Source organism: Rhizobium sp. RHZ01, from assembly GCF_014851595.1.
Taxonomy (GTDB): domain Bacteria; phylum Pseudomonadota; class Alphaproteobacteria; order Rhizobiales; family Rhizobiaceae; genus Rhizobium; species Rhizobium altiplani.
The window spans coordinates 1-43,574 of sequence record NZ_JACUZZ010000040.1; the positions used below are offsets into that span (position 1 = coordinate 1).

Annotated in this window: 32 protein-coding genes and 4 pseudogenes; 22 read left to right on the plus strand and 14 right to left on the minus strand. The window is 58.2% G+C overall.

Translation table 11 applies throughout. The features are described from left to right. Positions 1 to 231: 231 nt before the first annotated feature. Positions 232 to 1,683 carry a glucose-6-phosphate dehydrogenase gene (zwf, locus tag IB248_RS28425; RefSeq protein ID WP_018859150.1) on the minus strand — a complete coding sequence of 484 codons (1,452 nt, stop codon included), beginning with the start codon at positions 1,681 to 1,683 and terminating at the stop codon, positions 232 to 234. 261 nt (positions 1,684 to 1,944) lie between these two features. Here zwf and IB248_RS28430 point away from each other — a divergent pair, with 261 nt between their 5' ends. From IB248_RS28430 to IB248_RS28450, 5 genes are all read left to right on the plus strand, one after another. Then, complete coding sequence (locus IB248_RS28430; RefSeq protein WP_192242013.1) at positions 1,945 to 7,056, plus strand: RecQ family ATP-dependent DNA helicase; 5,112 nt, start codon at positions 1,945 to 1,947, stop codon at positions 7,054 to 7,056. 85 nt (positions 7,057 to 7,141) lie between these two features. Beyond that, the gene (locus tag IB248_RS28435) at positions 7,142 to 7,927 is read left to right on the plus strand and encodes a DUF429 domain-containing protein (RefSeq protein WP_192242014.1); all 786 of its coding nucleotides are present in this window, start codon (positions 7,142 to 7,144) and stop codon (positions 7,925 to 7,927) included. 328 nt (positions 7,928 to 8,255) lie between these two features. Next, complete coding sequence (locus IB248_RS28440) at positions 8,256 to 9,182, plus strand: HD domain-containing phosphohydrolase (protein ID WP_192242015.1); 927 nt, start codon at positions 8,256 to 8,258, stop codon at positions 9,180 to 9,182. A 526-nt stretch (positions 9,183 to 9,708) separates the two neighbouring features. After that, positions 9,709 to 10,812: a DUF937 domain-containing protein gene (locus IB248_RS28445; protein WP_192242016.1), complete on the plus strand. Its 1,104-nt coding sequence runs from the start codon at positions 9,709 to 9,711 to the stop codon at positions 10,810 to 10,812. A 59-nt stretch (positions 10,813 to 10,871) separates the two neighbouring features. Next, on the plus strand, positions 10,872 to 11,366 hold the full coding sequence (locus IB248_RS28450) for a hypothetical protein (RefSeq protein WP_192242017.1): 495 nt from the start codon (positions 10,872 to 10,874) through the stop codon (positions 11,364 to 11,366). Between the two features lie 94 nt (positions 11,367 to 11,460). Here IB248_RS28450 and IB248_RS32010 read toward each other — a convergent pair whose 3' ends face one another. Next, positions 11,461 to 11,709, minus strand: coding sequence for a Fic/DOC family N-terminal domain-containing protein (locus IB248_RS32010; protein WP_312867264.1), 249 nt, complete (start codon positions 11,707 to 11,709; stop codon positions 11,461 to 11,463). Between the two features lie 620 nt (positions 11,710 to 12,329). Here IB248_RS32010 and IB248_RS28460 point away from each other — a divergent pair. Further along, positions 12,330 to 12,575 (plus strand): hypothetical protein, encoded by a 246-nt coding sequence (locus IB248_RS28460; RefSeq protein WP_246779307.1) that lies wholly within the window; start codon positions 12,330 to 12,332, stop codon positions 12,573 to 12,575. A 695-nt stretch (positions 12,576 to 13,270) separates the two neighbouring features. Here IB248_RS28460 and IB248_RS28465 read toward each other — a convergent pair. Further along, positions 13,271 to 13,548 (minus strand): annotated as a pseudogene (locus tag IB248_RS28465) (CopG family ribbon-helix-helix protein). Between the two features lie 132 nt (positions 13,549 to 13,680). Between IB248_RS28465 and IB248_RS28470 the strand changes: the two are divergent. Then, complete coding sequence (locus IB248_RS28470; protein WP_192242019.1) at positions 13,681 to 16,587, plus strand: winged helix-turn-helix domain-containing protein; 2,907 nt, start codon at positions 13,681 to 13,683, stop codon at positions 16,585 to 16,587. Here the strand turns inward: IB248_RS28470 and IB248_RS28475 are convergent. After that, positions 16,544 to 17,785, minus strand: a complete 1,242-nt coding sequence (locus IB248_RS28475) for an MFS transporter (protein WP_246779308.1) — start codon at positions 17,783 to 17,785, stop codon at positions 16,544 to 16,546. The genes IB248_RS28470 and IB248_RS28475 overlap by 44 nt on opposite strands. Positions 17,786 to 17,957: 172 nt before the next feature. Here IB248_RS28475 and IB248_RS28480 point away from each other — a divergent pair, with 172 nt between their 5' ends. From IB248_RS28480 to IB248_RS28495, 4 genes are all read left to right on the plus strand, one after another. Beyond that, complete coding sequence (locus IB248_RS28480) at positions 17,958 to 18,809, plus strand: VOC family protein (protein WP_192242021.1); 852 nt, start codon at positions 17,958 to 17,960, stop codon at positions 18,807 to 18,809. Between the two features lie 85 nt (positions 18,810 to 18,894). Then, the gene (locus tag IB248_RS28485; protein ID WP_192242022.1) at positions 18,895 to 19,323 is read left to right on the plus strand and encodes a putative quinol monooxygenase; all 429 of its coding nucleotides are present in this window, start codon (positions 18,895 to 18,897) and stop codon (positions 19,321 to 19,323) included. 108 nt (positions 19,324 to 19,431) lie between these two features. Next, entirely contained in the window at positions 19,432 to 20,151 is a 720-nt protein-coding gene (locus tag IB248_RS28490) for an SDR family oxidoreductase (protein ID WP_025661423.1), read from the plus strand. Between the two features lie 255 nt (positions 20,152 to 20,406). Next, positions 20,407 to 21,639, plus strand: a complete 1,233-nt coding sequence (locus IB248_RS28495; protein ID WP_192242023.1) for an MFS transporter — start codon at positions 20,407 to 20,409, stop codon at positions 21,637 to 21,639. Between the two features lie 212 nt (positions 21,640 to 21,851). On the opposite strand, the pseudogene IB248_RS28500 reads toward IB248_RS28495, so the two are convergent. Beyond that, positions 21,852 to 22,771, minus strand: a pseudogene (locus IB248_RS28500) (DUF4143 domain-containing protein). Positions 22,772 to 23,248: 477 nt separating this feature from the next. Next, positions 23,249 to 25,120, minus strand: coding sequence for a sigma 54-interacting transcriptional regulator (locus tag IB248_RS28505; RefSeq protein ID WP_192242024.1), 1,872 nt, complete (start codon positions 25,118 to 25,120; stop codon positions 23,249 to 23,251). A 212-nt stretch (positions 25,121 to 25,332) separates the two neighbouring features. Between IB248_RS28505 and IB248_RS28510 the strand changes: the two genes are divergently transcribed. Both IB248_RS28510 and IB248_RS28515 read left to right on the plus strand, forming a co-directional pair. Further along, positions 25,333 to 26,385: an NAD(P)-dependent alcohol dehydrogenase gene (locus IB248_RS28510; RefSeq protein WP_025661419.1), complete on the plus strand. Its 1,053-nt coding sequence runs from the start codon at positions 25,333 to 25,335 to the stop codon at positions 26,383 to 26,385. Between the two features lie 93 nt (positions 26,386 to 26,478). Continuing rightward, positions 26,479 to 26,787, plus strand: a complete 309-nt coding sequence (locus IB248_RS28515; protein ID WP_246779310.1) for a ribbon-helix-helix domain-containing protein — start codon at positions 26,479 to 26,481, stop codon at positions 26,785 to 26,787. 42 nt (positions 26,788 to 26,829) lie between these two features. Here the strand turns inward: IB248_RS28515 and IB248_RS28520 are convergent, their stop codons facing one another. Genes IB248_RS28520 through IB248_RS28535 form a run of 4 tightly spaced genes read right to left on the minus strand, consistent with a single transcriptional unit; the run spans position 26,830 to position 28,928 of the window. After that, entirely contained in the window at positions 26,830 to 27,018 is a 189-nt protein-coding gene (locus IB248_RS28520) for a hypothetical protein (RefSeq protein ID WP_192242025.1), read from the minus strand. 24 nt (positions 27,019 to 27,042) lie between these two features. Further along, positions 27,043 to 28,161 carry a hypothetical protein gene (locus tag IB248_RS28525; RefSeq protein WP_192242026.1) on the minus strand — a complete coding sequence of 373 codons (1,119 nt, stop codon included), beginning with the start codon at positions 28,159 to 28,161 and terminating at the stop codon, positions 27,043 to 27,045. Positions 28,162 to 28,164: 3 nt separating this feature from the next. After that, positions 28,165 to 28,482, minus strand: a complete 318-nt coding sequence (locus IB248_RS28530) for a hypothetical protein (RefSeq protein ID WP_192242027.1) — start codon at positions 28,480 to 28,482, stop codon at positions 28,165 to 28,167. Further along, on the minus strand, positions 28,479 to 28,928 hold the full coding sequence (locus IB248_RS28535; protein ID WP_192242028.1) for a hypothetical protein: 450 nt from the start codon (positions 28,926 to 28,928) through the stop codon (positions 28,479 to 28,481). Before IB248_RS28535 ends, IB248_RS28530 begins: the two co-directional genes overlap by 4 nt. Positions 28,929 to 29,395: 467 nt before the next feature. Between IB248_RS28535 and IB248_RS28540 the strand changes: the two genes are divergently transcribed. From IB248_RS28540 to katG, 8 genes are all read left to right on the plus strand, one after another. Continuing rightward, positions 29,396 to 31,063, plus strand: coding sequence for an aromatic/alkene/methane monooxygenase hydroxylase/oxygenase subunit alpha (locus IB248_RS28540; RefSeq protein WP_025661413.1), 1,668 nt, complete (start codon positions 29,396 to 29,398; stop codon positions 31,061 to 31,063). A gap of 94 nt (positions 31,064 to 31,157) precedes the next feature. Continuing rightward, entirely contained in the window at positions 31,158 to 32,240 is a 1,083-nt protein-coding gene (locus tag IB248_RS28545; protein WP_192242029.1) for a 2Fe-2S iron-sulfur cluster binding domain-containing protein, read from the plus strand. 52 nt (positions 32,241 to 32,292) lie between these two features. After that, the gene (locus IB248_RS28550) at positions 32,293 to 33,351 is read left to right on the plus strand and encodes an aromatic/alkene monooxygenase hydroxylase subunit beta (protein WP_192242030.1); all 1,059 of its coding nucleotides are present in this window, start codon (positions 32,293 to 32,295) and stop codon (positions 33,349 to 33,351) included. Positions 33,352 to 33,368: 17 nt separating this feature from the next. After that, on the plus strand, positions 33,369 to 33,737 hold the full coding sequence (locus IB248_RS28555) for an MmoB/DmpM family protein (protein ID WP_062372216.1): 369 nt from the start codon (positions 33,369 to 33,371) through the stop codon (positions 33,735 to 33,737). Positions 33,738 to 33,814: 77 nt separating this feature from the next. Further along, positions 33,815 to 34,837 carry an amidohydrolase family protein gene (locus IB248_RS28560; protein WP_192242031.1) on the plus strand — a complete coding sequence of 341 codons (1,023 nt, stop codon included), beginning with the start codon at positions 33,815 to 33,817 and terminating at the stop codon, positions 34,835 to 34,837. A gap of 4 nt (positions 34,838 to 34,841) precedes the next feature. After that, complete coding sequence (locus IB248_RS28565) at positions 34,842 to 35,651, plus strand: iron-sulfur cluster assembly protein (protein WP_210333084.1); 810 nt, start codon at positions 34,842 to 34,844, stop codon at positions 35,649 to 35,651. Positions 35,652 to 35,709: 58 nt separating this feature from the next. Further along, positions 35,710 to 37,344 (plus strand): molecular chaperone GroEL, encoded by a 1,635-nt coding sequence (locus tag IB248_RS28570; protein ID WP_192242032.1) that lies wholly within the window; start codon positions 35,710 to 35,712, stop codon positions 37,342 to 37,344. A 130-nt stretch (positions 37,345 to 37,474) separates the two neighbouring features. Then, positions 37,475 to 39,658, plus strand: coding sequence for a catalase/peroxidase HPI (katG, locus tag IB248_RS28575; RefSeq protein WP_029792697.1), 2,184 nt, complete (start codon positions 37,475 to 37,477; stop codon positions 39,656 to 39,658). 91 nt (positions 39,659 to 39,749) lie between these two features. Here katG and IB248_RS32015 read toward each other — a convergent pair whose 3' ends face one another. From IB248_RS32015 to IB248_RS32250, 4 genes and pseudogenes are all read right to left on the minus strand, one after another. Beyond that, complete coding sequence (locus IB248_RS32015) at positions 39,750 to 40,913, minus strand: sigma-54 dependent transcriptional regulator (protein WP_246779312.1); 1,164 nt, start codon at positions 40,911 to 40,913, stop codon at positions 39,750 to 39,752. Positions 40,914 to 41,150: 237 nt separating this feature from the next. Next, positions 41,151 to 41,795, minus strand: a pseudogene (locus tag IB248_RS32430) (GAF domain-containing protein); the annotation flags it as partial. A 63-nt stretch (positions 41,796 to 41,858) separates the two neighbouring features. Beyond that, positions 41,859 to 42,341: a hypothetical protein gene (locus IB248_RS28585; protein ID WP_029792699.1), complete on the minus strand. Its 483-nt coding sequence runs from the start codon at positions 42,339 to 42,341 to the stop codon at positions 41,859 to 41,861. A 138-nt stretch (positions 42,342 to 42,479) separates the two neighbouring features. Further along, positions 42,480 to 42,688: pseudogene (locus IB248_RS32250) on the minus strand (cold-shock protein). Positions 42,689 to 42,768: 80 nt separating this feature from the next. Here IB248_RS32250 and IB248_RS28595 point away from each other — a divergent pair. After that, entirely contained in the window at positions 42,769 to 43,200 is a 432-nt protein-coding gene (locus IB248_RS28595) for a hypothetical protein (protein ID WP_029792695.1), read from the plus strand. Positions 43,201 to 43,574 lie beyond the last annotated feature (374 nt).

A 43,574-nucleotide genomic window follows, 5' to 3' on the forward strand; every position in this document is an offset into this window, starting at 1 on the left:
ACAACTTCTCCCTCCTGCTGCGATGGTTCAGGCAACTTTTGTGTCTGTTCGCCGCACTCTTCCTCACGTTCCAGAGCCGACCGATGCCGCAACAACCTGCCTGAAAGCGAGTTCTTCACGATCGACTTGTTCGCGATAGGCTGCGCCAATCAATAAGCTTGGACCTCGCCGGTGGCGAAGAGCTCCATGACAATCTGATCGCCCCGATATGCATGCCGGCAAGGATGCCGGTTACTCCTTGGCCGAATCTCGCCAGGCTCGCTCGAACGGTAGGCGCCAGGCATGCGGGGCGATGAGTTGGTGGATCGATTTCGGGCCCCAACCGCCCTGATCATAGAGGCGCACTGGCGGTGGGTTTTCCAGAAGAGGTTGCGAGACCTCCCACAATCGCTCAATGCCCTCGGCGGTGTTGAACAGCGTGTGATCGCCACGCATGGCGTCGAGGATCAGGCGCTCGTAGGCCTCGAGCACTTCGCCGATCAATCCGGTTTCGCTCATGGCGAACTGCAACGATAGCTTGTCGAGCCTGAAGCCAGGGCCAGGCCGCTTGCCATAGAAGGACAGGGAGACCTTTGAGGCATCGGCAAGGTCGAACGTGAGGTGGTCCGGCCCTTGTGCCCCAACGCCCGAACCGGCCGGAAACATCGACTTGGGTGGCTCTCGGAAGGCGATCGAGATGATGCGTTGACCCTCGGCCAGGCGCTTTCCCGTACGCAGGAAGAAGGGCACACCGGCCCAGCGCCAGTTGTCGATGGCGCATTTTAAGGCGATGAAAGTATCGGTGTCGCTCTCCGGATCGACCCCGGGCTCCTTGCGGTAGCCGATGTATTGGCCGCGGACCACGTCGCGCGGCTCGATCGGCAGCATGGAGCGAAACACTTTGTTCTTTTCCTCCGAGATCGGCGCCGGCTCCAGAGCCGTGGGCGGCTCCATCGCCATGAAGGCGAGGATTTGAAAGAGGTGAGTTACCACCATGTCGCGATAGGCGCCTGTCGTCTCGTAAAAGGCGGCGCGAGTGGAAAGCCCTAGCGTCTCCGGAACGTCAATCTGCACGTGATCGATGAAGTTACGGTTCCAAATCGGCTCGAAAAGGCCGTTGGCGAAGCGGAAAGCCAGAATGTTCTGTGCCGGCTCCTTGCCGAGGAAGTGGTCAATACGGAAAATCTGCTTCTCGTCGAAAACCTCGTGCAGTTTCGTGTTCAGTTCCACAGCGCTGGCAAGGTCCGTCCCAAATGGCTTCTCCATGATAATCCGGCAACGCTCGACCAGTTCGGCCTCGGCAAGGAGTTGCACGGCTGGAAGCGCCGCCTTCGGCGGCACAGAGAGATAGTGCACGCGCCGCGTCTCCGGCCCAAGCGCCTCCTCTGCCCGCTTCACCGCTTCCTTCAGGACGCCGGCGCCGGCAGAGAGCGAGACATAGTCAAGCGAAGCGGAGAAATCTTCCCATTCGGCCTCCGTGAACTTGCGAGTCAGGAATTGATTCAGCGACTCGCGTGCGATGGCGCGGAAACCATCGGCATCAATCTCGTCGAGTGAGACGCCGACGATGCGGCACCCCGGGATGAAGCCGGCCTTAATGAGATGAAACAGCCCCGGCAGCAGCTTGCGCCGTGAGAGATCGCCCGTTGCACCGAAGAGAACGACGAGCTGCGGATAGCCAGGTCCGACCCGAGTGGAATTCATTCGCACAGTGCCCGTTCCCTTTTTCTGCCGTTGCGCCCTGAATAGAGGCATGAATTACTCAGTCAATCAAGGTCTTACGGTCTTTGTGTGCGGGAAGCCTCGCGGCTGCAGGGACGACGGAAGACTGCGAAATCGGCGTTACGCGGAACACACCTTCCCGGGTGGAGCCGCCGTCGCATGTTCTCACCTCTAGCGTGCGCTCGTCCGTCGTGCTTATCTCGCAAAATCAGGATGTTGATGTCGCGGGTGGAAGACTGACGCATGGGTGGAGTCGAGATCAGTCACATTGATGATTCTCTCGTTAGCCGTTGCCTGTCGATCGACCTTGAGGTTAATCCGGGCCAAGCCAAGATTTTCGCCTTTGCCGCGGTTCGTTCCCAGGGCCAAAAGGTGGTTTTCCGAAGCGGAAATCGCGAAGCCGCGCTTGACGGTCTCGAGGGCCTCGCTTCCGAAGCCGACTTCCTGCTTGGCCACAACATACTAAGATTTGATCTTCCACATCTCGGAGCCGTGAGGCCACGTTTCGCGCAGTTAGCAGCAAAGCCAATTGATACACTTTGGCTAAATCCCCTGGCCTTTCCGCGCAATCCATATCACCGTTTGGTCAAGCACCATCACGACGGGCGGTTGCAAGCAGGACATGTTAACGATCCGGAGCTGGATGCGCGCCTCGTCTTCGAGGTGCTGGCCAACCAGCTCGCAGCCTTTGCAACCTTGGCGCAGGAGACGCCTGCCGCTCTTATCGCCTACCACTACCTGACCACCTGCATGCCGGGGAGTGACGGGTTCGATGCCTTGTTTGCCAGCTTGCGCAGAGCGCCTAGGCCTGGAGCGGAACAGGCCACGAAGGCGATGATGGAGCTGCTCGATGGTCACGCCTGCCCTTGGCGGATTCAGCAAACACTGAGCCGTCTGTCCTCAGCACAGCTCGGGTGGCCGATGGCATATGCACTCTCGTGGGTTTCGGTCGCAGGCGGGGATTCCGTTATGCCGCCTTGGGTGCGGGCGCAATTCCGTGAGGCATCGCTGATCGTTCGGCATCTCCGCGATCGCGCGTGCGACGACCCAGGCTGCCACTGGTGCCGGGAAAAGAACGACCCGAGGAAAGCGCTCTCGCGCTGGTTTGGCTTTGACAGCTTTCGACCGGAGCCAAAGGACGATGCCGGGCGCCCCTCGCAGGAACGCATTGTTGCAGAGGCCATGGAGGGTAAATCCGTTCTCGGTATCCTTCCTACTGGAACTGGGAAGTCTGTCTGCTACCAAATTCCCGCGTTGGCGCGCTTCGACAAGATCGGCGCGCTTTCTGTTGTCATTTCGCCTCTCGTCGCGCTGATGGCCGATCAAGTTCAAGGTCTCGCGCGGCACGGAATCAGCGGCTGCGTTACGATCAACGGGCTTCTCTCAATGCCGGAACGCCATGCTGCGCTGGATCAGGTGCGGCTGGGCGATGCTGCGATGCTGCTAATCTCGCCCGAGCAGCTCCGTAGCCCCTCGGTGCGGTCGGTCCTCTCGCAGCGGGAGATCGGATATTGGATCCTGGATGAAGCCCACTGCGTCTCAAAGTGGGGACATGATTTCCGACCCGACTACCGTTACATCTCGCGCTTTATCCGTGAATACTCCGGCGATCAGGAGCCCGCGCCAGTGGTTTGCCTGACTGCGACGGCCAAGCCGGAAGTCGTGCGTGATATCCGCGATCACTTCCAGTCTCGCCTTGGCGTGGAACTGCTCCTTCTCGACGGCGGAGCAACCCGTGAGAACCTTACCTTCGAAGTTCAAGAGACCCATCGTAACCGCAAGCTAGCCGATATTCTCGATACGATCGAACGCGCCCTTCCACGCGATGGTGCTTCGGGTGCGGTTGTTTATTGTGCAACGCGATCTGCGACCGAGCGTATCGCGGATTTCCTACAGCAGCAGGGATTGGCCGCCGACTTCTTTCACGCCGGCTTGACGCCCGAACGCAAGCAGGAAGTGCAGGAGCGTTTCCGTGTCGGTGAGCTGCGGGTCATTGCAGCGACCAACGCCTTCGGCATGGGGATCGACAAGCCCGATATCAGGCTCGTGGTGCATGGTGATATTCCGGGTTCGCTCGAAAACTATCTGCAGGAAGCAGGAAGGGCCGGGCGTGACCGCGATCCCGCGATCTGCGTGCTTCTGTTCAATACCGAGGATGTCGAGCGGCAATTCTCCCTTAACGCCCGCTCGCGTCTGGCCCGGCATGAGATAGGCGCAATCTTAAAAGCTCTCCGACGGCTCGATACCCGGGGAAAATCTAGCGGCGAGGTCGTCGCCACGCCAGGCGAAATAGTGCGGGAAGAGACAGCACAGGAATTTGAACGCGATAGCGCAACTGATGACACGCGGGTGAAAACTGCTGTTGCCTGGCTCGAAGAGTCGACACTGCTGACTCGGGAAGAGAACCGGGTGCAGGTCTTTCCTTCCTCCCTGCGAATCCGCACCATGGAAGAGGCCGAGGCGATCCTGTCGAAGGCCGAGCTCGTCGGAAGCCGGCGCAAGCAACTTCTGGACCTAGTACGGCATCTAATGACAGCCTCTCCAGATGCCGGGGTCTCGACCGACGAGCTTTCCGGAGCCAGCGGTCTGACAGGCGGGGCACTTCGGAAGGCTTTGTCCGATCTCGAGACGCTTGGTATCGCGACCGACGACACGGCCATTACAATCTTTATTCATGTCGGGGTCGAGGGCGCATCAAAACAGCGCTTCCAAATCGCTACGGCCCTGGAAACCGCGTTGATCGCAGCGATGCGTGAAGCGTCGCCCGATGCAGAGGGTGGCGAAGCGCAACCCTTACTTCTCGCAGCAACCTGTCAAATTCTACGCGATCAGGGCCATGTCGGGGCGCGCCCGGACCTGATTGAGGCGCATCTGCGGAGTTTGGCGCAGGATGGGCGCGATGAGGAAGGCGGGCGCGGCAACATTCATCTGCGCAAAGCGAACCGGAACACCTACTTGGTGCGGCTGCAGCGGTCCTGGGAAATGGTAAGCCGGACGGCGGAAATCCGGCGTCGCGGTGCAGAGCTTTTGCTCCAGCATCTCGAAGGGTTGGTGGCGAAAGGCACGCGCGGCAAAGATCTCAGGGTTGAGACCACGATGGGCAAGATGCAAGCCGCAATCATGGGGGATGTTTTCCTGAGGGGCTCGGTCCGGGATGCGACCAAGTTGCTCGGCAGGGCACTTATGTGGATGCACGAACAAGGCGTGATCACACTTGGCCGGGGTCTGACGATCTTCCGCCCAGCGATCACCGTCCACCTTCGCCCCGGCGGTGGTCAATTTACTCAAAAGGACTTTTTGCCTCTCGAGGATCATTACAGCGAGCAGACCATCCAGACACATATCATGGCGGCCTATGCAGAGCGCGGCCTAACCTCAACGCAGGACGCCGAGCTGCTCTCGGCGGACTATTTCAAGCTGGATAAGGAAGCCTTCTTGAAGCGCTGGTTGCCAGATCGAGCGGGCGAATTGCGCCGCCAAACGACACCGGAAAGCTGGCGGCAAATCGTGGACGATCTTGGTAATCCGGTGCAGTCGAAGATCGTCGCCGATGATCGCGAACAGACGAACGTGCTAATCCTTGCAGGACCAGGCTCCGGAAAGACACGAGTGCTGGTGCATCGCGTCGCTTATCTGGTGCGGGTCAAACGCGAAGATCCGCGCGGTATTCTTGTTCTGACGTATAACCGACATGCCGCAGTCGAAATCCGCAAGCGATTAAAGGGGCTGATCGGTGACGACGCGAACAGCGTAACGGTCTCGACCTGTCACGCGCTCGCGATGCGACTGGTTGGAGCAAGTTTTGCAGGCGAAGCCGATACCCCGCACGAGTTCGACAAGATAGTGATGGAGGCCGTCACGCTGCTGAAAGGCGAAGGTCTTCCGAAGGTCGAAGCCGAAGCCCTCCGCGAAACACTAATTCAAGGCTATCGCTGGATCCTAGTCGACGAGTATCAGGATATCGGTCCCGAGGAATACGCCCTGATCGCTGCCGTGGCAGGCAGGTCGCTCGACGACCCTGACCAGCGCCTCAGCCTTTTTGCTGTAGGTGATGACGACCAGAACATCTATGCCTTCGCCGGCGCTTCGATTGAGTTCATCCGACGCTTCGAGGCTGATTACGCTGCCAAGCCCAGCTATCTGACCGAGAACTATCGCTCCACAGCGGCGATTATCCATGCAGCCAATCGTGTGATTGCGCCAGCTCCTGACCGGATGAAGACCGGCCATGACATCATGATCAATCGAGATCGGGCTAAGGCACAACAAGGCGGCTCACTAGCGTTATTGGATCCGGTCGCGCACGGCCGGGTTCAGCTTTTGCGCACTGCGCCAGCCCCTGCAGCGCAGGCCATCGCAGCCGTCGATGAACTGATCCGCCTGTCGCAGCTGGTGCCGGACTGGTCCTGGTCAAAGGCGGCGATCATCGCACGAGAATGGCGGCTCCTGGAACCAGTGCGTAGCTATTGTGAGGCGCGTGGTGTGCCGGTGCATCTCGCGAGCGAAGGTATGCCTCCGTTTTGGCGTTTGCGGGAAGTGCGAGAATTCCTCAAATTCCTCAAGGCCGAGCCAACGAAGATGATTGCGGCTGAAGCCATGCAAGATTTTGTCACCAGACAGCCTTCAAATGATTGGTGGGCTCTGATCGCCGAAGGTATCGCGGCACTTGACTCCGAAATCGACGGCAAAGCGGTTCCAGTCATAGACATCATCGAGTTGTTGGCCGAATGGATTCGAGACAATCGTCAAGAGCAGTATGGGTTGATGCTTCTGACCGCGCATCGTGCCAAGGGACTGGAGTTTGATGATCTAGTTATCCTTGACGGCGGTTGGGATCGGAAATCGAAAGAGGAGGACCGCGACGCGCCACGCCGGCTGTTTTACGTCGCTATGACACGGGCGAAGCGCAGCCTGGCGATCGTATCGATGCAGGACCGGCACCCGATATTGCAGGAAGTCGTAGCGACCCTGGTGGAGCGGAGGATCACCTCAGATGAGGCTACACAGTCAGAATGCGGTTTGCAGTATCAAACCGTAGAGCCGCACATGGTGGATCTTTCCTGGGTGGGCAGGCAGGCGGCGAACCATCCGGCCCATCAAGCGCTGGCGCGGATACGTACAGGTGATCCCGTTCAACTGATAGAAATCAACGGACGTTGGGAGATCCGGGTCGGTGGCGGAGTGACTGTCGGACGGATGGCTCAGGGCTACCGTCCGCCTGAAGGGTCGTTCATTAGAGGCGAGGTCGGCGCAATCATCTGTTGGCGCAAGGTCGACAATGCTGAAGAATTTCGCGGCACGCTTCGCCGTGAAGCGTGGGAGGTTGTCCTTCCAGAGTTGGTTTTTCGCCATTAAGGAACTCATCATGTTTTCGATGTCGAAACAATGGGGCGGCTGGTCATAGTGATTAGCGTGGTGCAGGACACCAAACGGGGAGGCTATGGTAGATTTAGACGGTATTGCGCTGCTGGGTATCGACGTCGGCTTCTCGAGATCGCGACCAACGACGGGTATCGCTTGGAGCAAAGGTGGAGCATTCAAAGCTACAAAGACATACACCGACTGGCAGCGCCGTAGTCAGCACATTCCCTCAGCGACGACATTCGCTGTGATCGCAATCGACGGTCCTCTTGTTCCTCTCGGTTCGGCCGACAGTCTCGAACGTCTCTGTGAGCGAATCTTCATTCGTGGCTCCTTCCAAGTGCGATGCAAGCCGGGCTTGAGCCATCATGGATATGGATGCGACTTGAGGCGTGCCGCAGCGGAGACGGCGGAGCAGGTCGTGCATCTCGTCGCCCGGAATACTGCAGTGGAAAGGACAATTCGGATTGGTGCCTCGATTGTTGAAGCATTTCCCAACGCATTCTTAGGGGTTCTTTTACCCGAAGCGCGCTTCGCAATGCCGGCGGCGGGCAAGCGCAAGAAGTTCGATTGGCTGTATGATCACGCCGTCGATAGTGGCGTTCTCGAAAATCTGTTTCACACGATCGGATGGCAGAACCTCGAACTGGTAGGCACTGTATTGGCTGAGAGGGATCACGAGAAACGGGCCGCCTGGATCTGCCTCCTTACTGCAGCGTGCGCCGCGGCCGGAAAGTCAGAGGTTGTCGGTGACGAGCTTGGCGGGTGGTTTTGGCTGCCCCCCACAGATCTCTGGGCTCAATGGGCGCGTGACGCCTTGGCCCGCAACACCACAGAGTTGTGGAGAAACACGCATGCCAGCTGAGCCTCAGTCGCCACGCGACGCAGACAACGCTTCGGCAAGCGCTCGTCACGGAACGAAGCGATATCCTGCTGGCCCAAGCCAATCATCGTCCGGTAAGCCAACTCGCCTCTAGGATTATCCCGGCGTCTCAAGATACGTATCGCCTTTGCACTTGCGACGAGCCCTTGCCTCGTCAGTAAGCAGACAAGCGTGCCTGAATATCCCCTCGTTCCGGTCGGCTTAACCTGCCGCAACTGCAGCTTTCTATCGAAACACGTAAAGGTTTTTTATTAGATATTAGATATACCCTTAAAAGGGGAAAAGTATCAGCAATGAGGAGTCGTTAAGCGTGATCTTGCGCATTCCGAAGTCTATGCTTCGCAAAGGAATGTTTATTGAATCGGTAGAATGCTCGGACTTGGAGTTCTCCGGCCGACGCTTCTTGTTGGAAACGGATTCCGCTCTGCGTTCTATACTCGCCTCGTCGGCGGAAAACGTGTTGGTCAACCGGGTAAAGAGCAGGGTCGATTGTGGGTTACGGGTTTTCCGACAGGCGGACGAAGACCTCCAGCCCAAGTCTGTGCAGGAGCTGGACGAGCGCACGCGGATCCAGCACACTGTATCTCAAGTTACCGGGATTTTGCGCGACGGTTTTGAAGATATCAAATTAGGGAAATTCGATATCGATCGATTCGCCCCCGCAGCCAGGCACATAGCCGCCTCCTTAAAGGCCTCGCCCCATCTATTGGTCGAGGTCACGCGGCTGAAGACAAAGGATGAGGGAACTTACGTGCACTCGCTCGCGGTTGGAGGGCTCATGACGGGGCTCGGCCACCTGTCGGGCCTGGAAGAGGAAACGATTAAGGAACTGACCCTAGGCGGCCTCTTACATGATCTTGGCAAGCTGATGATACCAAACGCTATCCTCAACAAGACCGGACAACTGACAGATGCGGAGCGCAAAGCCATACGCAGTCATCCCGAGCGCGGCTACATGCTCCTTAAACAATATCCAGAAGTCTCTGACCTGATTCTTGAAATCTGTCGATTTCACCATGAAGCCCTGGACGGAAGCGGCTATCCGCTTGGCCTTAGAGCCGATCAATTGAGTCTGCCTATTCGTATATGCACTGTGTGCGACGTGTTTGACGCCCTTACGAGCGTCCGCCCCTACAAACGCGCATGGAGTAACACGCAGGCGCTGAAGTGGATGTTCGATAGGGGGCACCTCTTCGACAAAAAGCTGATCCTGCGAATGGGCAGCCTGTTTGATTGAATTCAGGCAGTCCCACGTCTTGCCGGGAGCGACTGACGGAATCGCTAGCCACTTTTGGGCTTCGAGCCTACCGTCGAACGACTTGCGGGGGGGCTGTTGCCGGGCCGGCGCACCTGTTCTTCCCAGCGTCCCCTGAGCTTTCTGATCGACGCCATGTGATCTCCAACAGCTGTTGTCGATCAGGCGTGTCCTTCGGCGGTGCCAAGGATTATCCCGCCATGGGCCCTGCCCGTCACGATAATCGATGCGCTTTTCGAGGTGGCTCGCGCGGGAGCCGATCAGGATGGACTGCGTCGTTGGCTAGACCGCGTCGGATGGGTTTCGCGCCCGACAATAGCCACCCAGCGACATACAAACTGGTGCAATATATCTTTAAATGCTAATAAAAGTAGATTGGAAATTCTGACAGCCAAGTCTCGGGGCGAACTCCGAGAAGCGCGAATCGTTTGCAGCCTGTCACCAAGCCGTCGAGTAGATGGCTCGGAGAGAAAGGCAGTCATCAACGATATCTTGGGGAGGGGCACCAATGGCCAGCAATCTTGTTTCCTATGTCATGCAGATGCTGACGCCTGATGTGATCGGGCGTATCGCGGCAGCTCTGGGGCTCGATAGCGGCAAGGTGCAGAGCGCTGTGGGTGCTGCCGTGCCGGCAGTTCTGGCAGGGCTTGGGAGTATTGCCGCACAACCAGGTGGGGCGCAGAAGATCGCCGACGCGGCCAGACAGCAGAGCGGATCGCTTGGTAATATCGCTGGAATGCTCGCAGCGGGCGGCCCGGAATCGCTTGCCCAGAGCGGCTCGCAAATCATTTCGTCAGTGTTCGGCTCCAAAGATGGCGGAGCGCTTGCGAATGCCATAGGCAAGATTTCTGGTCTGGATCAGAATGCAAGCGGGTCGTTGCTTGGAACGCTGGCGCCGCTTGTCATGGGAGGCCTCGCCCAGCACAGCGGCGGCGATCTCAGCGCCAACGGCATCGCCGGATTGCTCGCGAGCCAGAAGGACAATATTGCCGCTGCATTGCCGTCGGGGATGAGCGAACTACTCGGCGGCGCTGGCCTGCTCGGGTCGCTCGGCGCTACGACGCGAGCGACTACAGCGGCCGCCAGCCAAACAGCACGCAGCGCAGCCTCGTCCGTTTCCTCCATCAGCGGCGCCGGGCAACGCGCGGCCACGACCGCACCGCCCACATCGCGCAACTGGCTCTATTTGCTGATTGCCGCCTTGGTTATTGCAGGCGTGCTTTTCTATCTGCTCGGCCGGCAGAGCCAGCCAGTTACTCCCCAGGTCGCCACGGGCGAGCAGAGCTTGACGGTCGGCGGAATCGACGTCGGCAAGCAGGTCAAGGACAGCCTTGCCAGCCTTCAAACGACGGTCACCGGAATAACCGACGCAGCCTCAGCCAACGCCGCCTTGCCAAAGCTGCAAGATGCAGGGAACCAACTCGACAAGGTCAGCGCCGTGCTGGGACAGCTTTCTGCTGGCCAGCGGGCCGCCCTTACGGCACTGGTAAGCCCGCTGATACCGACGCTCAACGGATTGTTTGACAAGGTCTTGGCGATCCCTGGGGTCTCCGAGATCCTGAAGCCCACCATCGACACATTGAAGACGAAGCTCGCCGCCCTGCCCGCGTGACAGCTGCGAGATCGCCGACAATTGTACCGACGAAAACCAATGAGCAAGGAGTGGCAGCCATGGCTGACAAATCGACGTTCACCACAGACGAGTGGAAGACCCTTCTGCAGAGCGTGATGATGGCCGGCATCGCGGTGACTGCGGCGGAGCCGAGCGGTCTCTGGGGCACACTCAAGGAGAGCCTTGCAAGTAGTAGCGCGCTCTTGCAAGCCAAGACCGGCGACGCAAATCCACTGATCTTAGCGCTCGTCGGCGATTTCGAAACTTCGGAAGGACGCGATGCCGCGCGAGACGGATTGCAGGCGAAGCTCAAAGGCGCCAAACCCGACGAAATGAAGACCAGGTGCATCGAGGTGATCAAGCAGGCCAGAGCGATCATCGAGGCCAAGGCTCCGGGCGATGCGGCGGCCGTCAATGCCTGGCTATACCAGATCAGCCAGCGAGTGGCGGAGGCTTCCAAGGAGGGTGGCTTCATGGGCATAGGCGGCGTCGCCGTCAGCGACGCCGAGAAGGCGACACTTGCGGAGATATCGGCAGCGCTTCAAACGGGCTAGGCGTCGCCTGCTACGCGCGATTGACGTGTGGGCGCTTTTTATTAGAAAGCTGGACAGAGGTGCTCCCTGCTCGATACTTCTCTGTGCGCAGCGGTTAGCGCACGTCCGTATAGGAAGACTTCGATCGCTTCGTTGCGATAGTGTCCTCCAGAGCCGTCACCGCTTCCCTCTTGGTCGGCTTCGTATCGCAGCACTTCATCCGCGTGCTGACGGTGCCCTCCATACGTGAGGACACAACGGCTTCTTGATTGCGGAGTGGCGCAAGCAAGATCTCACTATTGTGCATTCCCTTGAGCATTTGATCGTAGCGAGCCAGTGCCGCCGATGCCGAGGCAATTGGCATGATCAAACAGCCAGCGTCGATTCCGTGCGGAGGGAATTGATCATAGTGATATTCCACTACTCAAGGGGCGTTGAGCGCTATGCGTTACAGCCAAATGCCTTTTGAGCGCCGAAAAACATAATTCTTGAGAGTCAACCGATCTTGGCTTCCATCCATGAGATACAAACAGATTTCTCTGCCAAAATTAAGCAAAAGTGGAACTCAAGCTTGAAAAACGTTGGCAGTGCAGGCTGGAACCGCTTCTTTCGTATCCGGCGCGCGATAGGTTTCGACCTTCGCTACCAGTCCAATCTTAAAACAATGAAATCAAATACGTTTTATGGCGAAGAGGGTGGGATTTGAACCCACGATACCCTTGCAGGTATGCCGTATTTCGAGTGCGTTGAAATTCGCCTCTGGGTCAGACCCGAAGGAGTTTCCGTTACGCCGTTATCTCAATGTTGACTCCGGCACAAAAGAGAACATAATAAGAACATCCAAACATCAGAAGAGGATCACGGCCATGTCACACATGCCGGCCGGACAGCCGCGCGCTGAGCAAATTGCGGGAACCTACCGGACGCTACCCAAGAGGGCGACGTTGGCCGAGGTTCACCCCCCTTCTGATGGCGATCATAATCATGATGCCGAACCATCAAGATTGGGGCCTCTATTCGGCTGACGTCTACGACATGGCTTCCGGTGGCCCGCTCGGCTACTTCGACATCGCGTTTGACCCGCCCACACATCGCGCCTGCGGGTACTACAGTGCCGTCGGCTCCTCGGTTGTGATGCGCTCACCGCGCTGGTTCCAATGTCCAGGAGACATCAACGACGCCATGCGGGCCTTTCATGCTCTGCTCAGGCAAGCGGGTCATGTCCACTGAGTAGAAGAAGCAACTGGAGGTGGATTTCGAGGTCGAAGCCGCGCTCGCGTTCGATGACGAAGATGCCAATGTAACCATCGTCACGCTCCACGGGGAGATGACGAGCCGGGCATGACCGGCAGCTGGGAACCCAAGTTCGACCGGGAGCTTTGATGCACTCGACAGGACTAGACAATCAACAAAGCCGAGCTTCGAGAAGGCGTCATGGTCGCGCGGCAATCTCGCCCGATCGATCCCTCTCCCGCTTTGTGTGTTTTGCGCAACAAGTGGTCGTCGGTTCTCCTGCGTTTGCATCCGTTGTTACATTGGCATTTCCTTTCTGAACCGTCGCTTTTGCTTGTTCCTCCCCGTTACCCGTCGTGGCACGTTGGTTTCTGGACACCACTCTAATGCGGGCTGTGCAATCAGGGCGCCTGCATAGCTTTCAATTTACCCCGCCGGTGTCGGCTCGCACGCAAGGCCATGTAGCGCGCACAGCCATCGTTAGGATATATCCGCTGTCACCGAATTCCGTGAGCCATTCCCAATAGTGATCGGGCAGATCTTCAATGAGCCGACCCATGTAGGGTTGCGTGTGCCAAGCGCCCGTAGACCTTGGAGAGTAGCTTCGCCCGCTCGCTTGGCCGCTAACGGGGTTTTCCGTCGCAAGAACTCCCGAAGTCTCTCGAGATCACGAATGGAGGCCGGAGAGAAGATTATTTGTGGCATCCGGGCGCAGCGCGCTGCTCGTCGTCGGCTCCCCACGTCGAAAGCCATTTTTCGGCCTCATCGGCCGTCACATGCAGGCCGGTCGCCTGAAATTCATCCCAGGCCTTCAGGGTCTCACTCCGCAGCGCCCGCTTCTCTTCACGCTCCACGTATTGCTCAATCGCCTCGCGCATGATCCAGAGGGACGAACGGCGACGGACTTCGGCCAAGTGTTGGACGCGGCCTTTAACTCGTCACCGAGCTTCAGCGAGGTAGGTGATGCCATGTCAGCTCCTTAGTGGTAATACCCGCCGCTACTATAGGTGCTCCTGTCTATAATCTCGCAGCAGGAGCGATTTCGTGAAACGATAGTCCCCGTATTGAAAGGCTTTGCATTTTTTCGCCCGGAGCTTTGGCCGTGCCTTCTTATTCATTTGGTCCATATGTGCTTGTACCGGAACGCCAGTCGCTGATGCGGGATCAGACGGCCGTCCGTATCGGTAGCCGCGCTCTGGAAATTTTGGTGGCTCTGATTGAGCGACCTGGTGAACCGGTGAGCAAGGCTGAGCTGGTGTCGCGGGCCTGGCCGGATACTTTCGTCGAGGAAAGCAATCTCAAGGTGAACATTGCGGCACTTCGTCGGGTGCTTGGGGACGCCCCCGACGGCACGCAATACATAGCGACGGTGAGCGGCCGCGGCTATCAGTTCGTGTTTCCCGTGCATATTTCCGGGCACAGTGGCGCCTCCGGTATCGCGACGTCGGCCCGCAAGCATAACCTGCCGGTTTCAGCGACCCGCTTGGTGGGAAGAGATCCTGCCATTGATGCGATCGGGCGTGCCCTTGAGGGCTCACGCCTCGTGACGATCGTAGGCCCGGGTGGCGTTGGCAAGACGAGATTGGCGCTCGCAATCGCTGACCGACTGACCACGGCTTATGAACATGGCGTCTGGTTCGTTGATCTGGCGACTGTGAACGATGCAACTCTCGTACCGACGTCGATCGCCACGGCGATGGGATTAAGGGTTCACTCGGCGAATATCAAAGCTGCGATCGCCGCCTTCGCGACCGACCGGGATTTCATGCTTGTCCTCGACAATTGTGAACATGTTGTCGAAGCGGTGGCTGCTTGCGCAGACGCGTTTCTGGCTGCTGCAGCAAGGGTGCGAATTCTGGCGACAAGCCGAGAACCAATACGGGTTCTTGGAGAACAGATCCATCGCCTGCCGCCGCTCGAAACCCCACCGGAGGCGTCCGGACTTTCTGCAGCTGGGGCTCTGGCGTTCCCAGCTGTTGAGCTCTTTGTCGAGCGCGCGGCTGGAAGTCGCAACGAGTTCAAGCTCAGCGATGACAACGCACCAATCGTTGCCGAGATCTGCCGCAGGCTCGATGGGCTGGCACTCGCGATCGAACTTGCAGCGCCTCGACTGGATGCGTTCAGTACACGCGAACTCCTCGATATTCTTTCCGATCAATCTCATGTGTTGAGCGATAGGCGCGGCCGTGACTCTCGCCACCATACCTTGGCTGCGACGATGGACTGGAGTTACGGACTGCTCGTCGAGCCTGAACGCGTCCTGCTGCGACGCCTCTCCGTCTTTGCCGGAGCCTTCAGTCTCGAATCCGCTTGCGCCGTTGCGGTCGACAAGGGTCGCCCCCGCTCTGAATGCATTCACGCTGTCGCGAACCTCGTTGCGAAGTCGCTGGTCTCGACGGAGAGAGGAGAGCTCGGGACGCAGTACAGATTGCTCGATACGACACGCAGATATGCGCTGCAGAAACTTGCCGAAAGCGGCGAAAGCGACAGCATGCGTCAACGCCACGCCGAACATCTCCTCGAACTCGCCCAACGCGCCGAGGCCGAATGGAAAATTCGGCCGACCGCCGACTGGCTCGCCGAGTACGGGCGGAAGATGGATGATATCCGCAGTGCTTTGGGCTGGGCGTTCTCCGGGAACCGCAGCGGTGCCATCGGCGTAGCGCTCACGGTAGCGGCTCTTCCCTTCTGGGAGCATCTATCGCTCGTGGAAGAGTGTCGCGCGGGCGTGGAACACGCTCTTGGCAATCGCTTTGCCAATTTCCGCAATGCGGGCGACGAAATGAAGCTGCAATTTGCCTATGGAACCACGCTGCTTCATACGCGGGGGCCCCTCCCCGAGGTCAAGGCAGCCTGGACGGCAGCACTCGGTTGCGCCGAGTCACTCCGCAACACCGACTACGCGCTCAGATGTCTCTGGGGGTTGTGCGACTATTTCACATGGACGGGCGACCATCGCGCCGCCCTGGCGATGGCGGAAAAGATCCGAGAGCTGGCAACCGATCGCGGCGATCTCGACGCACGAAATAACGTCGACAGGCAGACAGGGACTGCCCTGCGTTACCTCGGCGAGCTTGCCGACGCACAGCATCACCTCGAACGCATGTTAGCCAGATACATTCCTCCCCCGACTCGCTCGGACATTGCGCGGTTTCAATTGGACCCGCGATCTGCGGCGCGGGGCACCCTTGCAAACGTTACCTGGCTACAGGGACATCCCGACAAGGCGGTTGCCATGGCACAGCGCCAGTTGGAAGAGGCGCGCGCCGCGCAACATGCCCTCGCGCTCTGCAATGCCGTCGTCCACACGGCCTGCCCTATCGCGCTGCTGACGGGAGACCTTGCTGCCGCTGAGCGCCTGCTTGTCGCCATCGAAGCTCATGTCGCCGAACACGCCATGACGGTTTGGAGTGCCATGGGCCGCTGCTTGCGCGCGGAGTGGCTTCTGCAGAGCGGCGACGCATCTGGACTGGCAGTCTTGAGAGGCGCGCTTGATGAGCTTCTCGCTGTGGACTTCCGCATGCGGTGCCCATTCTACATCGGCGTTTATGCTGCGGATCTGGGAAAATATGGAGACGTCGAAGCGGGGCGCATGGCAATCGACGAGGCCCTCGCACTTTCGGCTTCCACCGGCGAAATTTGGTGCATGCCTGAACTGTTGCGCATAAAGGCGGATTTGTTGGGCAAGGAGGGCGACCACCGGACCGACAAACCCGCCGAGGCGCTTTATGTGCAAGCAATCGATCTGGCGCGCCGGCAGGGCGCGCTGTCATGGGAGTTGCGCGCGGCGACGGCTCTAGCCGAGCATTGGCTTCGGACGGATCAAGACGTCAAGGCCGCAGGAGTTTTGGCGCCCGTCTACGGGCGCTTCAACGACGGGTTCGCAACCCGTGATCTTGTTAGAGCTCGCGAGCTCCTCAATGTTTTGAAGGACGTCGGCAGGAGGCGGGCGGCCGCCGTCCCTGTCACTCGGCGCGCAAAGCGTACTCAGTCTGCTCCCGAGCGGTAAGCGATCGCGTACGACCATCCAAAATCAGGAGCACCGGAGCGATCGCCGCAATCACGGCAAAGATCGTGAAGGCCTCGAGGTAGTGGGTGCCTTCGGCGGCCATGATATGCAACGAGGCCGGTCCGAGGCCCGCGCCAAACGTCAAAGCCATGTAGTTGATGCCGAAGAGCTTACCGAAGCTGCGCATTCCGAAGCGCTTCGCCAGGAGGTACCCGATCGCGTCACCTTCCGCTCCGGTGGCAAGGCCGAAAAAGACGGCACTGACATAGACTGGGATGAGACCCTCCGAGCTCAATAAAATGAGGTGACCGACAGCGGGTGACAAAAAGGCCAGGCTGGTCAATGGCACCGGCGGCAATCTGTCGAGCAACGCCCCGTAGCCGAGGCGCATGGCGATGAAAGCGAGGCCCACAAGGCTCATGACAAAAGCTGCATTCGCCGGATCGGCGCCGCGATCCGCCAAAACGACAGGGAGTGAAATCGATCCGGCCGCAGCAGCGAAGTAATTGAAAAAGAAGGCGGCCAACATCAGCCAGAAGCTGGCGGTTTCCACCGCCTGGCGAACAGTGTGGCCCTCGCCCCCTGAACCCACGACCTCACGACGTGCAGGTGGATCGCGAACAACGAAAAGCGCGACAGGTAGCGTAGCCGCCATGGACACCAGACCGGCCGCCACAAAGGCAAAGCGCCAGCCCCACACGGAAATCAGGAATGCGAGGAAGGGAGGAACCGTCGCGATCCCAAGTCCAACGAAGGCAAGCATGGCCCCCAATGCGAGACCGCGTCGTGAGGAGAACCATCCGACGATCATATAGGTATAGGGCACGCCGGTCTGCGCGGCGCCCATGAGGCTCGCCACAACGACGGTCACGATGAATGTCTCCAGGCTATTTGGCGCGATTCCCACACCAACAAGGCCGATGGCCATCGACACGGATGAAACAACAAGCACCCGGCGCGGACCGAACCGATCCGTTAGTGCACCCACTACAGGCGACATGAGACCGTTTACGATGGCTATCGGTGCGACCACGGCGGCCACCACTGTCCGATCCCACTGAGTATCCGCGGTGATCGGTACAATGAAAACGCTAAAGCCATAGATCAGCACGATCCCGATGCTGAAATACATCCCCACGCCTGCACCCAACACGATCGCAATCCGTCTGGTTCGCCCCGCCGTCCTGTCCATACCCATATGAGCCTTTGGTTGGTGCCGCTCTCGGAGACCGCAGTCCGCCCACAGGCGTCGATATCGTGCTAACGGGATTGCGGCTCGGTTCACCGAATTTCCCCGATCTTAACCAGCCTCGCAAGCGCATCCGCGTTAGAATTTTCGCAATCACCCCAACGAACCACGGGAGCTAACGATGTCGCGCACGCAAAAGACTTCTATCCAACCGGACGACCCGGATCGCCGAGCTGTTCTTTGCGCTGCGGGAGGCTTTGCTCTCGGCGGAATTGCCGCCGCCCTCGGCGGTAGCGCCACTGCCTTCGCGGAGGAAGCGCCGGCAGCAACCCGCGCCACGGGTTCGCTAGGCGCCCGGCTCCAGGGTGTGCAGCATTTCGGCCTCACCGTACAAAACATGGAACGCGCTTATGAGTTCTACACGGCAGTGCTCGGCGGAACCGAAGTCTTCCGCCACGGCGATTTCCAAGGCGACGCGGTCCAGAACACGCTCCTGGCCGACCAGGAAATTCTCGCCAATCAACTCGGCGTAAATCCACGGACAATAGGCGTTCCCGATCTCAGAGGAGGCACCCAACGCCTCGACGTGCGGTTTATTCAGTTCGACAATGTCGTAATCGAACTGTTGCAGTATCGCGATGCCGACCAGCCGATGGGCGGCCCGAAGGCTTTCGCCGAACCGCTGGAGCATATGAGCCCGGCCTTCCCGCGAATGATGCACATCTGCTTCCATGTCGGAGACGATGTCGACTTCAATCAGTTCATCGCCGATCTCGAGGCGGAGTCCGCACGACGCGGAATGACGCAGGTACGAGCAAATCGCATCATTCGCGTTTCGACTGAAGAGGAGCGAAAGGCGGCTCCTTTGAGTGCTAACACCAACAAGGTGACTGTCGCGCCATCAGACGGATGGGAACTGATCTATTGCAAAGGCCCGGAGGGGGAACAACTGGAGTTTGTGAAGGCGCTCGGGCCGGTGAAAAAGCGGTTTGCCGACGCGCTGGCAGCGCATCTGCAACTCGCCGCGAAGTAGACCCAAAAGGCATCGACATCACTTCTCAAACCGGCCCCGGCTTTGTCAGCGGCCACTGCGATGGGGCGAGATAGGGAGATATGACATGATCAGAGCATTGCGGCTGCAAACCTCGGCTATTCTGCTTGGTGGCCTGCTCGCGGGAACAGTCCTCCAAACGGAAGCGCTCGCACAGGAAGGTCCGGGACAGGGCTATGTCAGAATTGCCCGCGGAGCTTACTCGGTCGTTGCCGAGGTCCGTGCCAAACCGGGCAAGGAGACCGAACTGAGAGCCATCACGCTTCCGCTCATCGACCTCGTGCGTAGCGATCCTGCAAACCTCGTCTACTTCCTGCAGGAGAGCCGAGAGACCCCCGGCCACTTTATCTTCTACGAGATATTTGCCAACGAAACCGACTTCGAGGCACATAACGCAATGCCTTATGTGAAGGAGTGGTTTGCCAAGCTGCCAGAACTCGCCGACGGGGGCGTGAAGGTGATGCGAATGCAAATTCTGGCGCCGGCCAGCGACTAGTAGGTCTGACAAGACCACACGTCGGCGAATGAAGGCAATCGCGAATTGCGGGGAGAACCGCCCCGCGGACGCCTTCGCCTGCGAGACCGTCAGACCGGGAATTGCGATATGAGACTCAAAGGCAAGGTTGCATTGGTCACCGGAGCCGCTGGTGGTATTGGCTTCGCCGTGGCGGAACTGTTCGATAACGAGGGCGCCATCGTCGTCGCGGGTGACATCAAGCCGCCCGAGCAACCATACCCCGAAGGGGTTGAAGCGGTGACACTTGATGTAACCAGCGAAGAGCAATGGGCAACCGTCGTTAGCGCGATCCTCCGGAAGCATGGCCGCCTGGACGTGCTGGTCAATAACGCCGGCATTATCGCTTACGAACCCCTGGACAAGTTGGAAATGAAGGACTGGCTGAAGATGATCGCCGTCGACCAGACCGGCGTTTTCCTCGGCATGCGTGAAGCAGTTCGTGTGATGCGCAAGCAGCAGGCGGGTTCGATCGTCAACATCTCCTCGATATGGGGCAGTGCGGCAGTTGCAGGTGCGCACTCCTACCATGCCGCCAAAGGTGCTGTCCGCAACATGTCCAAAAACGCAGCGATAACGTTCGTATCCGACGGCATCAGGGTCAACTCCGTACATCCGGGCTTCATACATACGCCGTTGACGGACAAGCAGGCGCCAGAACTCAACGATGCCGTCATCGCCATGACTCCTATGAAACGCGGCGGCAAGCCGATCGAGATCGCATATGGCTGTCTGTACTTGGCTTCCGAAGAGGCAAGCTACGTGACCGGCATCGAATTGAATATCGACGGGGGGTATCTCGCCCAGTAGCGCGAGGGGAAATGCGGCCCACAAAAGGGCCCTGTCTTGCAACCCGCTCCGGGCGGTCGGCAATCGCGGCACCGCGTAGGATCGCTCATGGGATGGCTGTAGCACATTTTTTCGGAGCTAAGCGTCATTTAACAATCGTGATGCCTTCTCAACAGTAAGGTTCTCGGTAGCGGCACCCTTGATCGGCTGCTGCAATTCCAAATGAAACAAACCGCGTCGAGACGAAGCAGTCACCTCAAATCAACGGAGGCCAAAATGCTCAGTAAAGCCTTTGAAGCCCAATGCGCCGCTGTGAACGTTCACTGTACTGACCAGCGACAACGGCAGAAAGCCGGCCTCACTCTCTTCGCTCTTGCGCTCGGAAGCTTCTGTATTGGCACATCCGAATTCGCGAGTATGGGAATTCTGCAGCTGTTCTCGGCAAGTTTGCAGATCGATCTGCCGGCCGCCACGAACGCGATAACAGCATACGCATTCGGTGTCGTGATCGGTGCGCCCCTCGTCACGCTGGCCGCGGCTCATCTTAACCGTAGAACTTTGCTTCTGTTGCTTATGACTGTCTTCGTGTGCGGAAACATCCTCTCCGCCTTGGCGACAGGCCTCGGCACGCTTGCGGTCGCTCGCTTTATCAGTGGCGTGCCTCAAGGCGCCTACTTCGGGGCGGGGGCGGTCGTGGCATCATATATTGTCGGCCCGGGACATGGTGGGAAGGCGTTCGCCCTCGTGATGAGCGGCCTGACGATTGCCACGATCGTCGGATCACCCCTCGCCACCTTCCTCGGCCAAAACCTGGGGTGGAGGAATACCTACTTTGCCGTTGCAGCTCTCGGTGTGCTGTCCGCCGCTGCGTTGTGGCTATGGCTCCCCAGGACGAATGCCTTGAATGGCGGTTCAATCGTCCGAGAACTAAGTTCGCTCGGCAAACCGGCGGTCTGGTGGATGATGCTGGTGGCAGCGCTTGGCGTATCGAGCATCTTTGCCGTCTATACTTTCATTGGCCCTTTCGTGACCGATGTCGTTTCCATGAGCCCGGGATGGATCCCGATCGCTCTCGCCCTGTTCGGCATCGGCATGACGGCAGGAAACCTTCTTGGCGGCAGAATTGCTGACCTACACCCGGCACGCGGCATCGTGGTGGGCTTCGGGAGCGCCGTGATCGTACTCGCGATCGTTGCCAGTTTCGGCTCTAGCGCCCCCACGCTTTTCGTCGGGCTTTTCTGCGTTGGGGCAACCATGATGACAGCAATACCCACGATCCAGGTCCGCCTTACGCGGCTTGCGCCGGAAGCCCCAACTTTGATGGGTGCCATGAACCTGGCCGCTCTCAACGTCGCAAATGCCATCGGCGCCTGGACCGGTGGGCTGGCCATCGGCAGCGGCTTGGGTTTGCTCTCTGCGGTATGGGCAGGGTTTTGCCTCACCCTGCTGGGACTTGGCACATTCGCACTTGTCCTGCGCGGCAGTCCGCGCATGGCTCCCGCGCAATGATCAGTGACATTCAAGCAAGCACAAGCCTCGTCAGCAGCACCCACGACGAGCATGGGGCCATCGTCTATCCCTTGGCGTTGGATTTTCGTTGCCCTGGTGAGTAGATCTCCGTGAACCGCTCTCCTGTCGCCTGGACCGACCCCCATTGCTATCGAAACCTCGGAAGTCTCAAGAATGATCGGGGCTGAAGATTGAAGCGAAATTCTCACGCGCTAACTCCACAAGGCCGATATTGGAACAGCGGACAAACGTTCTCCGAAAGGGATCACCTTCTGGTGGTCATACAAGACCATGCCCGAAACAAACCGTTCTCCGGATGCTTCGGCCAGAATTCGCAATCCCGAAAAATCGGAATTCGAGACGGATGCTGCCGCTTTTATCTCGATACCGACGATCCGCCCTCTTGTATCTTCGATGACGATATCGACTTCGTTCTGCTGCTTGTCTCGAAAATGCGAAAACTCGAGGCGGGTTTGCGCGCCGCTGGCGAGTTTAAGGATCTCTCCAAAAACGAAAGTCTCCAGCAACGTCCCGAACTGACCCCTGTCGTCGCGAAGGCGGTCGAGAGAGAGGTCTCGAAGGGATGCGAGAAGGCCGGAATCGAGGAAATGTATTTTCGGTGTCTTCGTGAGACGTTTCAGTTTGTTGGAAAACCAGGGTTGTACGGTTCGAGCGAGGAAAAGGCTCTCGAAGATGCCGACATATCTTTGCGTTGTGATGTGGTTCATCCCAATGGCCGCGCCAGTTCTGGAATAGTTCACGAGCTGTCCCGAATGCTCTGCCAGAATGCGTAGCAGGCGCGGCATTTGAGCGATCTGCTCGATTTGCGCGACATCGCGAACGTCGCGTTGAACGATCGCCTGGATATAATCCGCATACCAGTCCTGTCTGCGGCTCAAGGTTTTGCGGCCAAGTGCCTCGGGATATCCACCGGCCAAAACTGCAGCCACGAGGTCGTCTCCGAAGATTGGCTCTCCGGCCCTGGCTTCGTTTCGAAAGGCGTCGCGCAGTTGGCCATCTTCTTGGCCAACGTCGTTTTTCCTGATTGTCTGGGACCGACGATCAGTACGACTCGCGTGTCTGACATGGCGTCGGCAATGCGTTGCTCAATGAGCCTTGGGTACAGCGCCACAGCTTCATTCCTTTGATGACTGTTTGAAACTATGGCTATGACCGATTGAAAGTTAAGGAATGACCATTTGAAATCTGCATGCGACTGATTGAAAGGATAGGCGCTCGATACTCAGAATAAGAATACGCTTGGCTTCGCCATCGCAAAGCTTGTCGGTGATGATCCGCTTGGGTAGCATTAGGCTGACGAGCAGTCGCCTCGCGGCATTGGATAATTTCCGCCTTGTACATGATGTCGCGCGAAAGGTTTCATGTTTTGCGGCCGCCCCCGGCCTATCGCTACATCCAAAATCAACGATGGACGCCTTGGAGGGATCCGAACCTCGTACCTTGTTGTTTCCGGAGCCACGGCACTGGCTTTCATCGAGGATCTCGGTTCGATCGAAATTCCGAGCCGAGCCAAGCTTAACCACCTTTCCAAGCAAACAAAAAGTCGCCGCATCCCCAAACAATGACGCCTACCGCACCCGTCTCACGTCTATCGGACGTGTTTGTAGACTGTAGTCCGCGACAAACCAAGCTCATGCGCAGTTCGCAAGATATTGCCTCCGGTCCGACGATGGACTGTTCTGATCTCCCTGCAGCGGGCAGAGTTGAGCGGGCTATCCCTGCATTCGTCACAGCAGTCGTTTAAGGTAGCCGAGGCGGCCAGGGGTTCCTGGAAACACTCTTCGTCCACATACTCGCCCCGGTGTCGAACCAGCGCACGCTGCAAAACGGTGCGAAGTTCGCGGATGTTGCCCGGCCATTTGCGACGCTGGAGCGCTGCAATCGCAGCGTCTGTGACTGGTAAACCCGGTGCCAGGTTTTCCATGAGATTGCGTACAATCGTGGCGAAATCGCTGCGCGCCGCGAGTGGCGGTAGATCGACGCTGAACGCATTCAATCTGTAGAAAAGGTCCGCACGAAATAGCCGTTGTTTCACCATCTCCTCGATACTGCGATTGGTGGCAGAGACAATCTGGACATCGACCTTGTCAACCTTGTGCGCACCGACCGGACGGACCTCCATGTTGTCGAGAAAGCGAAGTAGAGATGTCTGCGCGGCAAGTGGTATGTCGGCCACTTCGTCCAAAAATAGCGTTCCTCGATGGGCTGCGCGCGCAAGTCCGGGCGCTCCCTTCATGCGGGAATTGGTGAACGCCCCTTGCTCATGCCCGAATATTTCGGAGATGAAGAGTTCCTCCGGAACGGCCCCGCAGTTGACGGGCACGAACTCACCTTTTCGCTCGCTCAGTTTATGAATATGCCGCGCCATCAACTCCTTGCCCGTTCCCGTCTCCCCGGTGACATGGATGGGCATCCCGAGACTGACCGCATTCGCCAGTTCCGCGAGCAACTTCGAGATGGAGTTGTCCTCGCACACGAAGTCGGGAGCGTCGGCTTTTGATATCAACACGGGGACGAAGGCCCTTTGAGAGCCTCTCAATTCAGCAACGTTGCTCCGTTGGGCAATCTGTCGACAGGCCATGAAGAGCCCGCTGCCTGTCAGATCACGAATTCGGATAACCCCTCCACTCAACAGCCCGTCCAAAGCCCCATGGAAGCCTGCTTCGAAAAGCGAGTCGAAATGGGTCCCGAGCAACGCCGGGAGCCCCGCCAAAAGCGCCTGTCCTGATCGGTTGATAGAAGTGACATCTCCTGAGGGCGATACCGAGATCAATCCTGCGGACAATGTACCCAAGTATTCCGCCCGAGGATGAAACGCAAATACGAAACTGTCCGCGGATTCCTGGAAGACGAGACCGTTCTCGATCTGAGCGGCCGCCATCCTTACAAGGGCGTGCGTGTGCTCCTGTCGTGCATCATGCGCACACGATGCGTCGAGAAGCCCGAGCAACTCGCCACGGCAATTGAAAATCGGCGCAGCCATACAGCTGAGATGCCCGTGGGACGCGAAATAGTGCTCCCGCCCGTAAACGGCAGTCGGCTTTGACGTCAAGGTTGCCAGGCCCAACGCATTCGTTCCCCGCTCGTTTTCGTGCCAACCACTGCCGGGAATGATCGCTCGGCCCGCAGCGCTCTGGGCAAACTCGTGGTCGCTGATCGTATCGAGCACGATGCCGTCCCTGTCAGCGAGAGCGATGATGAAGTTCGATCCGGCGATCTGAGAGTGTAGTAGCCGCATCTCTGCGAGTGCCAACTGACGCAGCGGGGCGGCTGCTTCCCGTCTTCTCTTTACATCGGAGAATGGAAGCACCTTCGCAATAGGGTCGGCGCGAGGATCTAGCCCGGCATCGCGGCACCTCTGCCAGCTATCAGCGACGATCAGCTGGAGCGACCCCGCGGGTACCCGATCTCCCCTTTCCAAGGCACTTCTTGCTCGATCCATTCCTGAAAGATGTGGCATAGCTCCTCCTCATGCATCAACGCATTTGCGTTGGACCTCAAGTGACCAGAAACTGAACAGATGACACGCCGTCTGCGTTCATCCTGCGAACAACCTGCCGCCAACCGAACATCGGTAACCAACTGAAAAAACGACATTCTTTCATCTGGAACGCCGTTTGCTCCTATGTCTGGTGCAATGTTCATCAACACCGCCGACGGAGGAGACATCAAATGAAGGCGCAGGTTCTGAACAAGTACGATGACAATCTGACAGGCGATCAGTGGGTGTCCTTGCAAGAGGTTCCCGACCCGCAGATCAAGAAGTCCACCGATGTGATCGTGCGCATTGGAGGCGCTGGCGTATGCCGAACCGACCTTCACATTATCGAGGGTGTTTGGCGGCCGCACATGGATCCCAATGGAGACAACCTGCTGCCCCTCATCATGGGGCATGAAAATGCAGGCTGGGTGGAAGCGATCGGCAAGGAGGTCGAAGGCATCAAGGTGGGCGATCCGGTGATCGTTCACCCCAAAATATCGGGAGGGACCTGCCTTGCGTGCCGACGCGGATTCGACATGCACGGCCCGGGCAAATTCCCGGGTTTGGACTGCAACGGCGGCTACTCCCAGTACCTGTGCACATCGGAACGCAACATCGTCCCGCTGCCGAAAACACTCGCACCGAAGGACGTTGCCCCGTACTCTGACGCGGGCTTGACTGCATATCGAGCAGTGAAGAAGGCCACTCGCCATCTCCTTCCTGGAGAAAAATGTGTCGTTATCGGCGCAGGCGGGCTCGGTCACATCGGCATTCAATGCCTCAAGGCGATGTGCGCAGCCGACGTAATCGTTGTCGACAAGTCGGACGACTCCCTCGCGCTGGCCGGAAAGATAGGCGCCGACGAGCTCGTGAAAGCGGATGGAAACGAGGTCGAAGCTGTACTCCAGCTGACGCAGGGTCAGGGTGCCGAAGCGGTGATCGATTTTGTCGGTGAGAGAGGGACCACGACCAAGGGTTTGGCCATGACCCGCCCGATGGGTAGTTACTACGTCGTCGGCTACGGCGAGGACATCCGCGTGCCCACCGTCGATATGGTCATCACCGAAAAGAACATCATTGGCAATCTCGTCGGAACCTGGGCCGAACTGGTGGAGCTCATGGCTCTGGCAGATCGCGGACTCGTGAACCTCACCACGGTCGAGTATAAGCTCGCCGATGCGAACAAGGCGCTCAAGGATCTGCACAACGGCAAGATCCATGGGCGGGCCGTTCTCATTCCTTAAACGCGGTCGGCAATTAACCTCATCGAGCGTTCTCTGGCCATTCGTTGGCCGGAGAACGGGATCGAGGCACGCAAGCAACGTGAGGACAATGAAATGATGTGCAGGATTCTCACACGTCGCGAACATGATCGCTTCCTCAAAGTCACCCGCTCAATTCGGATTGCGGGACATTCCACGAGCATCCGGCTCGAAGCTGCCTTCTGGGATACGCTCGATGACATGGCCACAATCGAGGGTGTCCCGAGAGCAAGGTTGATCGAGCAACTGCATTACGAGGCGGTTGAACGCCATGGCGTGGCGACCAGTCTTGCGTCGATGCTTCGGACAGTCTGTCTCCTCTATCAGCAGGAGAAGATCAGAGCTGCCCAGCCAAGGGCCGAGGCAGGTCTGATTCGGAACTGAGGCACCCCAACTTTCGCTAACCTCTGTCCCGTTTGACGGGCGTTATTGCATTGAGGGGGAAGCCTCGCCAGCCGCTCCAGCCTTTCCTTCGGCGATCCAGCGCGCGCCAAGAACCAATGCTCCCATGGCAAAGTCCTTGCCGTAAGCTTTGACCATCTCCTGCGAAAGGAGCGATATCCTTTCGAAGAATTCGTCCTTTGCCTTTTGCTCCTCGGAAAGTGTGTCCTGCATTGGTGTCCTCCCTTTTCTGTTTGATCACTTGAACATCTGAGCTGGGAAGCTGACGATGGCGACGTTGCCAAGCGCATCTCCCAGACCAAGGTGCTGTCCATGACTGGTCCACTGCAGTGACGTCACGGGGCCACCGACTGAACGGACGACGAGCTCATCAGGGGCGCCCACTGAGCAGACTACGACCTGACCATTGCCGTAGCCGGCGGCGACAAGGCGACCTGTCGGCTGAACCGCCACCGCTTCGACTAACGCCATTCCCGTTCGACCTGTTGTGAGAGCACCCCGGGAGTGGTCTTGGAACGGTGGGCTCCTCATCGACCATGCCGCGACACGAAATGCTCCGGAGGCAACGAAAGATTGTTCCAGCGCGCACCAACGCACGTCGGCAACCCGGCCCGGGAAGTCACCAAGAAATACGTGCTGCCCGGCCTCGACGTCCACCAAGAGTAACCCTGCGCCCTCCACGCCTAGCGCGAGCCATCTTCCTTCAGCGTCCCACGTCAACGACAATGGCTCCCCGCCCAGCGGAACCTGTAGGGACGGCTCCAATCCGTTCCGGCAGCGATACAACGCGAGGCAATCACCGGAAGCAGCGGCAATCATCGTACCGTCGCTCGAAAATGCAACGCGCGTTGGATTTCCTCCACCCGGGTGTTCCGCCTCGAACTTCTCGGCGACGTTCCCCTCAGGATGAATGATCAACCTACCGTCGGATGTGAAGGCCAGTGCGCCCGTGGCACGACACAGGTCGAAGGTGGCAAGCCTTGCACCAGACGACAGCACAGTCCCAACGGTCTCGCCCGATCGGCTAACATGGGCGACCCCGCCTTCTCCTGCGACAAGGAAGCCGCCGCCAGTGAAGGCGTAAACGGAATTTGCTCCGTTTATTCGCGTTCTGATCAATGGGGCTGGCTTACCCTGCCGGGGCATGATGGCCGCTCTGCCATCGTCCGTCGAAATACGCGCTTCGGGCGGCTCGTTGTCAGCCATCCTCGCAAAGACGACAGTTCCGTCATCGCAAACGGCCGCCAGCAGACTGTTGTCATCGTTGAAACAGACGCGTCGAACCGCAGAGTGTTGCTTCCAGTTTCGAGCAAGCAGATCGAACAGGGTCAATGGGGGGTTGGACTGCTGGTTCATTTATCATCCTCCCTTGGCTTTCGCGATCAGAAGGTCGATGTCCTTCACTGCCGCTTCCGCCGCTTCAATGGCTGCGTTGGTTTCGATCTGCTCGGACCTGATTGCAGATGCTTGCTCCTCGGATTCTCTCAAAGCCGAAACGAGCGTCTCGTCGGCGGGGTCATCTGCCAAAGCAAGCTCAAGCCGCATGATCTCCATCTCAACCCCCGACTCCTGTTGGATCAGCTTGTGTGCCGTTGCCGTGAGGGACGAAATACGCCCGACCATTTCTAGTCTGCGCCGTAGCGGTTCCTGATTGGACTGGTCTTGAAAGGCCCTCATTGTGCTGTACCTCCTGGTGCTTTCCAGGCTTCGAGAGCAGCGGGAAAGTCAGGCAGCTGCTTTCTGAACTGCTGCTTGGCCATGTCGATATGACTGCGGAGCTGGTCCCATACGTCGACGCGGATCATGGGGTCATTTGTCAGACGCTCAACTTCCTCGACACGCAATTGCTTTGAAAGCGAGACGCCGGAAAACACGAAATCGCGAAGTAGAATGGCATGCCTTTCCGCGAATGCGTGGATCATGGGATGCGTCTCGGGGGTGATCTCAGCAAGTGAAAGTTCTCCCAAGATGAACCGTTGGAAATGACCCTGCAGCAGGTTCTGGCTCTCACCTAGAAAGCGCATAACAAACACCAGATCGCGCGACATTAGCGCGACCAGATCGTCTGCGACATCATTCGCCGCCGTGGGCAGTGATCCGTGATTTTCGCTCTCGTCGGCCATTGATGCCTCGACTGTCACAACGCGACGACCATAGATCAACACCGCGATGAAGTCGACCATTTTATTTATATAAAATAATATGTTACATGATTTTCCTACGACGTTAAATAAAGTTACATTTGTCAATTACACCTGTAATATTCCTTTACACTCCGTTGAGCGACCAAGCCTGGGAACCCCTTAGAAGGCGGGCTTTTTGAGTTTGGCACGGACCTTGCAGCTTCATTTCCCATAACCGCTCAAAGCGATCACAAAAGAACGAAGGAAGTGGGGAACAGCATCGTGTTCCGGTCGAGGAGGCCGGATGTTCCCATAAGACCTTTGCCTCAACCGACTGAACTGCCGACTCTTGGAGCGCGGACGCGCATCCCTTTGTCGTGCCGTTCCAACTCTCGCTCTCGGCGCAGCTCGCGCCGTTTCCTGCCGGGCCTAAGAGCTCGGCGCAAACAAAGTGGAGGCAGAGGACGATGTCGTCTTTGACGCTCAATAAGATTACCTCGCAACGAGGCATTTCTGTCGGCGAGGCAACGAAAAGGATTTCCGACCTCGGTTGGAATCCGACCTACGTTCAGGAAGCGATGACCTTCCCGACCGACTACAAGATCACCAAGGCTCCGCGTGATCCGATGAAGCAGGTTCTCCGGTCCTACTTCCCGATGCAAGAAGAAAAGGACAACCGCGTATACGGGGCGCTCGACGCAGCACTTCGCGGCGACATGTTCCGCAACGTCGAGCCACGCTGGGTCGAGTGGATGAAGCTCTTCCTCGCGATCATTCCCTTCCCGGAAATTTCCGCCGCACGTTCAATGGCCATGGTCGCTCGTATCGCGCCCGGAGAAGATCTCCGTACTGGGTTCACGATGCAGATGGTCGACGAGTTCCGCCATTCGACCATTCAGATGAACCTGAAGAAATGGTACATGGAGAACTACATCGATCCTGCGGGCTTCGACATCACCGAGGAAGCCTTCGGCAAGTGCTACGCCACGACGATCGGCCGCCAATTCGGCGAAGGCTTCATCACTGGTGACGTGATGACTTCAGCCTGCCTCTATCTGACGGTAGTGGCCGAAACGGCTTTCACGAACACGCTCTTCGTTGCAATGCCCTCGGAAGCCGCGCGCAACGGCGACTATGCCCTGCCAACCGTCTTCCTGTCCGTCCAGTCCGACGAAAGTCGACATATTGGCAACGGCCATTCGCTTCTGATGGCAGCGCTCAAGGAGCCGGAGAACCACCTCCTGCTTGAGCGGGACCTGCGCTATGCGTTCTGGCAGAACCACGCGATCGTCGACGCTGCGATCGGAACGTTCATCGAGTACGGCACCACCAACCGCGACAAGAACAAGGAATCTTACGCGGAGATGTGGCACCGCTGGATCTTCGAGGACTACTACCGCACCTACATGCTGCCGCTCGAAAAATACGGCATCAAGGTCCATCACGACGACGTGCACGAAGCCTGGAACCGCATCACCAAGAAGCACTACGTCCACAAGGTCGCCCAGTTCTTTGCCGTCGGCTGGCCAGTAAACTTCTGGCGCATCGAGGCTCAGCGAGAAGCTGACTTCGACTGGTTCGAGAATAAGTACCCGGGCTGGTACGCACAGTTCGGCGAGTTCTGGAAGTGGTACGACAAACTCAGCCGACCGGGCGAGACGATCATCACCTTCAACGAGGATGTCGGCTATGTCTACCCGCATCGCTGCTGGAGCTGCCTCGTCCCCTGCTTGATCCGCGAGGACATTGTGGTGGACGAGATCGACGGCAAGCTTCACACCTTCGCCCACGAGCTCGACCGTTGGACCGCAGTCGAGGCATTCGCTGACGAATACCAGGGGCGCCCGACGCCTGCCATGGGCCGCTTCAGCGGGAAGCGCGAGTGGGAGACGCTCTACCACGGCTGGGATCTGGCCGACGCCGTCAAGGACCTGAACTTCGTTCGCTCCGACGGCAAGACGCTCGTCCCGCAGCCGCATCTGCGCTTTGACGCAAAGGACATGTGGACACTCGACGACATCCGCGGCCACACGCTGCAGTCGCCACTGACACTGTTGCGCGAAATGTCCTCCGCAGATCGCGAAGCACACCTGGCGGACTACCGCGCGGGCTTCACCATCAACCCCTGCCACTAGGCTTTAGTCGCGGGAGGCCGGGCATCCGGCCTCCCCATTTCGGGAAGACGTCGCTGCCTTCGGGGAACCGGCAGAAGTTTGGAGGACTATCGAAATGGCTGACGCTCAGAAAGTGCATGCCATGGCGCATAAGGTGAGGCTGGAGCCTGTCGGCGTCGAATTCGAGGTGGAGGACGGCGAAACAGTTCTCAATGCCGCGTTCCGCCAGGGAATCGCCCTGCCTCACGGGTGCAAGGAAGGACAATGTTCTGCCTGCAAATGTGTCTTGCTCGACGGCGAAGTCGACATGCTCAAGTATTCAACCTTCGCCCTCAATGACATGGAGAAGGATACAGGCCACATATTGCTATGTCGGTCCATCGCCTATTCCGACATGGAAGTGGAGCTTCTCAACTACGACGAGGAAGTATTGTCGAAATCAATCGCCGTGAAGTCCTACAGCGGGCGGATCACGGGCTTCGAGAAGCTCACCCACGATATCAGAGGCATTGAGATCGAACTCGGATCCCCGATGAAGTTCTGGGCGGGGCAATATGTCGACATCACGGTCACCACGGAAAAAGGGGAGACGATTACACGCTCGTTCTCCATGGCAAATTCGCCGAGCGAAACCCAAAAACTCTCTTTCATCATCAAAAAATATCCTGAGGGAAAATTCTCCGGTGAACTCGACTCTGGAGGAATTCGGGTCGGTGCCGAAGTCACCGTTGTCGGACCTTACGGCACCTGCTTCCGACGAGAAGGCCGAGGAGGCCCCCTAGTCCTGGTCGGCGCGGGTTCAGGTATGTCTCCGGTTTGGTCGATCCTCAACGACCACTTGCTGAGCGGCGAGTCGCGCCCTGTCTACTTCTTCTATGGGGCTAGAACGGCCGATGATCTCTTCCACCTCGATCGCATCGCCGAACTCGTTGCCCGCCAACCGGAGGTGACATTCATCCCAGTGCTATCGCATGCGGGTGAAGACAGCGACTGGTCTGGAGAGCGCGGGTTCGTCCACGAGGCGGTCGACTCCAGGCTGAAGGAGCTAGGCATCGACGGCGAGGGTGACGTCTATGCGTGCGGCCCTCCACCGATGATCGATGCGCTGCAGCCGGTTCTGTTCATGAACGGCTTCGAGAGCGAACGCATCTTCTTCGACAAATTCACGACTTCGTCCGGAGGAGCTCCAGGACACTAGGGCTGGACGAAGACCGGACAGCACCATCCATCGAAACAAGGGAGTGAAAACTATGCCTGCAATTTCGAGTTCAGTCGGATCAGGAGCAGCAGGAGCCGCAATATTCGCGGATTCCGACAGCCGCAGATACCGCTACTTCGAACCCAAGGGTCAACGCGCGACCCATTATGAGGATGTCACCGTCGACGTCCAGCCGGATCCGGAGCGATACCTGATCCAGAACTGGATCATTTCCTTCGCGAACGGCAAAGGCGCCTACGTCAAGGACAACACCGTCATCAAGAGCTCCAACTGGCACGCGTTCCGCGCACCTGACCAGGAATGGGAGAGGACGCATTACCAGCGCCAGTCGAAGATCGAGACGATGGTGCAGAGCGTCATCACGAACGCTCGGCGGGCTGGCGCGCCAGCGACTTTCGACAAGGCCTGGATCAAGATCCTGCAGGCTCATCTTGGCGCCTGGAAGCATGTGGAATTCGGCCTGGGCACGTCCCTGATGCAGGCCCAGCGGTACGGCTACACCCAGATGATCAACAATGCGACGCTGACCAACTCGTCGTACAAACTCCGCCTAGCCCAGGACATAACGCTCTACCTTGCCGAAATTGGCATGGACATTCAGGGCTGGGATGACGAGTTCGGCAAGAAGACCTGGCTTGAAGACCCGATCTGGCAGCCGACCCGCCAGGCGGTAGAGACCATCATGGGCACGGAGGACTATCTCGAGCAGTATTTCGCGATCAACCTCGTGTTCGAGCCTCTGGTCGGCGAACTCTTCCGGTCCGGTTTCCTGATGCAGGCCGCGGCAGCCAACCACGACTTCATCACGCCGCCAGTCGTTTCGGCCGCCGAGGCCGACTACGAGCGAAATCTCGCGAACACCATCGACCTTGTCTACCTGCTCGCCAACGACAACATCCATGGCGACGCCAACAGGAAGGTCTTCCAGTCCTGGATTTCGAAGCACGCAGCGCTCGCTGACAAGGCGGCGACGGGGCTGCAGCCAATCTGGTCGATGCCCCACTCCAAGCCGATATCGTTCGCCGACGTCCAGGCCAAGTCACAGGAACGCATCGGTACCATTCTCAGCGAACTCGATCTCAAGCGCTAGGCCAAGGAGGCTCACATATGTCAAGCGTTGCACGCGATACGTCGCACGACAACATCTTCAAGTCGATGAAGGATATCACCTTCGAGCAGACGATCTCCCACCAGTGTGGTGTCACCATGAATGACTCAGTCGAGGCGCGAGCTATCGCCGAGTTCATGAGCAAGAAGCCAGGGGTGATCGTTACCTATCAGCCCGCGATGATCCGGATCGACGGCAACGGGAAGCTGATCTTCAAAATGGACGAGATCAGCGAATACCTCGGGCGCGAGATGACGGCCGAGATCTTCGAGGTGAATACCTCCACCCACTACGGCCGCATGGTTCGCATCGATGACAACGAGGTGATCCTGTTCGGCAACATGGATGAGGTCTTCGACTACATCTGAGGCCGGACAGATTTCGGGGTAGCGCGCCAATCTAGGCGCGCCACCTTGAGCACAAAGATTTTTTGGAGGAGAGCAAAATGTTCGTCACACCCGAAGGCAAAGAGATATTCGTCGTCGATGGCCACACCCACTTTTGGGACGGTAGCCCGGAAAATCAGAGAAACATCCATGGCAAGCAGTTTATCGAATGTTTCTATGGATATCACACGGCACTCAGCCCCAAGGAACTGCTTTGGGAGAAGAGCAAGTTCGAGAAGTACAGCGCCGACAATTTCTATAGTGACCTTTTCATCGACGGGCCGGACGATGTCGCAATCATCCAGTCCACGTACTTGAAGGACTTCTACAAGAACGGCTTCAACACGATCGAGCGCAACATCGAAGTCGCCAAGCGCTATCCCGAACGCTTCATCGTGAACGGATCCTTCGACCCCCGCGACGGTGAGAAGGCACTCGAATATATCCACTTCATGAAGGAAACCTACAACATTCAAGGCGTGAAGATGTACACGGCTGAATGGAACGGTGCCTCCAAGGGCTGGAGACTCAACGATCCCGACGCGTATCGCTGTTTCGAACTCTGCGAGAAGCTGGGTATCAAGAACATCCACGTTCACAAGGGGCCGACCATTATCCCGCTGAACAAGGACTCCTTCGACGTACACGACGTCGACTACGCGGCAACCGACTTCCAGGGGCTGAACTGGATCGTCGAACACTGCGGTCTGCCACGCCTCGACGACTTCTGCTGGATCGCAGTGCAGGAAACGAACGTCTACGGTGGCCTCGCCGTCGCCCTGCCCTTCATCCACTCCCGCCCTCGGTATTTTGCCGAGGTTATTTCGGAGCTGCTGTACTGGGTCGGCCCGGAGAAGATCCTCTTTGGTTCTGACTACGCCATCTGGACGCCACGCTGGCTCGTTGAGAAGTTCTGGGCATTCGAACTACCGGAAGACATCAAGCAGGAGCGTGGCGTCGACCTCACACCGGAGATCAAGGAAAAGATCCTCGGCCTGAACGCAGCACGTCTCTACAATATCGACATCGCCGCCAAGAAGAAGGCACTGGCAGCGACTCCGTTCAGCGTTGCCGCGGAGTAGTACGATGACAGCCTCCCAAATGAGAGAAAGTCGCCAGGGGGAACTCTGGCGACACCTGGCACAGGTTAACGACCCGGAGCTGGACGAACCCGTCACCGAAATGGGTTTCATCGAACGGGCCGAGATCGCATACAACGGTGATGTCGAAGTCGATTTCAGATTGCCGACATACTGGTGCTCTCCGAACTTCGCTTTCCTGATGCTGGAGGACATACGGCTGGCGCTCGAAGCACTGTCCTGGTCGCCGCACTTCAGGATAGCCCTGCACGACCATATGTTCGCCGACGAGGTGAACCAGGGTGTAGCCTCCGGCAAGAGCTTTGCGGAGATATTCGGCTCCCTTGCGGAGAATACTGATCTCGAGCCGCTGCGCGAGAAGTTCCGCCGGAAGGCTTTCCAGCGTCGACAGGAAGCTGTGATCCTGTTTCTTCGTGGAACCGACGCGACCGACAGCGCTATCGTCAACGCAACCTTGGCAAACCTGGACGCGCGGGCATCGAATGCCGGAGACCTGGCAGGGCCAATCCTGCGTTACCGCGAGGCATTGCTGGCGCGCTGGCCTGCGCTTTCACCCCATGATCTCGCAATCACGAACTGGGACGGAGCAGTAATCGAGGAGCAGGATCTCCCCTCTCACCTGGCCAATCTGCGCAGTGTCCGCATCAATATGGAATTCAACGGAGCTATCTGTCGCGGGTTGAAGACAACCCGCTACAAGGAAATGGAAGTTATTGACGGTGAACCGACGCTGGTCGACTTCATCGTCGGGCGCGTGCCCGCTCGATGCGGGCAGCCGCATACGACCAGCAACTAAAGTCAAGAAGACTGAAGTCACCGAAGTGAGGAACCGCCGCGGCGGTAGAGGAGGAACTATGTCTAAGATGATGCTACACAACTCAGCGGCGCGGCGCGCACTGGCCCGCGGTGTCAATCGGCTCGCCGCCGCAGTGGAGCCCACACTTGGCCCACGCGGCATGAACGCTATGATCGACCGACCGATCGGCACGCCAATGGTCACGCGCGACGGTGTCAGCATCGCGTCGGAGATTGAACTCTCCGATCGGTTCGAAAACATGGGCGCGCAGGTGGTTCGCGAAGTCTCCATGCAAACGAACGAGATCGCTGGGGACGGCACTACGACAGCGATCGTGCTGGCCAACGCCCTGGTCCAGGAGGGCATCGCAGCAAACGAGCGCGGTGCCAAGTCCGTCGATCTCTGCAAGGGCATTGATCTTGCCGTCGAGAGGATCGTGGTGGCCCTAAAGGACAAGGCCAAGCCCGCCAAGGCAAACGGCGTCCTTTCGGCGGTGGCAAACATCGCCGCTACCGATCCGAAACTCGGCGCACTCGTGGCCGAGGCGTACGAGCGTGTTGGAACCGAGGGCGTCATCACTACGGATTTCAGCGTTACGACTGAAACAACGCTGGATGTTGTCGAAGGGATGTCGTTCGATCGCGGATATCTCTCCCATCACATGGTTACGGATCAGGAGAAAATGGAGGCTGTCCTTGAGCGCCCTCTCATTTTGATGACGGATCTCAAGATCAAGGATCCTTCATCACTCGATGCCGCGCGTCGCATCGCCAACGAGGCTGGGCGACCCCTTCTGATCCTTGGCGAAGATATGTCTCCAGAGGCCGTCGTCGCATTGTTGGGCCAGGAGAAGCCAGGGAAGTATCTGGTAGTTCACGCGCCCGAATACGGGCATTGGCGTAAAGCTCTTCTGGAGGATCTGGCAATCCTGACGGGCGGTCGCGTGATTGCACGTGATCTTGGCGGCAAGCTTGAGAACGTGACCATCGGCGATCTTGGTTCTGCAGAACGCGTCAGGACCAGTTCGACCCACACTACCGTCGTTCGAGGCGGAGGCAATCCGGCCGCAATCGAAGCCCGCAAAGCGCAGGTCCAGCGCCAGTATGATGTGGCGCCACCGAACATTGAGCAAGACAAGCTGCGCGAACGACTTGCCAAACTCTCCGGCGGCACCGCAGTCATCTACGCCGGCGGTGTCACTCCCGTGGAGCAAAAGCGTACGATACAGCTTATCGAGGATTCGCTGCACGCCGTCCGCGCTGCTGTGGAGGAAGGTGTGGTCGCCGGCGGCGGATCGGCGCTGGCGCAAGCAGCCCCCGTTCTGGACGACCTGTTGGAAAAAACAAAGGGTGATGTCTCGGAAGGCGTGCGTCTCGTCAAATCCGTCCTCACTCGGCCCCTCTCCCGTATCGCGATCAACGCGGGGGCTGATCCGGCAGCGGTTGTCGAAGAGGTAACACGCGTGAACAGCGGTCACGGCTACAATGCATCCACAGGCGACTACCAGAACATGATCGAGGCGGGCATCATCGATCCGGTACGCGTCACGTACACGGCACTTCGGAACGCGGCGTCTGTCGCCAAGCTCATTCTCACGACCGAGACTCTTATCGGCGACCTCGAGGAGGACGAGATCGATCCCACCGCTGGTCCTGCGTTAGGTGGCGGTGCGGAAAGACTGGGACGGGCATAGAGCAACTCAAGTTTGACGGCGTTCGGGCGACCGCTGGCACTTCAGCAGGAAGGTCAGCCCGTGCGCCATTTTTTTCACCTCCCGCTACGAGTGCTGAACAGTAGCCATCTCAAACGACAAGGGAAGAGAAATGGACCACAAACCCGAGACTGCAGGTAAATGTCCGCTCGCGCACGGCAACACGCCCCGGGCTCGATCCAATCGCGATTGGTGGCCGAACCAGTTGGACGTTCAAGTTCTCCACCATCATTCAGGTCTCTCGGACCCCATGGGGGGCGAGTTCAACTACTCCGAGGAATTCAAGAAGCTCGATCTCGCCGCGCTGAAAAAAGACCTGTCCGCGCTGATGACGGATTCGAAGGACTGGTGGCCCGCAGATTTCGGCCACTATGGCGGCCTGTTCATTCGTATGGCGTGGCACAGCGCAGGCACCTATCGTGTTGCGGATGGCCGCGGCGGTGCGGGCATGGGGCAGCAGCGGTTCGCCCCGCTCAACAGTTGGCCAGACAACGTCAATCTCGACAAGGCTCGGCGTCTGCTCTGGCCGATCAAGCAGAAATACGGCAACCAGATCTCCTGGGCCGATCTCCTGATCCTGACAGGCAACGTTGCACTCGAATCCATGGGCTTCAAAACCTTTGGCTTCGCAGGCGGCAGAGCTGACGTATGGGAGCCGGAGGAACTGTACTGGGGTCCTGAGGGCACCTGGCTTGGCGACGAGCGTTATAGTGGGGAACGCGAGCTTGATGAACCGCTCGGCGCGGTCCAGATGGGTCTCATTTACGTCAATCCAGAAGGTCCAAACGGCAATCCGGATCCGCTCGCTTCGGCGCGAGACATTCGCGAGACATTCGCTCGGATGGCGATGAATGACGAGGAAACGGTGGCACTGATCGCTGGTGGCCACACGTTCGGCAAGACCCATGGAGCGGGTGATCCGTCGTTCGTGGGCGTTGATCCCGAAGGGAATGAGCTTGAGGCACAGGGCTTGGGCTGGTCAAGCAAGTTCAAGACCGGGATGGGCAAGGACGCCATCGGAAGCGGTCTCGAGGTCACGTGGACCCAGACACCGACCAAGTGGAGCAACTACTTCTTCGAAAACCTATTCGGGTTCGAATGGGAGCTGAGCACCAGCCCGGGCGGCGCGAAACAGTGGGTGGCAAAGACCACCGACGCCTCCATACCGGACGCGTTCGACTCGGCTAAGAGGCAACTGCCAAGCATGCTCACCAGCGACTTGGCACTGCGGTTTGACCCGATTTATGAAAAGATTTCTCGACGCTTCCTCGAAAATCCGAACGAATTCGCCGACGCATTTGCTCGCGCCTGGTTCAAGCTGACCCATCGCGACATGGGACCAAAGGCGCGCTATCTCGGACCAGAAGTGCCCGCCGAGGACTTGATCTGGCAGGATGTTGTCCCGGCTGTCGACCACGAACTTGTCAACGACGCCGACATCATGGCTCTGAAGGACAAGATCGCTACGACTTCACTGTCTGTCGAAGAACTGGTTGGCACTGCTTGGGCATCTGCGTCGACGTTCCGCGGTTCGGACAAGCGGGGCGGCGCCAATGGAGCGCGCATCCGTCTCGCGCCACAAAAATACTGGCAGGTCAATCAACCCGAGCAACTCTCCAAGGTTCTCGGCGCACTTGAGGCAATCAAGGACGAGTTCAATGCCACTCGATCGGCAAAGAGAATTTCGCTTGCCGACCTCATTGTCCTCGCAGGTGGCGTCGGAATTGAGAAGGCTGCGACGGCTGGCGGTCAAAGCGTCCTCGTCCCGTTCACACCGGGTCGCACGGATGCCTCTCAGGAACAGACAGACGCACATTCCTTCGCGCCGCTGGAGCCGCGGGCCGATGCGTTCCGAAACTACGTCAACGACAACAAGCGTCAATTCATGCAGCCCGAAGAAGCGCTCGTGGACCGAGCTCAACTTCTGACGCTTACCGCACCCGAGATGACAGTACTGATCGGCGGTCTTCGCGTGCTGAAGGTCGGCAATCCCGAGCATGGGGTGTTCACGGAGAGGGCAGGAGCACTGACGAACGACTTCTTCGTCAATCTTCTAAACATGGCCATCGTATGGGCTCCAGTGCCGGGCAAGAAGGGCATCTACCAAGGCACAGACCGCAAAACCGGCGCGGTCAAGTGGACTGGTACTCGCGTAGACCTCATATTTGGCTCACACTCGCAACTTCGTGCCATAGCGGAAGTTTACGGCCAGTCCGATGGCAAGGCGAAGTTTGTGAAGGATTTCGTCGCCGCCTGGACGAAGGTTATGAACGCTGACCGCTTCGATCTCATTTGATCGTTTCGTCAATGTGTCTGGGCGCGAGGAATCTCGCGTCCAGATTCTCCAGAATGGCCTGAGGACGTGAGCAGTCTGAATGTCTCATACGTCAGGCATAGCTGCGCTTGATTCCGAACTGCTCCAACTTTCGGTAAAGCGTTGGCCGCGAAATCCCGAGCCGGGTGGCCACTTTGCTAAGGTTCCCCTGCTCCGCCGCCAGTGCCTTGAGAACCGCCTGGCGCTCAGCCTCCGCGAAGCTCAGGACCGAGTCTTCTCCTGCCACGGAACCGATCAAAGCTGGCACCTCCGCGATTTCGGCTGGGAGATGGCCGAGGCCAATCACTCGATCCCTTGCTAGAAGGTGCAGGTGTTCGACGAGGTTGCGCAACTCGCGGACATTGCCCGGCCAACGATAGGCCTGCAGCGCATCCAGAGCCTCATTGGTAAACTCAAGAGGACAGATGTCCCTTCGCTCCGCCAGCTTCCGATTGAAATGTTCGAGAAGCAGGAGGGAATCATCGCCACGTTCGCGTAACGGCGGCACGTGGATTGTCACCGCACTCACTCTGTAGAACAGGTCCCGACGGAAGCGTCCGGCCGAGACTTCTTCCTTTAGATCGCGATTGGTCGAGGCCACGAGCCTGACGGAGACGGGCCGCGCGCGGCTCTCGCCGAGACGGTGGACGACGCGCTCCTCAAGCACGCGAAGTAGGAACGGTTGTATGTCCAGCGGCATCTCGCCGATTTCGTCGAGGCTTAGAACGCCGCCGCTCGCGAGCTCGAACACACCCGCCTTCCCGTCGCGCGAAGCTCCTGTGAACGCTCCGGGGACATGACCGAATAGCTCGCTACCGAAAAGCTCCTTCGTCACTGCTCCGCAGTTCAGGGCTATGAACGGAGAGTCTGTCTGCTTCCCGCTGCCAGCGTGGATCAGGCGGGCGAACAGCTCCTTTCCGACACCGGTCTCGCCTTCGATTAGCAGTGACGTGACATCGTCCGTTTCCGCAGCACGACAGGCAATGTCTACCGCGGCCCGAATTGCCTCGCTTTGGCCAACGATAATGGAGCTCTCATCGCGTGCTCGTTCAGATGGACGACGACTGATCGATACGGTCCGCCCCCTCGAATTCTTCTGAAATACCAATGCGGCACCGCGGATATCGCCATCGAGCTCTAGGGGGCAGACATTGCAGTCCCGCATCGTTTCCGGAAGACTTGTCGCGAGAGTATCAAGGAAGCCGGAGCCCGTAAGCTCCGGCGACCAACAGCTCATGCTGCTCGGTCGCAACCCATTTCCGAGGCGGCGCCCCTCCGGAAGGGTCACATTGTTATGGAAGATCGCCCTGCCCTGACGATCGACGATCAGCAAGCCGTCACTGGCACGGTAGTTGTTTGCAGACGCAAGGAACGCCTCCAACAACATCATTCGCTCCGCTGTCTGGGAATCTGCAATTGCTCGCTCAATTTCCCGAGCTGCGGCCGTGACCAGCGCGATATTGTGGGGCCGAAAGATATCGGGATGTCCGGACAGGTCCACCACCCCTATCACCTTGCCGTCGAATGGATCCCGTATTGGAGATCCTGCGCAAGTCCACCTTTTGATCCCGGCACAGAAATGCTCGGCGGCGTGAACAAAAACAGGTTCGCCAGTCCAGAGGGCAGTCCCGATCCCGTTTGTCCCAACCACATCCTCGGTCCACTTGCCGCCGATACCGAGATGTATGTCCTTTCCGTCGAAAACAGTTCTTTTGTCACCGATGACATCTATCAGGACGCCGTCCTTGTCAGCCAACACGAGCATTGCCCCCGTGCCATCGAGCATCCGACCAATCGTTGCAAAAGGACGGGCGGCGGCTTCGAGCAATTCCCAACTGCCACGCGACCGCGCCTCAACGACCTCGCGATCAGTTTCGATTGGCGCATGGTCTTGTTGCGCGTTGATTCCGCCATCGGCGCAGCGATGCCAGGAGTCGTGGATCGTCGAACGTATTGGGAGCGTTGAAACCGAGGAGTGTCGGCTTCCCTCAAGCACGCACTCCCAGGCTCGGGTCACAGTTGTCTCATCGTAGTCCGAGCGCAATGCGACTGCGCTCGATCCCGCATCCGGTGAGCGGGGAATAGAAAAATCAGTTACGCCATTCGTGTTTTGAGTCATCTAGGTCTCGCGTCCCAGTAACGATACGATGCGTTGGATAAAACGTAGGCGGGCGCGGACGTGTCACGCTTCAGGAGCGATATCGAGGCGACGGCCGATGTCGGCGGCGAGATCGGCAGCGCCGTAGGCGGCGCCGAGAGTAACTCCGTCCATATCGGCAAGCACTCCTACGATATCGTCGTCAAGCGGAGCCACGTAGCTGTTGTCGGCGGTGGCCAGCTTGAACGCAGTCGCGTTCCCGGTCGCCCGAATGTCCCCGAAGTGCAGGAGTTGCCGTCCCGAATGCAAGTCGACGGCGATTATCCGGTCGTTGGGCGTTACTCTGATGCGGGCTTCTGGTTCGGGCGCCGCAGCCGGGCTTCCACCGATGTGGATTATGAGACCCTCGGCTTGAGGGGTCGCTCGCGGCTTCTTGGAATTCGAGTATCGTCCGTTGCTGAGATGGTCAGCGAGCTTGGTGATCAGGCCTCTGTTTTGTTCGATGACCTGCCTGATTTGAACGTCTTCGGGGCGTGGACCGTCCCGTTTCGAGAATATATCTACCATGACTCCTCCCAAAATCATGACTGCATTTCACACTTAACAAAAATCAATAGCACGTTTTCAGAAATGCTCCATCATGTCCTTTAGCACCTTCTGAAGTCAACGTGGTGGTATGGGAGTGCGGCAGTGTACGACGACGGATCAAACGAATCGAAGGTCTTCGGCGACGGCCTTTCCGTAGCGTCGGTCGCGAGTAACTCATAAGCTATTGTTTGCCCGTCGCTCAGCCCTCGCAGACCGGATCGTTGGACGCTAGAGATGTGTACGTAAACATCCGCTGAACCATCGTCGGGTCCGATAAAGCCATAACCCTTCTCAGTGTTGAACCTCTTGACGGTACCTGTTGCCATATCGAACCCTCGCCTGGTAAGCGGCCCTTGTGAAGCAGTTCCTGAACATTCATGGGCATTCTCCTTTCGCTGGAGAGAACATGCCCGAACTGCTTCGCGCAAAAGAGTCCGGAAAATCCTTCAGTACGACAAGCACCGGATACGATCAACGAACGGCGACCATGCATTGCATTGCTTCGCGGACCGGACGAACATCAATGGTGGGAGAGCATCGATGCGCCGGCAGTAATCAAACGGTCAGAAACTTCGAGTACGCGATTGGTGTCGGAGACTTGGTGGTAGCTGCTCTTATGCATGAAGAACGCGATAATGATCTTTTACCAACCGATACTGCGCTTGTGGCGGAGCTTGAACAGCGCCTTTGCGAATACAAGGATATAGAGGCGCGCCATGGATGCGGCTCACTTCTGAAGCTGCAGATTTCGACCGTAGCCCATCTGGCGAGACTTGGACGCATCTCACAGGACCGGATCGACGCGGCAACTCGCCACGCCGCGAATATCGCTACCTGATTATGGTGCCCGGTTGTGATAAGCGACCATGCTGATGCCATACTCCACCACGAACACGTCGAGGAGCGTTAGAAATCGTGAAGGCCTCCGGGCCGACGTATTAGGCCGATGCCCGCGCGGGATGAACAGGGATCCTTGTGAAGGATTCAACGAGGACAATGCACGTGGGTACTTCACGATTTCTGTAGGATGAAGGATAGCAGTCGCTTCATCGCTCAACGCAAATGCGCAGTCACCGTACTAGTTAGTCGATCGTGAAGAACTCGCTTTCAGGCAGGTTGTTGCGGCATCGGTCGGCTCTGGAACGTGAGGAGGAGTGCGGCGAACAGACACAAAAGTTGCCTGAACCATCGCAGCAGGAGGGAGAAGTTGTA

What these genes read in the sequence shown, in the direction of transcription:
- zwf (WP_018859150.1), bottom strand. Translation starts at nt 1,683, where the DNA reads ATGAATTCCACTCGGGTCGGACCTGGCTATCCGCAGCTCGTCGTTCTC.
- IB248_RS28430 (WP_192242013.1), top strand. Translation starts at nt 1,945, where the DNA reads ATGGGTGGAGTCGAGATCAGTCACATTGATGATTCTCTCGTTAGCCGT.
- IB248_RS28435 (WP_192242014.1), top strand. Translation starts at nt 7,142, where the DNA reads ATGGTAGATTTAGACGGTATTGCGCTGCTGGGTATCGACGTCGGCTTC.
- IB248_RS28445 (WP_192242016.1), top strand. Translation starts at nt 9,709, where the DNA reads ATGGCCAGCAATCTTGTTTCCTATGTCATGCAGATGCTGACGCCTGAT.
- IB248_RS28450 (WP_192242017.1), top strand. Translation starts at nt 10,872, where the DNA reads ATGGCTGACAAATCGACGTTCACCACAGACGAGTGGAAGACCCTTCTG.
- IB248_RS32010 (WP_312867264.1), bottom strand. Translation starts at nt 11,709, where the DNA reads ATGCCAATTGCCTCGGCATCGGCGGCACTGGCTCGCTACGATCAAATG.
- IB248_RS28460 (WP_246779307.1), top strand. Translation starts at nt 12,330, where the DNA reads ATGATGCCGAACCATCAAGATTGGGGCCTCTATTCGGCTGACGTCTAC.
- IB248_RS28475 (WP_246779308.1), bottom strand. Translation starts at nt 17,785, where the DNA reads ATGGGTATGGACAGGACGGCGGGGCGAACCAGACGGATTGCGATCGTG.
- IB248_RS28480 (WP_192242021.1), top strand. Translation starts at nt 17,958, where the DNA reads ATGTCGCGCACGCAAAAGACTTCTATCCAACCGGACGACCCGGATCGC.
- IB248_RS28485 (WP_192242022.1), top strand. Translation starts at nt 18,895, where the DNA reads ATGATCAGAGCATTGCGGCTGCAAACCTCGGCTATTCTGCTTGGTGGC.
- IB248_RS28490 (WP_025661423.1), top strand. Translation starts at nt 19,432, where the DNA reads ATGAGACTCAAAGGCAAGGTTGCATTGGTCACCGGAGCCGCTGGTGGT.
- IB248_RS28495 (WP_192242023.1), top strand. Translation starts at nt 20,407, where the DNA reads ATGCTCAGTAAAGCCTTTGAAGCCCAATGCGCCGCTGTGAACGTTCAC.
- IB248_RS28505 (WP_192242024.1), bottom strand. Translation starts at nt 25,120, where the DNA reads ATGCCACATCTTTCAGGAATGGATCGAGCAAGAAGTGCCTTGGAAAGG.
- IB248_RS28510 (WP_025661419.1), top strand. Translation starts at nt 25,333, where the DNA reads ATGAAGGCGCAGGTTCTGAACAAGTACGATGACAATCTGACAGGCGAT.
- IB248_RS28515 (WP_246779310.1), top strand. Translation starts at nt 26,479, where the DNA reads ATGATGTGCAGGATTCTCACACGTCGCGAACATGATCGCTTCCTCAAA.
- IB248_RS28520 (WP_192242025.1), bottom strand. Translation starts at nt 27,018, where the DNA reads ATGCAGGACACACTTTCCGAGGAGCAAAAGGCAAAGGACGAATTCTTC.
- IB248_RS28525 (WP_192242026.1), bottom strand. Translation starts at nt 28,161, where the DNA reads ATGAACCAGCAGTCCAACCCCCCATTGACCCTGTTCGATCTGCTTGCT.
- IB248_RS28530 (WP_192242027.1), bottom strand. Translation starts at nt 28,482, where the DNA reads ATGAGGGCCTTTCAAGACCAGTCCAATCAGGAACCGCTACGGCGCAGA.
- IB248_RS28535 (WP_192242028.1), bottom strand. Translation starts at nt 28,928, where the DNA reads ATGGCCGACGAGAGCGAAAATCACGGATCACTGCCCACGGCGGCGAAT.
- IB248_RS28540 (WP_025661413.1), top strand. Translation starts at nt 29,396, where the DNA reads ATGTCGTCTTTGACGCTCAATAAGATTACCTCGCAACGAGGCATTTCT.
- IB248_RS28545 (WP_192242029.1), top strand. Translation starts at nt 31,158, where the DNA reads ATGGCTGACGCTCAGAAAGTGCATGCCATGGCGCATAAGGTGAGGCTG.
- IB248_RS28550 (WP_192242030.1), top strand. Translation starts at nt 32,293, where the DNA reads ATGCCTGCAATTTCGAGTTCAGTCGGATCAGGAGCAGCAGGAGCCGCA.
- IB248_RS28555 (WP_062372216.1), top strand. Translation starts at nt 33,369, where the DNA reads ATGTCAAGCGTTGCACGCGATACGTCGCACGACAACATCTTCAAGTCG.
- IB248_RS28560 (WP_192242031.1), top strand. Translation starts at nt 33,815, where the DNA reads ATGTTCGTCACACCCGAAGGCAAAGAGATATTCGTCGTCGATGGCCAC.
- IB248_RS28565 (WP_210333084.1), top strand. Translation starts at nt 34,842, where the DNA reads ATGACAGCCTCCCAAATGAGAGAAAGTCGCCAGGGGGAACTCTGGCGA.
- IB248_RS28570 (WP_192242032.1), top strand. Translation starts at nt 35,710, where the DNA reads ATGTCTAAGATGATGCTACACAACTCAGCGGCGCGGCGCGCACTGGCC.
- katG (WP_029792697.1), top strand. Translation starts at nt 37,475, where the DNA reads ATGGACCACAAACCCGAGACTGCAGGTAAATGTCCGCTCGCGCACGGC.
- IB248_RS32015 (WP_246779312.1), bottom strand. Translation starts at nt 40,913, where the DNA reads ATGAGCTGTTGGTCGCCGGAGCTTACGGGCTCCGGCTTCCTTGATACT.
- IB248_RS28585 (WP_029792699.1), bottom strand. Translation starts at nt 42,341, where the DNA reads ATGGTAGATATATTCTCGAAACGGGACGGTCCACGCCCCGAAGACGTT.
- IB248_RS28595 (WP_029792695.1), top strand. Translation starts at nt 42,769, where the DNA reads ATGCCCGAACTGCTTCGCGCAAAAGAGTCCGGAAAATCCTTCAGTACG.